The sequence below is a fragment of the Streptomyces sp. MMBL 11-1 genome, assembly GCF_028622875.1.
In the GTDB taxonomy this organism is placed as follows: Bacteria; Actinomycetota; Actinomycetes; order Streptomycetales; family Streptomycetaceae; genus Streptomyces.
Window position 1 is genome coordinate 228,088 of sequence record NZ_CP117710.1, and the last position, 54,773, is coordinate 282,860.

Below are 54,773 nucleotides of genomic sequence, written 5' to 3' on the forward strand. Positions count from 1 at the left end.
GCTTCCAGGACGCCTTCGCCGACGGACTGGCCCGGGCCCGCACCGCCATCGACGACGGGGCCGCCGCCGGTCTCCTCAACCGTTGGATCAAGCTCGCCTCGGCACTCGCCGAGCCCGCCTGACGCGCGCCTCACCGCTGCATCCCATCGGCCAGCAGCGGGGCACGGCGCGACCAACCCTGCACCGCCGTCCACCGCTGCGGCGTCGGCTGCACGCTGGTGTCCGCCACCAACGCCGCGAACGCCTCACCACGCTCCAAGAAGCCCAACGGCGACACGGCAGAGCCCTGCGCGCAGCCGCGATAGGCCGCCCGTACGGCCGCGAGCGGCCCCTCCAGGACCGACGGCGACCCGCGGCCGTTGGCCCAGGCGGATGCCACCAGCGCAGCACGCTCGCGCCACGGCAGGAAGACCGCGAGCTCACGGACCACGTCCGCCGGATCATCACTCGTGTGCACCATCGTCAGCAGCCGATTGGGGCTGTTCGCCAGCGACCGCAGCGTGTCCGCCGGCCGGCCAGCCGGGTCGTTCCCGCCCTTCAAGACGGTCAGCCGCCTCGCAGCATCCCCTTCGGGATGCCGGTAAAGCACCACCAGACCCGGGCCGAGCTCCACCACCGCGTCGAGCAGAAGCAGACGCTCAGCCGTCGCCCGCTTCAACTGCCACCACCACAACGCCCGCACATCCCCGCGGCTCAGCCGCACCACACGCGCACCCAGCGGAACAAAGCCCGCAGAAGCGACCCGTTCGACGACCTCATGCGCCATGCCGGAGGCAGCAGCGTCCGGCCGCAGCCACAAAACCCCCGTCTCACAGGCGAACCGAACGGCCTCCCGCTCCCCCAGCACCCCAACCAGGCTCGCCCAACCCTCCCGCACGAGCGGATCCCCCGCGTAGAACTCCGACTTCTCCGGCACGCCGGTGAGCCAGCCAAGGGGAGGCGCCGGCAGGTCCGCCCACGCCTCCGCAGGGCTCGGTTCTGTCCTTGAACACGTCGTCACTCCAGCGCCCTTCGCTCATCGCGGCACGGCTGGTGCCAGCCACAACCAGCACACCGCCAACCGGCCGGACGCCTCAGGCCGTAGAGCGTGAACTGTGTGAACTTCAGTGCCCCAGACGTGAAGTCACGTGAAGTCGCCCGAATAGGAGCCCGTCGCCTCGCGCCCCGTCCTACGGTGTCGGGCATGACACTTCTCATCGTTGGAGGCAGCGGATTCCTGGGGACGGAACTGGTCCGACAGGCCAGCTCCGTCGGCCACCCCACCGTCGCCACCTACGCCAGCAGGCCGGGCGGCTGCAGCTCAGTCACGTGGAAGAAGCTCGACCTCCGCGATGTGCCGCGAATCGACGCCCTGATGGCGCAGATACGCCCCCGGGTCGTGGTGAACGCATCGAGCGGTGGAGCCGACTGGGCGGTCACGGCCCAAGGCCCCATCCACCTCGCGCTGGCCGCTGCGACGTACGGATGCCGGCTGGTTCACGTGTCCAGCGACGCCGTCTTCTCCGGCATCGGCAAGACCCACTACAACGAGACGTCCCTCCCCGACCCCATCACGCCGTACGGAGCGGCCAAGGCCGCAGGGGAGGCAGGGGTCCTCACCGTGCTTCCGGAGGCCGTCGTAGCGCGCACATCGCTGATCATCGGCCACGGTCGCTCCGAGCACGAGCGCCTGGTGCATGATCTGACGTCCGGAGCACGCGACGGGGTCCTGTTCACCGACGATTGCAGGTGCCCCGTCCACGTGTCCGACCTTGCATCAGCCGTGCTGGAACTGGCTTCCGGCCACGAGGCTGGTGTCCATCATCTCGGGGGGCCGGAGGCGCTCAGCCGCTACGGCCTGGGGCTCCTTATCGCACGGCGGGACGGAATCAATCCGTCGCTCCTTCCCGCTGGCCGGGCAAGCGCCAGAAACTACCGGGGCGCACTGGACGTGCGACTCGACAGCAGCGCCACGCAACACCGTCTCAGCACGACCCTTCGTGGCGCCAGCGTCTTTCTGAGCCAGGACTGACCTGCTCCCAGTGGCTCCTGCGTCCCAAACACCACAGCCGGCCACGCCACGGTACCCAGGGGAACAGCTGCCGCCGCGGCGGGAGGCGGCTCGGTCCTTCGTCGACCTGCTCACGCGTGCGAAGTCTGCGGCACGCCACTGCCGCTAGCCGAGTTGACACGAGCCCCGGTATCGTTGCGGGCGCGGCGTCTTCCGCCGTGTGGCGGCCGTTCCGACCGGCCGAGGATCCCAACGCATTCGCCCCCCGTACGCGCTCACGGCGTGCGGGGGTTCCGTCCTGCTGTTGACCGGGAGACTCGCCATGGAACTGTACGACCGACCCGACTACCGCGCCGCCGTAGAGGCACTGGAGCCCGGCTCCTGCCCGTTGCTGACACCGCTGGACGAGGTGAGGGTGCGTCGCAGCACCACCGCCCCCTGGGAGTGGGTACAGATGCCCGAAGGCTCCCCAGCCGGGTCAGCCCTCACGATGATCATGGTGCGAGGCGTGCTGCACGACGACATGCGTGTCATGGATCTCGTCGATCTCGCCTCCCAGCGCACCGTCTACCAGCACCTGGTCCCCTGCCCGTTGTGCCTGCACCGGGCAAACCCGGGCCCGCGGGTGTTCGGAGTGTGGGCCACCGAGCCGTGGATGGCCGCCGAATGGTCCCAGGGCCTGCGCGGTCCGGGCCCGCGAGGCCTTCTGGAGATGGCCTCTGCCGTGGCCGCCGAGGCGATGGCTCGGAATGTCGCGCGTCTCGTCGCGGAGCACGCGAGCAGAATCGGTGGGCTCGCACGTCTGCAGGTGTTCCAGATGCCGGTCGAGGACGGCCGGTGCCCCGGGTGGTATCCGCTGCTCGCCCAGGTCGGGACTGAGCTGTGGCTCTGGGACGACCAGCCGCCCGTGGGCGAGCGGCTGTGCCTGCCCGACCGGGTGCTCAGGGTGGGCAATGGCGGGACTGTCAGTGGCCACGACAGCCGAGGGGCAGCCGCTACCCGGCCCAGCCCCATGACCTGGGAGCCTCCGCCTTCCCCCTTTCACACGATCCGGGCAGAGGACGGGCGCGAGCTGACGTGGTTCGATGACGGGGACGGCGGGTTGCTCGTCTCCGTCCTCGACCCCTCGCGCGCAGATCCGGCGGCGCGCATGACGGCGCGGGGTGAGGAGTTTGTCGAAGGCGCACCGGCCGGGTTGGTCCTCTTCGGACACGGCATCAACACCCGGCCCCCGCTCACGGACCTACCCCGGCTCGCACCTCGGTTCGCCGACCTCGCCCCCTGCCCTTCCCGAACCAAGAGGTGACACCCCACCAGCAGCCCGACACGTGCGTATCACTGGTCAGGCCTGGACCGCGTGCGCGATGTCCCAGCAGCTGCGTCACGTGGCCCAGGTGCCGGTGGTCGTACGGGAGGATCAGCTCCTCGGCTGCGGCCGTGCCGAAGCGAAAGAACATCGACGGACCCGTCCTCCCGCCAGAGCCGGCGCCCTCCCCCGCAGGGATTCCGCCGAGGGCCCGGCGCGCTGACCTCTGTTCGTGCAGCTACTACTTCAGCGGGGTTCACGCCTGCCCGGCGCCAGGCCAGGCTGCTGGTAGGCAGAAAATCGCGCTCGTCCCTTCAGCGGTCCGTGGTGCCGAGGAAGCTATCGGTGTAGCGTCGGTCTCAGCTGTCATGGTTCCGAAGTACCGGTCGCCCGTGAGCAATGCACACGGGCGATTCTGCTGTTCAAAGTCTTGAGGACCAGGGCGATCACCTCCGGGTCCCGCAAGGTGCGGGATCCGAATTCGAGTCCCCTTGGAGGGCAAAATGGCCAGCGGAACCGTCAAGTGGTTCAACTCGGAAAAGGGCTTCGGCTTCATCGAGCAGGACGGCGGCGGACCCGACGTCTTCGCCCACTACTCCAACATCGCCAGCTCCGGCTTCCGTGAGCTTCAGGAGGGCCAGAAGGTGAACTTCGACGTCACCCAGGGCCAGAAGGGCCCCCAGGCGGAGAACATCACCCCCGCCTAACCTGAGCCTGCACAGCACCCGCCCCGCACCACCCGCTGGGCGGGTGCCGCCGGCCCTGCAAACGGACGCCTGCGCAGGACCGGGCACACGCTGTGCAAGCCATCGCGCCGCCAGCGGCGACCACGATCGTGTCGGCGGCCCGTGCGCGCCGGCGCAGAATCTCGGGCCCGGCGAGACCAACGGCCAGCCGCTGCGAGCGATCGCCTCGCTGGGAACCGGACGGCATGAACGCCGACTTCGAGCTGTCCCTGATGCCGCTGGCCATCATGCTGCCCTGCCTGCACCCGTTCGGCGACGAAATCACCCCGGCCGCAATGGCAACCTGCTGCCTCAACTCACCCACCTCGGCACCGAGCCCGAGGAGATTGCTGCGGTAGGGCTCGTTGACCGTGTCAACAACTGCCACGCAGGACCGCCGGTGAAGGCGCCCTTCCCGCCGGAACGGTGGGGTGCTCGGGTGACTACGAGCGCCACCCCTGCCAGACGCCTCGTTGCCCTTTCGGGTGCTCGGCTCTGCCACCATCCCGGCCCGAAGGCCGTCTACGACTGCGCGGGATCGGGACTCTGGGGGGCCGCGGCGGCAATGGAGGTGTAGAAGACCGAACGCCCCTGCTTACTGCGCTCGACCCGCCCTTGCGCAACTCCCTGCTCCAGAGAATTGCGCACGACGGCATCGGGTACCGTGCGTTCCGGGTGTGCCTCGGCAAGCGCTGATGTCACTTCCGCCGCGGACTTGGGCTCACTCTGACCAGCGAGATAGGCGGTAGTGCGATCGAGCCATGTCGGCTCTCCGGACTTCCTCGGCGAGGTTCCCTTCTGGGCGCCTGCCTTGCGTCCACTCGTCTGCGCCTTCCTCGCCGACTTTCCGCTTTGGGAGCGTGCTGCGGGAACGGCGACGACCGTGCTCTTCCCCTTCTTCGTCGTGGGTGGCTTCGGCGCACCGCCAAGCACCTCCTGCATCTTTGTCAGAAGCACCTCGCTCTTCTCCAGCTCATCGAGCTCGCTCTGCAGGCGCGCCAGTTCAGCGCGTACACGCTCTTGCTCGCCCCGGTTCTCTGCCAGGTCCTTGGTGACCCGCTGGGCATAGTCGTCCGTGACACTCGGGGCGGGAAGGGTTCCAGCCATGTGGTCCTCAGCTCTCGATGTGGTGGGGAGTATGTGGCGATGATGGTACTCATAGGGTTCCGGCCACTTGTCCAACTTGTGCCAAGACAACGAGTACGGCGGACGCCGAGGCCGTCCGCTGGCCATGGCGTAATCAGAAACGAAGGCCCCGGCAACCGCCGAAGATGGTGCTGCCGTTTCTGTCCGCGCTCAGTGATGCCGGGTACGCGCCCGTCCACGAGCAGAACGACGGTGTGATCCGGCTCTCACAGGGCGCGGGCGGAGTCGTCGGGGTCTACGGGCAGCAGCCACGCGCCCTCGGTCCCGGCCCGGTCGATCCCGGCGGAGGTCAGTTGTTTTCTGAACTACAGCTGAGTGGCTCCTCGGTGGAGGTAGCTTGCGCTGGTGGCCGACTTGTTGAGCCTTGATGACGACCACGCCCGCACTGATCAATCCCTCGTGCGCATGGAGCCCTCGATGATCACTAGCTCGTTCACGGCGTTCGCGCTGGAACCCTTCCCCACGATCAAGCCAGGCGAAGACCTGGCCGAAGCCATTACCACGGTCATGCAGGCCCAAGACGTCACCCTGCATGACGGGGATGTGATCGTCGTCGCGAGCAAGGCGGTCTCGACCTCGGAAAACCGCCGGGTGGACCTGACCACGGTCACACCGAGCGCGGAGGCCCTGGACCTGTCGGCCCGGACCGGAAAGCCCGCCGAGGTCGTTCAGCTGATCCTGGACGAATCGGACGAGCACTTCGTGGTCGGTGCCCACGGGCCGATCATCGCCCGACACCGCCTGGGCCTGCAGCTCACGGCAGCAGGCGTTGACCGGGACGGGCCGGACGCGGCATGGCTGTTGCCCACCGACCCGGATTCCTCCGCTCGCGCCTTACGCGACTCACTGGCAGCTGCGACCGGCATCACCGTCGCGGTCGTCATCGCTGACTCCGACGGGCGGGCTGATCGACGTGGCGCCACGGTGCTCTCGATCGGGGCTGCCGGAATCACTCCACTTCGCGTGACGGAGCATGTCGAACCTGACGGTGGCGTAAAGCACCAGGAGGAGACACTGACCGACTTGGTGGCCGCGGCGGCCGGCCTGATCCTGGGCCAGCGCGGCCGCGGCGCCCCGGTCGTCGTGCTCAGGGGTGTGGCGTACGAACCTGACAATGGCGGAGTGCGCTCTATGCTCCATCGCCGCGTCCCCTAATAATGCGTCGGCCCCGCATACCCAGGGTGCTCGCCGCCGCCGACGGCGAAGCGGCCGACCTTCTTGCTGCGGACGCAGGTTCTCTGCCCGACGGTATGACATGGATCGACCTCCTGAACATCGCGACGCTGGGCGCGTTCCTCGCTGCCACGGAGCCCGATCAGAGCAGGTGATTGGCCTGGCCGAGCACAACGGCCCGGCGTGTCTGTCCAGGGGGCGCCGGCCGCTGGCGGCCGGGTGCCAGCAGCACGGGCTTCCGAGACGATGGAGCGGCCTTGGATGTCAGTGCCCTGGACCCCACTCTCGGGGCAGGGCGGCGCACGGCGGTCCTGGTGAACGAGGAGGTCCACAGACAGTGCAGTCGGCAGCGGAGAAGGTTCGGGTCGGCGCGGCGGCTGAGACGGCAGCGGAGGCGGCTCTCGCTGCCGCAGGCTGGAAAGTGGTCAACCTCAATGAGCTGGCCAACAACTTCCGTTTCGCCGACCTTCTTGCGAAGCAGGGCTCCACGAAGCTTTTAGTCCAGGTCAAGGGCACAACGACGAGCGAGGGAATGTTCGGGGCTCTGCCCGGCCGCGCGCGGGGCTTGGACTTCCTTGCTGAGGAGCTCGACGCTATCGCACTCTATGCGCTCGTCCATCTGACGCCGGACGGGCCAGTCATCCGCTTCGGTCACGCCCAGCAAGTCGCCTTGCTCGCGGCCGAGCGGATCGCCGCCTACCACGGCACACTTCGTCATCACCTCTACATCACCGACTTCACCTATCAGGCCACGGATCTCGCGGAATTCGTTGAGTGACCGTTGAGCCAAGACCACGCGGCAGGCACGGGCCCGACGACCCCGGGCATCGTGGCGCAGACTCCGGGGACCTCCTGCAGGGTGTGCGGACCGCGAGCGGTCCGGAGGCTGTCCAGCAGGGCCTACCCCTCTGCTCCCGTCCGTGTGTCGTACGCCCTCGCGTGGTCGACGGGATCCTACGTCGGACCGCCGCTGTTTGCGGTACTGTGCCGACGGCTGCCCACGCAGCCGTGCTGGGGTGCCGTGCCCGGAATCGGTGCCAGGAAGGCAGAAGAAGACGTGGGCCTGCAGCGTCGTCATCACTGGCTGACCACAGCATCACGTGTGCTGTCTCTCTCGCATTGACCGGGCAGTGCCACAGGGAGACGTCATGCCCTCATCCCGCGCCCAGTTCGGTGAAGCGGTCCGACTGCGCCAGCAGGCCACCGGCGAGTCCTACAACCACGTTCAGCTGCTGATGAGTGCGGCCGCCGATACCGCATCAGTCATCCCTGCTCCCAGGCCCGCGCAACAGTGGTGGGAGTCCTACATTGTCGGCCTCCTCGCTCCGGTCTTCGGCCGCCACAACTCCGGGTCGCTGTTCGGAATCCGCAGTGTGACGCCGGCGGCTGACCACCTGATGGTGCGCATCGACCACGCTGATCTCGCCGCATGGGCGCACGCGCTGGTCGGCGCTGAACGCGCGCCCTCAGCTGGGCCTCGAATGCGCATCGAGGCGGCACCCAAGGGTGTGAAGGTCATCGAGGATGCGAGCGGGGCGATGATGGTCTTGGACCGCGCTTTCCCTCGACAGTGGCGGACCGCCATCGTGACGGCCCGGGCATCGCAGTACGCACAGGACGGGTCCGTCGAGCGGGCGGTGGAGCTGTCCCAGTCCCTGTACGGGTTCGAAGCCTCGGCTCTGCTGCGCCGTCCCCGCCTCGTCACCGCCGCCGCGCCGGACGGGCAGGTGCACCTGGAGGTACGTCAGGAATCCGACGGCCACCCCCGGCTGTTCACGGTCGGCGGCACGGAACCGCGCCCCGCCTTGTGGCACGCCCTCGACACCGTGCCGAAGGCCTTGTACCCCGCCCACGAAGGGCCGACGGACCCGGCACCGGGTCGGGCGGATCAGCAGGACGGTGCTCAGGCTCGCGATCAGCGTGTGCTCGATGCCGTGCTGGCCTACTCCGACAAGCCCTACTGGAAGTTGGATAGGCCAGCGCAGGGCATCGGCTGGGGTGACGTCGTCCTGATGCTGGGCCGCATGTGGCCTCGCCTGGACTGTTCCACCCGGAAGGCTTTTGAGGACCGTTCCATCGAAGCACCCGACCCCGAGTGGCTCGCGATGTACGAGCGGCTGTGGCAGTGGACGGTCGTGCAGGGGCGCCCTTTCTCCCGGAGCCTCAGCGTGGACGGCCACCCGGTGGGGAACTGGGTATGGAAGCACCTGCACCGGCCCTCTGCGTATGCCCGCGGGAAGGAACTCATGACGGCAGCGCTCGCCGACATCATCACTTTCGGCGGCCCCCACCGCGACCTGCTGCCGTACGTCCCTCCCCAACTCCCGTACAGGGCCTCCCTGGACCGTGCTCGCCGGGCCGGGAAGCTGGAGGACCTGCTGGAGCAGGACGAGGCGATGTGCCGCTCCACCCGCGCCCCGGCCATCGCCCGTGCGGGCGCCCCTGATCCAGCCCGCGGCCTGGTGATCCAGGTGTGCCTCGGTTACCAGGACGCCGCCTCCAGTTTCACTCTGACGTGCCGTGCCGATCACACATGGGTGCATCTCGCCGAGGCCATCGACCGCGTCTTCGCCCGTGACGACGACGTGCACCTTGCGGGCTTCTACTTCAACTCCGCGACCTGGAAGCTGCCGAGCCCCGGCAACTTCTACTACGCCCAGAGCTACGAATGCCTTCGGGTGGAGCCGCCCCGCCGCTGTGACCCGGCCGACAAGTTCGTGCCCGGTCAGCTACCGAGCGACGGGACAGCGCTGTCAGCGATGCTCGCCCCCGGCTTCGCCCTGGGCTACCTGTTCGACTACGGCGACAAGTGGATGCACAATCTCCGCGTCCTGCGCTGGACCCACCCGGACGAGGACGCTCAGCTCGACACGGGCCAAGGAGGACCGTTGCTGGCAATCCGGCCCTTGACCCCGCCCCCGAACCAGTACGACCTCTACGAAGAGGACGAGGCGCCGGACTGGGACCACTACCTGGCCCTGCCCTCCCTCCGGCAAGCACGGCCGGACGCCGGCACCGAGTGATCCTGGCGCACACCGGCGCAGTGGAGATCCGCACCGTACGGAAGGGAGCCGCGCTCGCACTGGGGCGGCACAGAGCCGCGTTCGAGAAGGACAGTGAGACCGCGCGAACCGGCAGACGCGCCATCCTGCTGCCCGCGCGTCGGGCAGCAGTTCGACGGGCAAGAACGAGAGCGGGCGAGCGCGTCACGGACCGCCAAGAGGCGTCCAGGGCGGAACCGACTGCGGGCACCTCTCTTCGAGGGAGGTGTCTGCTCGGGGTAGCATCGTGCGGACGCATTTCACCGTGACGCGTGCCGTGTCTGGACCCACCTCCGGGCTTTGGTGAATCCAGCCGCCGCTGGAGGGTGACGCAGTGGTGCTGTGGCGACTTCCTCGTCCTTGACCGCCCTTGCACACTCGGCGTATGTCGTGGTGGGACGGCATGACGCGGAGCGTGCAGGAGCCGTCATGTCCTCGAAGAACCATCCCACCCATCGCCGGCAGACCGCCCGGGCCCTCAGCAAAGCGACGGGCTGGGGGTACCAACGGGCTCTGGAGCTCGTCGTCGACGCCGCCAACAAGAACCTCCTCCCCTCGGTCCTCAACGCCGAAGGTCGCGCGGAAGCCGTCCGGATCCTCACCGAACTGGGCGACACCGCCAAGCCGTCCTCGCCCGCTCCCCTCGCGAAAAGCTATCTGCAGGCACTGCTTGCGGAGTTCCGCCTCCTGGGATGGGGATCAGGCGACAACCCAGAGCTGGACGTCTTCGGCCTGACCACATACGCGGGACCGGTCGCGGGCCTGAGCCTGTCGGTCGGACGGGCGGACCACGATAGCGGCGGCGACGAGCATGATCCGGACGACCCGACCACATCGGACCTGTCCAAGCCGCTGAACCTGCTGGCCATGTGCCCCTCGGGCAACGCCACCGTCGAGGACTACGAGGACGGCCTGGCCGACTGCTCCACCGAAACGGTCCGCGTCACCGCGCGCCGCATGGACTCCGCCCTCGGCAAGACGCGGCTCCGCAAGGTCCGGGGCAGCGAGAACATCTCCACCGAGCCGTGTCCCATCTGCGCAGACCGCTACCCCGAGCACCACCTCCTCAGGAACTCACCCAGCGCCGCCCCCGTCTGCCCCGCCTGCATCTTCGACGGCGACCAGCCCTACCGCACCGACCTGCCCTACCTCGCCGTCGCGCTCGACCGGCTCCTGCACGACGATCTCGCGGCGCCGGCCGGCTGGGACGCAGTCGCCGCTGTCCTCGCCCTCACCTGCGGCCCCAACCTGGGCACTCGGCTCGAACGAGCGCTGAAGGAGCGCGGCGCGTGGCCCATCGTCATGGAACGCTGGGGTGTGCCGCTGACCCGGTCCTGGATCTGGCTCCCGCAGCCGACGCACCGGCATGAGGCCTTCAAGCACCTGGGCGCCGGTGCGACCGTGGCCGCGCTCGTCGACGCCGTCGACCGCTACGACCCGGGGGCCCAGGCCGCGGCGAAAGCCCTGTGCCGGGCCTCGGAGGTGCGCTGGAGGCCCGCGCTTTGGCCCTGCGCGGTCGCCTACGCCGTGGCCTTCTCCACGCAGGGGCACGAGCGTGACCGGCATCGGCGTCCGCTTCACGTCGTGCACTCCCTGAGCGACGGCCTTTCCCAGACGATGAAGCCCTTCGCCGTGACCGGGGACGCCTCGAACGTGGAGTACGGGCTGGAAGCGCTCCTCAAGCATCAGCTGTTCCCGATGCTCCTCGGCCACAGCGCCGACGAGGGACCCGACGACCGCCGCCGCGAGTACGGGGCGCAGCCGGACGACGAGCGGCCCGCCCGGAGGCGGGACGAGGCCCGTCTCACCCATCGCATCGACCGCGCGAACCAGGTCGCCGTCATCCTGGGCACCCTCCCCTTCGCTCCGCCCGGAGCCCCGGCCTGGGACGGAACAGCGATCACCGGAGCCCCGGCCGAGTCGCTGGGCAGCACGGAGCCCTCCAGCGAGCTGTGCCACGCGATCCGGGCTGAGGCCCGTCAGCAAGCCGCCGAGGCCCTCTACGACCTCGACACCCCAGGCCCGGTGGACGCCGATCACGCCTGGGACCGAAACGGCTGGTGGATCCCCTCGTCGTACCCCGCCCACGCTGTGCGGCAGGCGCAGCAGTTCCTCGGCACCCGGACCAGGGTGGAGGTGCTGTGGTTCGGTCCCGACGGGCAACTGGGCGAACCCGTTCGGATCCGCGTCGACGTCACCGGAGTCCATCCGCGCAGCACCGGCCCCAGGGATCTTCCGGAGCTGGAGGTGTGGGACGGGCAGTCCGTGTTCGGTCTCGTCTTCTCCGATATCGGGCTGGTTGAACGGGCCGATCCCGAGGCCGAACTCACTCCCGTCTGGCCGGCGGCCGCCCCTCCCGAGCAGGACCACGAACACCAGATGAAGGAAGCAGAATCCGTCCCGGCGGAGACGGCGAAGGACGAGCGGCCGCTGCCCACGCTCGATGAACTGTCCCTGCTCACCGACCGGTTCCTGCACCTGGCGGGTCACCGGCTCGGCAAGGGTTGGAAGGACGTCGACCAGGCCGCGTACGCGACCCACCAGCGCCTCGAGAAGGCCCTGGAGGCCGAGTACGCGGGGTTCCTGGCCACGAACATCAGGGTGTGGATTAACCTCTTCGATACCACTCACCCCTGCCCGAGCGGGCCGGGCGAAGGGCTGCCCGCATATGCCCTGACCGGCAAGCCGTACGAGGTGGACATCAACGTCCACGCGCATGATCCGTCGTGCGGCTGCGGGCAGGAGTACGGCTACGGCGACTTCTCCGACCGTGTCTGCCAGCTGCTGATCGTGTTGTCCCTTTACGGCGGGCTGATCGAAGCCCACCCCATGCTCAAGAACGACACCGAGGACACAGGGGTGCTGCGCGACGTGACCTGGGAGGTCGACGGCCCCGACGGATATGACTTCCGGGAGGTTCAGCGTCGGGTCATCCGGGACGTCACCGACCCGCACTCGCCTCGAAACGTCGACACCAACCCGACATACATCCCGCCCCACATGGCGGCGGACGGGTGGTATCTGCCCGAAGGTGGAACGTCGATGATGTTCCATGGTTGCCGGGACGAGGCCGGCTGATCGCCTCCTCCGCGCTGACGTCTCACGAAGGTCTTCGGAGGCGTCAGCGCGCGGAGTGGCGATACTTCATCCGCACCGTTGCGTTCGGGGGTCACCCTGAACGCCACCCCGCGTCCTACCGGAGGCAAGGGCGCCTCACAGCAGGGGCGCCCCCCGGGGGTCACTCCTTGACAGGATCGTTCAGACCGGCGCGTTCCAGCGAGTCGAACAGCTCGGCCACGTTCTTCGGTGACAGTGACGTGCGCAGGTTGGCTGCAGCGTCAGCGACGGCTTGCTTGGTTTTCGGCTCCGCGTCCCGCCAGCGGGCCGACATCTGGTCCAGGCGCGCGGTGTCTCCCGGAGAGGGGGTCAGAATTCCATCGTCGCTGTCTCGCACCGACAGCTCCTTTCCACAGTTCGAGGGCGGCTTAGCGCCGGTCAGTTGCCGAGCACCAGTGTCGCGGCCGGCGGGGCCGCTATCGGCGGCCGTTCGGTTCGCAGCGATTGTCCCATCGCCGCGTGGATGATGTATGGGAACGGACTGATCCGGGAGCCGCCCAGCTACGCGGCTTTCCCCTTGCTGCCGGGCCCAGAGCTCTACGGTGCCCCGCCGGGTGGGGACGCGAGGAGGTTCGGACGAGTCGTGGAACGGTATCGGACCTCCCACCCGTGAGCGCGCAGGAGGTCCGCGTAGGTCTCGACGAGCACGAACTCCTCGGCCGCGGCGTCGGCGAAGGAGAGGCCGGAGAGAGCGCTTGGGAACAGGGTTCGGTGCTGGACTCGTACCCTTTCCTGGCCCGGAGCGCCGGCAGCCACCAGAAAGCCTGGTCGGGAGACTCTCCCGGTCTCGTCGAACGCGGCTGCTGAATGGTGCTCCGCCAACACGGCTATCGCGCTCCGAACTACCTGGTCATCGGCCGGATCGGTCGGCTCCACGGATACTCCTTTCAGGTTGCGGCAGGACCCTTTCACGCCGAGGGGTTGGAGGTTGGGGCTGCTCAGTCTCGTCGGACATCTGCGGGGCGTACGAGCATGGTCATGTTCTTGGTGGTTTTCACGACGTGGAAGCCGGCTTTCTGGTGTGCGGTGGCGACCTCGTGCCGGACGGTGGCGTGGAGATCGCGGTCGTGGCCGAAGTCACGCACGGCGGCTTGGACGAGCGTATCGAGAGCGTCGTCGTGGCCGGGCAGGACGTAGAGGCTTTCCAGCAGGGTGCGGCGGGTACGGCTGGCAGTCTGGTTGACCGCGCAGAAGCCGCGCAGCCGGCCGTCGGTGTCCTTGAGGACGAACCAGGTCTTGGTGGGCTCGTCCCACGGGTAGCCCTCGATGAAGCGGTACACCTCGTGACGGGCGAGGTAGGGGCCAAGGGTGGCGTAGAAGTCGGGATCGGCGTTGGTGAGGCGTACGGGTTCCGACGGCTGGGTGGTCATAGGGCTTTCTCCACGGGGCTTGATGCCTCGGCGCGCTCTGCCGGCTCAGCCAGGGTGCCGGGGGCGTGGACGTGTTACGGCTGGCTGTCGCGATCTGTGAACGGGTCGGCGGCCTCGGCCTCCCATGCTTCGGAGAACTCTTCTGTGGCGAAGGCTTCGGCGAGTCCGCTGACCTGGGAGAGGCGGGTGACCTCGTCGGGCTGCATGCCGAGGTGTTTCTCGAACCACGCGTACGGCTTCCTCTGCCTGCGGAGTTCGAGGACCATTTCGGACAGGCCTTCGATGGTGTGGATGCCGCGGGCTGCGTTGTGGCGGATGGTCGCGGCCTGGCGGTCTTCGCGTGCCTCGCGGTCGGTGTTGATGACGGTGATGGGGAGGTAGCCGTGCAGGCGGGCGGCGACCGTGGTGGCGTTCTTGCCGATGAGGTGGCGGTGGAATCCGTCGACCACTTCGATCGTCGTTGCTGCGTCGGCGTCGTTGGCCGGGGGGTCGTCGCGTTGGGGGCGCCAGGCGACGATGGGCTGGGTGAAGCCGTCGGCGGTGATGGAGTGTTCGAGGAGTTGCATCTGCCGGGGGGCGACGGCGTTGGGGTTGTACGCATTGCCCTCGACGGTGTCGGCCTTTTCCCAGAGGACGAGGTCGACGGGCTCGCTCTGGAAGGGGCTCTGCTCGTGGAGGAGGGTGCGCAGGGCGTTGAGGGTGGTGACGCGTTCATCGAGGGGCAGGTCGGCGAGCGCGTCGATCAGGGGCCGTGCGGCGTTCACGATCTGCGCACCCGTGCCGGTTTCGGGGAGCGGCGGGGTCCGGCGGGGCGCTGAGCTGCTGCCCTGAGGTGTGGCCGCCGACGGGGCGGGCGCGAGGGGGATGTCGAGAGCGGTCTGCTCGCTGGCGGGCGCCGGCTTGGGCGCGGGCATTGCGTCGTCGTTGCCGGGCGGGCGCCGGTCCGGGGCGGGCTGGTCAGACGGTGCCACGGTATCCCCACTCCTGCGTCTTGATCCTCATGCGCTTCTTGTATTCCTCGTAGGAGTTCTTGTTCTTCGGCGGAGCCATCGCGAACTCCTTGCACCAGTAGTCGTAGGACAGCATCATCTTGACGATCCGTTTCCAGGACGGGGTTTGTTTGTCGAAGGGCCCGTCGTCGGGGATGACGCCGTCGGTGTAACCGTTGTTCTTCTGGTGCCAGCGAATGAAGACGGCGATCTTGATGCGGAAGTGCTCGGCGGTCTGCGGGGGCATGGAGTCCAGGAGGTTCTGGGCGAACTGCTCCCAGGTGATGGAGTCCGGTTTGGTGACCTTGATGCGGCCGGAGACGTTGCCGACTTCACGGGCGGTGCGGGCGCCGAACTCGGCGCCCTGGACGCGGGCGGCGACCTTCCCCCAGGTCATGGGCTCGATCAACTGGTAGAGCCACAGGCCGCGTTTCTGGTCGTCGCCGTAGGGCTGGCACAGGCGCATCTGGTGCAGGGTGAGGCCGGCCTGGTGCATCCGGTCGTAGACCGTGTTGTACGGGATGCGGTCGCGGCCGTTGTACGTCCAGATGTCCTCGACACGCCAGTCGTAGATCGGGTACGCGTTGTACGTGCGGGCGGTGATCATCGTGGTCCACGGCAGGTCGTCGTGGCGGGTCTTGCGGGTGCTGGCGATGGTCCGGTAGCGGTTGAGGGACTCCTGGGTGCGGATGCCGACGAGGCAGGCGGTCATCCGGCCGCCGTTCTGCTGGGAGTACCAGTCGCCGAACTTGGGGACGAAGTCCTCGAATTCCATTCCGCGTTCGAAGAAGTCGAAGTAGTTCTCGTCGCCGATGGCTTCCTCGGGGCGGGGGCGGACCCATGCTTCTTCCTTGCCGGGATCCCAGCACATCCATTGCGGCTCGAACGTGGAGACGGCGTTGCGGAGGTTGAGCGGGAGGGCGACCCAGTGGACGTCGGTGACGTCGGCGTGGCGGGCGAGCATGAGGCGGAGGTAGTCCTCGGTGGCCTGGTACTGGGCTTCGAGGTCGACGATGAGAACGCCGAGCCGGCGGCCGAGACGGCGGGCCTCGTTGGCGGCGAGTTCGAAAGTGACGCCGGAGTCCTTGCCGCCGGAGAAGCTGACGTAGACGTTGGGGAAGTCGCGGAAGATGCGGGCAATCCGCTGACGGGCGGCGGTCAGGACGTCCATTCCAAGGCCACGCTTAGCCATGCTTCCACCTCCTTCCTAGTGATCTCGGTGATGTCGCCTTCGGCGGTGACGCGCACGTAGGCGCGATGTTCGCCGGTGACGCGGGTGCGGGGGCCCAGGGTGCGGCGCAGGGCGCGCCAGTTGGGGGCTGGCGGGCCTACGGGGCGGGAGACCTCGTAGACGCGGCGGGGGCGTAGGGTCCAGGCGTCCAGGACGCCGCGGTGGCCGCGGGCGTCGGCCTGGTCGTAGTCGGTCTGGGGGCGCAGGAAGGTGCGGGCCAGGCCGTGGCGGGGGTCGTGGCCGGTGAGTTCGGCGACCCAGCCGCTGTCGCCGTGGATGCGTTCGATGACCTCGCGGGCGAGGAACGTGGCCCCGGTGGGGCGGGTGGCGAGGGCGGTGTCCAGTTCGGCGGCCAGTGCGGGTACGGCTTCGGGCCAGGTCGCGGCGCGGGTGAGGGCGAGGGTCCGGCCGTGGCGGGTGGTGCGGGTTTCCAGGATGCGGGCGAGGACGGTCATGTGGCCGCCTGCGTCGAGGATCCGGCCGCCGGGGAGGTCGGGGGGCAGTGGGGGTTCGCCGGGGCGGGGAGTGTGGTGGATGCGGCGGACGGTGCCCGGGTCCCAGGGGCTGGTGTCGTGGGCGGGTGCGGTCACGATCCAGCGGGGCAGCCCGTCGGCGGGCTCGGGGCAGGTTCCGGGGGCGTGGTGGGCGCCGCGCTGCCAGTAGCCGGTGCCTGCCGGGACGGTGGTGCGACAGGTGCGGCACCAGGCGTCGGCCCTGAGGGGCGGCCCGGGAAGGGGCTGCTGGGGACACGTGTGGTGGGCGGGCCGGTAGCGGCCGAAGTCGTCGTCACCCTGCAGGGTCGCGGTGCCCTGTCCGGCGGCGACCCAGCCCTGGCAGCGGGCGCACCGGCCGGGGCGAGGGTTGGACATCAGTTCCCGGGGGCGGGCCGGGCACGTGCCGCAGACCAGGAGGCGGCCGTCGGCGGTGTGGTGGATCAGGCCGTCACCGGCGGGCAGGTTCCGGTGGCAGCGCAGGCAGGTGCCGTCGGTGCGGCTCGGCGTGATGAGGAGGCGGGCGGTGTGCTGGTGTGCGCCGGCGGCGAGCAGCAGGCGCAGGCCGCTGATCTCGCGGGTGCCGAGGGGGCTGCGCCGGTTCCAGCGGCCGGCCTCCCGCAGGCCGGTGCCGGTGGTCAGGAGGGCGGTGATGTCCCAGCGCCCGGCACCGCGGTGGTGGTCGACGGCCAGGACGAGGGCGCCGAGGGGGAGCTCGACGGCAGCCCGGGGGGTCAGCCACGTTCCGTCGAGGTCGCGGGCCCCGGCGGCGCTGTCCGGTATGGCGGTGATCAGCCGCCGCCACCCCTCCCCCGCGCCGTCGGCGGGAGCGGGGACCGTGATCCGGGTGCGCGCCGGTGCGACGGCGGTCGCTGTGCGGGCGGTACTCATGCCGGATCCTCGCCCGGGGTCCGGGGCACTGTCGCCCTGGCGGGGCGTGGGTAGTGGCCGCGTTTGCGGCGGCGGGGCCACCAGGTGTGGACCTCGGCGTAGAGCCAGCGCTGCCCGTCGGTGCCGGGAGCCGGTGCCGGTGCTTCGGGATCGTTGCGCAGGGCCCGGTTCAGGGTGTCCGCGCGTACTCCGAGGTGTCGGGCGATCTGCGCCTGGTGCAGGGGCTCCCGCGTCACCCGCGAGGTCGGGGCAGGGCGCCCGGACCGGCCCGCCGCGTAGGTGGCGAGGTGGGCGTCGACGACCTGGGGGGCGTAGCTGAGCTCGTTCTCCACCCAGGTGCGGCCCTTCTCCTCGACGAGGCGGTGGATGAGCTCGGGGAGCGTCTCGCGGGGGGTCATGGGCCCTGACTCGGATCGGCGGCGGTCGGGGCGATGGTACCGCCGTCCCGAGCACAGTGTGCCGACCGCACGCCCCAGGGGCGGGCTTCCGGAATGGGGCAGGCGGCGAGTTCGCGGCACCTCGGTCCTCCTCTTCGGCTTGAACCGTCCCGGGGAGCCAATCACCCCGAAAGTCAAATCACAACATGATCATGTTGCGATTTGCTGCGGGTAGTGCCACCGTGTTCGGACCTGACCGAAGCTCACGCGGCATCCCAACGGGATTTGCCAAGGAGGGTGTTGATGGTGTCGTTCGATCTGCTCGACCGCCGCTGGCTGCCGGTGATGACCCGGGACGGCCCGGACCGGATATCCCTGCGCACCGCGCTGGACGAGGCGCATGAGGTTCAGCTGTGCGGTCCGCCGGAGGAGCACACGGCGCTGCTGCGGCTGCTGCTCGCGCTGTACGCGGCGGCAGCACGGCCGGCCGATACGGACGCGTGGGACGCCGCGTGGCGCTCGCCCCGGCTGGAAACGGGCCGGGTCGGCGGCTATCTCGATGCGCACGCCGACCGTTTCGATCTCTTCTCCGCCACGCATCCGTTCTGGCAGTCCGCCGCCGTGAGCGAGGCGAACCGGGGGGTGGACGTGCTGGAGATCGAGTCCTGGGGCTCGGGGACCGTCCAGTTCGCCGCGCATCTGCTGATGCCGGCGGAGCCCATGGACCCGGCGGACGCCGCCGTGCGCCTGGTCATGCTCCAGTCCTGGCACCCCGGCGGAATCCAGAGCGGGCACGGGGACGACCCGGCCACCCGCGCCGGGAAGGTCTACGGCGGCAAGCCCGCCCCCCTGAGCGCGATATCCCACCTGCGGATCGCGGGGACGTGCCTGAAGGACGAGCTGCTGTTGAACTGCCCGCCCGGCCCTCGCGAACCGGGCGACCGGCCGGTGTGGGAGCGCGACTCCCCGGGCGTGCCGATGCTGCCCCGCGAACCGGCGGGCCCGCTGGACCTGTGGACCTGGCCCACGCGCCGGGTCCGCCTCTTCCCGGACGCGGACGGCAACGTCACCGACCTCGCCGTGCACGACGGCGACCGGCCCGCCGACCCCGGCGCGGCCGCGGCCCGGTGGGACCCGGGCGCGGCACTGAACGCCCGCGGTACGCGGCTGGCGACCGTGGACGCCGCACGGCATCAGCTGCCCTGGGCGCCCGCCCGGCTCCTGGGAGGCGACCCCGAGTCGGGTAGCTGTGCGGTCCTGGATCACCTCGTCGCCGCCGCCGAGCGGTCCGTCCTGCCGCCTTCGGCCCGGATCGAGGCGATGGTCCTGCGGGCCGAGCACACGACCGCGCACCGAGCCGCTCTGACGGGGATCCTTCCCCTGCGCGCCGCGCTGGGCCGGGCCGGTGTTCTCGCGGACCCGGGGCGGCGGGCCGGGTTCGTTCAGGGCGCCGGGCTGCCGTGGCAGGTACAGCGGCAGATCACCCGCAGCGCCGCCGATGCCATGGCCCTGGGGGCGTCGGCCGCCCCCACCCGCCCCGGGCTCTCCCTCGCCGCGCACCTGACGCACGCGTGGGAGGAGTACGCCGAGGACCCGGACGACGGTCTGCAGGAGTGGGTCATGGCCCTCGCCACCGGCGTCGAGCAGGTCGCGGGCGCGGGCCGGAGCGATCTCATGGCCGCCGCCCGCATCCGCACCGACGCCCTCGCCGCCCTGGCCCGCCCCGATCTGTCCGCTCCTGTCGCCGAACCGGAAGAGGTCCGCCCGTGACGCCCGACTCATCCCGTCCGGTGGCCGACCAGGTCCAGGCCGTGGCCGACACCGTCCTGTCGGGGCTCCAGCGCCGCCTGCCGTACGGGGTGGACCGCCACCTCCCGGCCGCGCTGCGCCGCAGCACCCCGCCGGGCGACCCTGCCCTGTGGCTGGACCTGGGCCTGGACCGTCTCCACCCGGACGACGGCGCCCTCGACGCCCCGGACTACACCCGGGCCGCGACCGCGGTCACCGCCACCGCGCAGCTGTGGGCCCGTACCGACATCACTCACCGCCCGACCACTGCCGACCGCGCAACCACCCTGGGGGCGCTCGCCGCCCGCCTCTCCCGTAACCGCCCCGCCGCCGAGCTCGACTTCGCTCGCGCCCTGCGCGCCCACACCCTCGAAGAGCTGCTCCCCCGTCTGCGCCCCCTGCTCCAGCAGGCCTCCGGTCTCAGCCTCGACTTCAGCCTTATGGCCCGCGACTTCTACACCCTCCAGTCCCCCGGCGGACCCCACGCGGTCGGCCAGGGGTGGGCGCACGCCTTCACCGAGGCCAAGGCCCGCGCCCGCCGCACCCACTCCACAGGAAAGGCCGATCCGGCATGAGCATCCACCTGGCCCTCCACGCCCTGCACACCCTGCCGCCCAGCAACGCCAACCGGGACGAGCTCGGCTCTCCCAAGACCGCCCTGTACGGCGGGGTCCCCCGGGCCCGGATCTCCTCGCAGTCCTTGAAGCGGGCGATGCGCACCCACTTCTCCACTGCGGGCCTGGTCCCGGCCCAGGACCTGTCGGTCCGTACCCGGCAGGGCATCGGCCAGCTGGCGACCACCATCACGCAGCGCCGCCCCGACCTGGACGGCGAGCAGGCGGCTGCCCTCGCCGAGAAGGTCCTGGTGTTCGCCACCGGAGCCAGCGTCGACGCTGCCTCAGTACGCCGCAAGACCACCGCCGGGGGTGCGCCGGTCACCCGGGAAACCCTCTTCCTCGGGCTCCGGCAGATCGGCCGGCTCGCCGACCTCGCCGTGCAGGGCGCGGACGACATCACCGCGTTCCTGAAGACGAGGGCGAACGCGACCGCGGTCAAGGAAGCCGCCGCCTCCCGCGACGCGGTCGACATCGCCCTGTTCGGCCGCATGATCGCCACCGGCGACGACCTCACCCTGGACGCCGCCGTCCAGGTCTCCCAGGCCATCGCCGTCCACCGCAGCTCGGCCGAAGTCGATTTCTTCACCGCCGTCGACGACCTCGCCACCAAAGGCGACAACGGGGCGGGCATGGTGGGGCAGCGAGAGTTCCTCTCCGCAACCTTCTACCGGTACGCGGCACTCACCGGGCCCGACCTGGCCGCCAACCTCACCGACTACGCCGGCACCATGGACGTCGGCCAGGTGACGGCCGCCTTCATCCGGGCCTTCGCCGAGACCGTCCCCACCGGGCACATCACCTCCTACGCCCACACCACCCGCCCCGACGTCCTGATCGCTACCGTCACCGGCAGCCCCCTCAGCCACATCGGCGCCTTCGAGACCCCGGTCGAGACATCGACCGGAGGACACCTCACCACCGCCGCCGCGCGCCTGGCCGAACACATCCAGGCCACCGACACCGCCTACGGCGACCCCGCCGCCCGCTCCTGGCTCCTCACCCTCAACCCCCACGCCACCGAACCCCTCCACGCCACGGCCACCCGCCTCACCAACCTCACCGAACTCGCCGAGGCGGCCGCAGGTGAACTCGCCCGCCGCACCCGGGAGAAGACCCTCAAGGAGCAGGCGTGAGCGTCCTCGTCCTCGTGCTGGCCGGACCCATGCAGTCCTGGGGAAGCAGCAGCCGCCACGCCTTCCGCGACACCGACCCCCACCCCACCAAGTCCGCCGTCATCGGCATGCTCGGCTCCGCGACCGGACTGGCCCGCACTGACGTCTCCGGACTGGCCGAACTCGCCGCCCTCACCTTCGCCGTACGCACCGACCAGCCCGGGACCCGCCTCCGCGACTTCCACACCACCCACGCCCCCTCCGGGAAGGCGATGCCCCTGTCGAACCGGTTCTACCTCGCCGACGCCGTCTTCACCGCCGCCCTCGCCGGCCCCGCCCCCCTGCTGGAACGCCTCCACCGGGCCTTGCTCAACCCGGCCCACCCCCTGTTCCTCGGACGCCGTTCCTGCCCCCCGGCCCGGCCCCCCGCCCACAGCCTCCACCCCGAGGCCACCGACCCCGTCACCGTCCTGGAGACACTGCCCTGGCAGGCCGCCGACTGGTACCAGCACCGGCACCCCCGCCACCGGATGCGACTGCACCACGACACCGACCCGGCCAACCCGGCCGCCCGCCTCCACGCTGACCAGCCCGCCGACTTCACTCCCGGCCACCGCCGCCACCACGCCCGCCCGGTCGCCACCCGCACACTCCCCCCGCCCCCGGCGGCAGGAGAGCGGCCCGGCCCCCTGGACTTCTTCGACGCCCTGGACGGTCTCGCGTGACGCACCTGACCCGATGCCACCTCAACCCCGCCCGGAGCCGACTCACCTCTACCCCCCCAGCGCCTCCACGCCGCCGTCGCAGCCGCGTTCCCCCCGCCACCGGCCGCCACAGGACCCGGCAACCGGGTCCTGTGGCGACTGGACGAAACCCGCCAGCCCCACCGCCAGAGCACCCTGCTCATCGTCAGCCCCTCGCCCCCCGACCTGACCCACGTCATCGAACAGGCCGGATGGCCCAGCCTGAACACACCGAGCCACACCGGATGGGAAACCCGCCCCTACACCCCGCTCCTCAACGCGCTGCGCCCCGGCACCCTGATGCGTTTCCGCCTCACCGCCAACCCGACCAAGGCCGCCTTCCGCCGCGGCAGGCGAGGCATCCGCACCGCCGCGGCCACACCCGCGGACCAGATCCAGTGGCTCCTCCAACGCGCACCCGGGGCCGGATTCACCCTCTCCCAGCGCCACGGCCAGCCCGACCTCACCGTGACTGACTGCCGGGTACTCGACTTCCCGCGCGGGCCCGCCGGACAGCCCGGGAACAACGTCCACCTGCACGCCGTCACCTACGAAGGCCACCTCCAGGTCACCGATCCCGACACTCTGCGCCACACCCTCACCCACGGCCTCGGCCGCGCGAAGGGCTATGGGTGCGGGCTCCTCACCCTCGCACCCGGCCGGATCGCCCCTCACTCGCCGCAGGAATGAGGCGCCCGGCCGCCGTGCCGGGACGAGGGCTCGGCACGGCGGACCCGGGCCCGGTGCGCGTACGCGGACAGCGATCACGTGCCACTTCGCGGAACTTCTGGTGATGTTCCTGCGCAACGTGCCACGACCAGCATCCTGTTGACACCTATAGGGTGTTCTGTCATGTTCTGTGGGCATATTGTGACGATCTCGATCAGGGAGGCGATCTCGTGCGACGATCCGAGTACAACGAAGGCCAGGCCGCGAAGCGTCTGAAGGTGCCGGTGACAGCCTTCCGGTGGGGCCGGCACGCCGGGCTCGTCCCCGAGCCGGACCGCCCGCGCAGCCAGTGGTCAAGGGCGGCGGTCGAGGCGCTGGACGCCGTCGCCATCGCCGCTGCGATGCCCGCAGAGCCGATCTCCGGCAGTGCGGCGGCCGACCGGATCGCCGCCGCCCTCGGCACCCCCAACATCCCGGGCGCGAAAACCCGGGTGAGCGCATTCGTGGTGCGCCGGTTCGTCGACCGAGGCCTCCTGACCGACCTGAGCGCCAACCCTGACGGAACGCTGCACCACCCCGCCCAGGTCGATCAGCTCTGCCGACGGCCCGACCTGGCCGAGCTGGTCGCCGCCGACGCCCCGGTCGGTCCCGACCAGGCCGCCGAACGCCTCCGGGTCCGCCGCGCCGACTTCGACCACATGGTCCGGCTCGGCTGGATCCGCTCCCCGCAGACCATCGAGGTCCGGTTCGGCACCAGCCGGGCCGGAGCCGTCAACGTCCCGCTCTACACCACCGCCTCCGTCGACGCGGTCATCCCCGCCCACCCCGAGATCGACTGGCACCTCCTGCGCACCGTGGGTAAAGGCCGACGCTCCCCACTCGCGTCGCTGCGCCCGGACTTGGCGAGCTGAACCACGACCACCACCGCCCGACCACGGGGCATGCCCCTTCCCTCCTCCGACGAGGAGCCCGCGGCCCGGGCTGGTGTCCTCAACGGCGATAGCCCAGCGGGACGGACCCCGCGCCGCGGAAGGCCAGCGGGACATCTCACTTCTTCGGCAGGGCGCGCCTCGTTGCTGCCTCGACCGCAGCGACGGCCTCGTGCGGGACAGTGATGATGGTGCCGATGAGCTTGATGGCCTTCAGGTAGGCGGCGTGCCGTTCGTGGGTATTGCCGGCGTCATCAAGAGCGGTGGTGAGCAGATGACGCGCTTGCTGGACGGCCCGCCGCTCGGCGGGTGCAAGGTAGTTGATACCGGCCTTCCGGGCGTGCTGGTCGGCCGCTTTCCAGGCGATCTCCAGTGCGATGACCCGGGCTGCGTAGTCGGTGGTGTTCGGAGCGGTACGGGCATCTCGGGCGGCATCGAGGGCGAGGATTAGCCGTTCGGTCTCGGGGGTGCCCACGTCGTTGAGAGCGGGTCGGTCGAGGACGGCAAGGATGTCGGTGGTGAAGGCGGCGTAGGCGTCGCGGACACCATCGTGACGCGCTTCGAGTTCAGCGCGCCGTTGACCCTCAAGCATGCGGCGGCGATGCCGGGCGCGAAGGCCGGCCGCGATGCAGGCCAGAAGCGCAAGGGCGATGATGCCGCCGAGTCCGGCGAGGAGAGGCGTCCACGGGACGTCTGGTCCGCTCGGCTCGGCGGGCGGACCGGAAGACGGCTTATCTACTGGCTCCTCCACCCCGGTGCCAGTGAAGGCGGCGAGTGCCTCTTCCGCCAGGCTGGCCACGAAGCCGGGGAAGAACACCCCCACGGTAAGGACGGCGGCGCCGACGAGCGTCGTCGCGGCGGCAGCGTACTCCTGCTTGATCCACATGGAGAACGCTCTGACGGACAGGACCGTGACGGCGAGGCTGCCGATGATGGTCACGATCCACTGAAGCTGCTGGTGCACCGACGGGGCCCTCCCGCTCGGAGCGGGCGTCTTGCCCGCGGGTGATCCGACGGTGCGGCAGGGCGCCTGTGGACAGGATCAGAGCGGCGCGGTCAGATCGTGTGCCCGACGTGACCGTTCACGGCGGTGGGCGGATCTCACACCCGTTGGCGAAGCCGCCGAGAAGCTGGTCTGCGAGACCAGCCGCTCAGTCTGTGGGGTGCTTCGGTCTTCGCGGGCAGTGGAGGCCCTCGGCGTCAACAGCTAGGGCAGCCGGACGCGAACACGTGGATGCACCAGTCCCTCCGGAAGCCGTCGCTGGCCGCCGTCGAGGCTGATGTGCGGGCCTCCGCGGATGAAGGTTCTCGTGAACTGACGCCCTGTCGCTGGGCTGAGGGGTCTGATGCCTCGGATGTCGAGTTCATCGGGGGGAGTCGGCCAGAGCCGTGCCGCGAGACCGGCGTCTTCGAACGGGTGAGAGATATCCGTGTGGGGGTGGCTGAGCAGCTGGAGCTGGGCGACTCGACCGTTCGGCAGCCCGAATCCGAGGTGGGTCGCCTGTCCGGGTCCGCCGCCGGCAGGGTGATGGACATGAGGGAGCAGGAGTTGGTCGTCCGGGCCGGGTTCGCCGTCTCGGTCCGAGGCGTCAGGGTCGCAGACGGTCATCCAGAGCGAGAGGTCTGACGGCATCTCTCCGGTGTCCCGCAGGCTGGGCAGCCAACTGTCGGGGAAGTCCCACGGCTGCCGCGATCGCTGCGGGGGCTCTGCGTATGCCGCCTGGGGGTGCGCGGATAGCAGCAGCGTCTTGACCGCCCAGCGGGCGAACGTGAAGACCTCCCACCCGGACAGCGGCCGCAGTTCGCCGAGGAGAGTGCGCACCGGGATCTTCGCGGGCTGTTCGAAGGTCGTGTTGAGCCAGTCGTTGCACTTCAGCCCGGCGGACGATTCCTGTCCGCAGACGGGCAGCATGAGCCGCGGCAACTGGGCGCGCTCGACGGCTCCGCTCGCGTACGGAGCCGGTACGCCGTTGACGAGCACGGTGAAGGGGCCCTGCCCGGCGAATCGCTTGAAGAACCAGCTCGGCAGGACATGCTCCCGGGGTGTCCGTACGGGAGCTCCGCACAGCAGGCAGTGAAGTGCGCTCATGGCAGGAGACAGTACGGCGCAGCACCCGGTGATCACATGCGGATATAGGGCCCCGCTGCCGGGCGAGAGCTCGGCTCCGCGGGGATCTCAGTCCACGTGCTGGGTGTGGCATCCGGTGTGACCCGGCGGGCCCGCGCTGCCGGTGAGGAGTTCGTCCACGGTGATCAGTTGTCGCGGGCTGATGTTGCGCCGTGCGAGGAGCAGTGCGGCGTCGTGGTACTCCGGGCCGCCGGTGGAGGCGCAGGCGTCGGTCACGATCCAGGGCAGAAGGCCGCGGTGGTAGGCGGCGGTGGCCGTGTCGTAGACGCACGCGTCGGTGTCGATGCCGGCGAGGACCAGGTCCGTCCAGCCGGCGTTCTCGATGGTGGTGACGAACTCCGGGGTCAGGGCGCTGGAGCCGGGCTTGTCGATGATTGCGACGGCGGACGATGCGTACGGGGCGAGTTCGTCCACGATCCGCTGCTCCTGGGGGGTCCTCAGCCGGGTCCACCCGGTCACGTGCTCGTACGGCGAGCCGGCGGGGTTGTAGAAGCGGGTGAAGACGACCGGGCGGCCGGTGGCTGACCAGGCGTGGACCAGGCGTTCGAGCTGCGGCACCGCGTGTTGGCTGTGCTCGTTGATGAAGCCGGCCTGCGCGTCGACGATGACGAGGGCCGCGGTGTGGGGTGTCGACATCCTGGAGGTCTCCTCGCTCGGGGTCGGTGGTCAGGTGTCGGAGTCGCGCAAAGCTTCCTGCGCCGCCCGGAGCCGGTCGGGCAGCTGGCTGGTCGCCAGGATCGCTTCCCTCATCAACTGGTGCTGCGCTGTCTCCTGCGGGCGGGCCGCTGTCAGCCGGGAGTAGGCGCCGCGCAGGAACCGCCAGCCGAAGTCCTTCGGCATGGCGGGGTCGCGGCCGGCTTCTATCTCGTCCAGGACGTGGGTGCTGAGGGCCCAGAGGGTCTGCACGTCCCGTTCGAGGGCGGCGACGGCGCTCATGGGCAGGGCCCGTTCCTGGGCGAGTGGGTGGTAGGCAACGCCGGACCAGCCGGCCAGGCCGAGCGATACGGCGGGGCTGCCGAAGTCGATGACGTCCGGGTGGGCGAATCCCTCGCGCAGGAGCTGTCGTTCGACCTCGTCGCCCAGGCGCGCGGCCTTCTGCGGGTTCTGCCGGTCGACGAGGACCGAGGGAGTGGTGAGCAGTTGGAGCGCCGCATCCAGGTCGGTGCCCTTCCAGGGGGAGCTCTCCAGCAGGTAGGCCGACAGGACGTAGGACGGGGTGGTCGTCCACGGCGGCGTCCGTGCGGGATACAGCTCGCGGACGCGGTCGGCGGTCCATGTCAGGTCGGCGGTGGCGGTGCGGTAGCGCCAGGCCGCGAGTTCCCCGAGGGTTTCGACCCGGAGCCGTTGGACCAGGTGGGCGGTGACAACTCCGCAGTCGTAGATGTGGAGTTGCACGTCGGCGGTGGGGTGCGCTGCCGGGGTGGACCGGTGCCCCAAGCCGCCGGGCCCGGGTGCCTGCGGGGTGCCCGGGATTGCCTGGACGGCCTCCCCGACGTACAAGGGGATGAATCTGTGGCTGACCACCGTGGCTGGGCCGAGGGCGGGCGGGCCCGTGGGGTGCGCCTCAAGGGGCTGCTTGTCCGAGGCCGGCACCTCCTCGCTCTCGGCGAGGGAGGCGTGGAAGGTCGCCAGCATTTCCGGCGTGCAGCGCAGCTGCATGGCGTCGAGCATCTCCGCCGTTTCGGGGAGGAGCTTGATGGCGGTGCCGTGCTTGCGCCACCTGGTGACGGTTTTCGGGTTGACCCCCAGCTGCTCCGCGTACACGCGGATAGGCAGTCTCATCGCCTTTCCCAGGAGGGCCGCTTCTCGTCCGGTCCACTGCACCACGGCTGCCATTTGACACTCCCTCCGTAAGCGCGGGATGCACATTACGCGCCCACGCCCACACCAGGCCCACATCGGGCCCACAGGCGGACCTCTCCGGGTGCGCCGCATGTCGGGAAGCTGGAGGCAGATTGCGATTCTGCTCAAATCTGTCGTCCGTGGAGAACCACCGTGAGAAGAAACGATTCCCCAGCCTGGTGGCCGGAAGGCCTCCGTGCTGGTTCAGACGTCGTAGGCGTACTCCGCGACGTACGCGGTGCTGTCCATGACGGTCTGCTCCACGCCGAGAACCTGTCCGTCCTCGGCGAAGGCGATGCGGTAGGCGTCCAGAAGGGTTCGACCGATGGGGATCTCGAGTCCGCTCGCGTCGGATCCGGCGGGTGTTCGCCCTCGGACCTCCTCCCGGATGTGCGCCGCGGTGAGACCGAGCTCTCGGAGGAGCGAGAACAGGTTTCCCGGCACGGATCCCCCGTCGGCCACATGGCCGATGGAGCTGCTGAAGGGCAGATACACGCGCACGAGTTTCACCGGCCGGCCATCGACGAGATAGCGGGAGTCGAAGGCTCGTACCTTCTCCTCGGGGTCAAGGCCCAGGACTTCGGCGACACGCGACGGTGGCGGCACTTCGGCAGTGGTCACCTGGTCGATGGTCACCGGACGCGTCTCGTCCGCCGGCCAGATTCTGGGGCCGTCCCCCCACTCCCCCAGGGCCCGGCGCGGCGAGCCATGGCGCCCGACGAACTGCAGGTCCTGCACGTAGACGCCCGACCCGCGAAGCCCGGTGGCGAGGCCTTCGTTCTTGAGCAGCTGAAGCGCCTTCTGCACGGTCACGACGCTGGTCCCGTACTCCTTCGCGAGGGCTTCCTCGCCGGGAAGCCGCTCACCAGCACGGTAGCGGCCGGCAGCGATCGCAGCCCTGAGCAGGTCGGCGATGCGCGCGTGCTTGGGCTGCGCGTCGGTCATGCATCTCCCTCGGCCTCATCTGTAGCGCCCTGATCGTACGGGGTGGCCAGGCCGAGCCGCTCCGCGCGGTAGGACCATCCACCCTAGTTCCATATGGGAAATTCTAAGTTCCATACAGAACCCCTTGATCTCCATATGGAACTTTGGTTCACTGAGGCATCGTCACCGACGGCCCCGCAGGCCGGTGTTGACGGGAGAGCCACCCAGGACCGCGCCTCGGATTCGCCCTGTCGGGCCTGCTGGCGCACGGAGTCGCCCTCACCAACCGGCAATGCGCCGGGGCGAGGGGTTCGAAGTGAGCAGCCGGACGACAAACAGGAGGAGACCCATGGTCACCAAGCAGTCGGCACTCCCGGTATCTGAGCCCGGTCTGTATTTGAGGTCCCGGGAGCGCGGGTTCGTGGCGCACATGGTCGCCGGACCGCTCCGGCTCCGGCAGGTTCGCAGCCTTACGGCCACGGCACTGCTGGACCACGGAGCGTCCTCCGACGCTGCCGGAACCGCCCAGTTGGTCCTCTCGGAGCTGGTCGCGAACGCGGTCCGGGCCTGCGGCGATGACGTCCCCCTGGTCGTCGAGGTCCATCTCGGGGACACCGGAGCCGTGGTCGGCGTACACGACCCGGTGCCGGAGCTGCTGCCCCACTCGGCCGATACGCCCATGGGCAGCGCGGACGCCGAGTCCGGACGGGGCTTACCTCTGCTGAACCTGCTCTGCACGGACGTCACGGTCACCGCCTCGCCGATCGGCAAGCAGATCCGGTGCCGTCTCCGGCCCTCGTAGAACCCGTGGTCCGGGGGCGGGGCCGAGGCAGGTCAGCAGCAGCCAGCCGCCGGGATCACCCGGCCTCTCCCCCTCCTACCGCTCCCTCCCGCACACCCACCGCCACTGAACGGAAAGGACTTCCCAGCATGGACTTTCGGCATAGCGCACTTTGCCGTGAAGAGGACCCGGACCTCTTCTTCCCCATCGGCTCCACCGGCCCGGCCCTTCTGCAGATCGAAGAGGCCAAGGCCGTCTGCCGCCGCTGCCCGGTCATGGAGCACTGCCTGCAGTGGGCGCTCGAGAACGGTCAGGACTCCGGTGTCTGGGGTGGGCTCAGCGAGGACGAGCGCCGGTCCCTGAAGCGCCGTACCGCGCGCAGCCGTCAGCGCAACAAGGCCGCGTGAGCAACCGGGTGCTGATCAGCCCTCGCGGCCCGCTCACCAGCCGGCCGGGCGCCACCCTGCACGGCAGCACCGCTCGCCCCACATGGGTGAGCCCCGAGCGCGGACCGGCGCATCGGGGCCACCTCACAGCCACCAACTCGAATTCATCCTCATCAGGGAGCTGATCGCATGCACACCAGGATGCCCGACACCGCGCCGTACCGCGGCGGAAGGGGCGACGCTTCGCCTACCGCTCCCGGGGCCGTTCTCCCCTCGCCCCGGAATCGCACCACCTCGGAGATGCCGCTCAACGGCCGTGTGAACGGCACGTCCCTCAACGGCGCGGCGAGCGGCATGAGTCCGCTGGTCCTGGGGCTGGCCGGCACGCTCGTCTCCGCGACCGGCGTGGTGGGTGCGATCCGCGTTCCCGACCCGGCCGAGGCGAGCGCTCTGCTGGTGACCATCGTCGGTCCGGACGGCGGCTCGGCCGTCTGTACCCTCGACGCCGACCACTACCTCGATCTCTGCGCGTACCTGTACGACGGCACCGAGGTACAGGTCAGCGGCAAGGTCCGGCGCCCGGCGCCCGATCGTGCACCGCTCATCGACGCCTTGGCTCTCCACCCGGTCGCGCAGGCCGAGCAGGCCGGCAGCCCCGGTCACCGCCGTGCCCGCGGGTTCTCGCTCCGCGGTGCCCGCGCGATGGAGGATCACCCGCAGTCTCCGCTCGGGCGGGCCTCTGCGGTTGCGGGAGGTGAGCGCTGATGAGCGCCACCTACGCCGAAGCGCCGGTCACCGCCCCTTCGGACGAGCGCGACACTCCGCCCTTCGCGGAACTGAGCCGGGGTGCCACCGTCGGAATCCTCCTCGTCGCCTTCATCGGCACGATCCTCACCACGGTCGACCTGTTCCTCAACGGGTGGCTCGCCGCCCTGGCTCACCTCGGCTGGTTCATCGGCGTGTTCCTGGTGACCACCCTGGCCCTCGGGTTCGTCCTCACCCTCCTTCTCAGCGGCCGACCCGCCCACATCGAGGCCTCCCCCGGCACCCCCTAGCCGCACCGTCCGGACCAACCACGGCGACCACCCCTCCTGACCAGCCCTCACCTGCGCCAGCAGACCGAAAGGACCCTCGCCTGTCATGGCCACACGCCCCAGCGCAGACCCGAAGCGCGGCAGGAAGACCGCCGTGCAGAAGGCGGCCGCGCCCCCGACCTCGTCGGAGAAGGTGGTGGAGATGGCCCGCACCAAGGCCGACGGCATCGTCGCCGACGCCGAAAGGGTCGCCGCCGAAGCGATCGCCGAGGCCACCGAGCAGGCGGAGAGCATCGTCAACGGTCTTCTGAACGATGCGCAGAAGCAGGCGGACGCCCTTCGCGAGAACGCGCAGAGCGTCGCCGACACCATGCGCTCCGACGCCGAGCGTGGCGCGGCCCAGCTCCTGGACCAGGCCCAAACCGACGCCGACGAGCTGCGCGCCAACGTGGCCAGTGCAGCCGAGGAGACCCGTTCCGCCGCTCAGGACGAGTCCGACGCACGCATCACCCGCGCCACCCTGGACGCCGAGCGGATCATCGCTGAGGCCACCGAAGCGGGCGACCGGGTTGTTGCGGAGGCGAAGTCCTCAGCGGAGGCCCTGGTCGAGAACGCCCGCGGGGAGGCCGCATCCCTGCTGGCCGACACTCGGGCCCAGGCCGAGCAGAAGCGCTCGGAGGCCGAGAAGATCCTCGCTTGCGGGCGGGAGGACGCCGCGCGCCTGCGGGCCGAAGCCGACGCGGAGGCCGAACGTCTCCGGCAGGCCGGGGCCGCCGACCGCGACCGTGCCCAGGGCGAGGCCGCCTCCTTCCACGCCGAAGCGAAGCGCCTCCTCCAGCACGCCCAGGACACCGCCGACACGCTGCGCAGCCAGGCGGAGGAGACCGCCGCCCGGGTCCGAACCGCCGCTGCGGCCGAAGCGACCCAGCTGCGCAAGGACGCCACCGAGGACGCCCAGCGCACCCGGAACACCGCCGAGGAGGAGGCCGATCGGCTGCGGACTGCGGCGCGTGCCACGGTCGCCGAGGCAGAGGAACGCGCCGCGGAGGTCACCACCGCGGCGAAGGACGAGGCGGGCGAGATCCTCCTCCGCGCCCGGGCACAGGCCGAGGGCCTCACCCAGAAGGCCGACGCCGCCCTGGCGGCAGCCGAGACCACCCTCACCGAGGCGCGCGGCGACGCGGCCGTCCTGCGGGCCGACGCCGAGACGGACCGCGCCCAGGCTGCCGAGAAGCTGGCCAAGGCCATGTCCAGGACCGCGCGGAAGTTGGAGAAGCGGAACCTCAAGCGGGAAGCCGCCGAGAAGCACCGTGCGGCTAAGCGGAACGAGAAGGAGGCGCTCCGTGCGGGCCGGCCGACCTGGGCGGACAAGGGCCGCGACGCGCTCCGCTTCTTCGCCGTACGGTTCCTCATCATCGTGCCGATCCTGGCCCCGATGATCGTCGCCTGGACAGGCCAGTCGGGCTTCGCCATGAAGGTCCTCAGCTGGAACTTCGCGGCGTCCCTCGTCTACGCCGCGGCGTACGAGATGACGACCGCGTACTGCGCCTGGCTGTATGACCAGGCCCGCCGCGACGGTGACAAGGGCTGGGAGTACCGGATCGCCACCTGGCTCTTCGGTATCGGTGCCGCGGTCCAGCAGTGGTGGCACTACTCCAGCGACTGGTCCGCCACCCCCAAGGCGGTCACCTTCTCCGCTATGTCGATGGTCGGCGTGGTCTGTGGGAGCTGTTCGCCCGCCTCGTCCACCGCCGTAAGCTCCGCCAGGACCGCAACCTCCCGCCGGCGCTCCCCAGCCTCGGCATGGCCCGCTGGCTGCGCTACCCGGTCCGCTCGTGGACCGCCCGCTCCCTGATGATCGACAACCCGGACCGTTGGGGCAACGCGACCACCGCGTGGACCGAGGCGGGCCGGATGCTGGCGGACCGCAAGGCTCGTCGGTCCGGAAAGGCGTACGCGGACCTCTACATTCTCTCGGTCCGGCGGGTCGGACCGGACCATGGACCGGGGACCATCCCGGCGGTCCACGCCCTCATGGACCGGTGGTCCGCCGCCCCGGCGACGGACCGGACCGCGAGTGGACCGGACCGGACCAAGACCACGGACCGCGGACCGGACCGGACCAGGACCACGGACCGCGGACCGGACCGGACCAGGACCACGGACCGCGGACCGGACCGGACCGCGAGTGGACCGGACCGGACCGCGAGTGGACCGGACCGGACCAAGACCACGGACCGCGGACCGGACCGGACCGCGAGTGGACCGGACCGGACCAAGACCACGGACCGCGGACCGGACCGGACCAATAGGGCCACCACCTGGGAGGACCACGGTCCGGACCGTGCGTCGGGGGCCGGCGGGCCGGGCCGGGATGGTCACACGGACCGCGAGCTGGCGGACCGGACCACGGTCCGCCGGCTCGCGGACGGACCGCCGTACCTGGCTCCGGACGGCTTCGAGCTCAGCGAGACGGAGCAGCGGGCCATCGACCTCCTGCGGTCCGAGGGCCGGTCCATCACCAAGCGGAATCTCGGCGATGCGGTCCGGGCCGAGAACGGGTCCATCTCTTCGGACCGTGCCGCTGAAGTCGCCCGCCACTTCCCCCGCAAGCTCCGGTCCGCCTAACCGGACCGGACCGTCCAGAAGAAGGAGTTCCCGATGGGCGATATCAGCCCCCCGCTTTACGAGTGGTCCGCGCGGACCGCCCAGGAGGCCGAAAGTTCTCTCGAGGCCGCGAGGCACCTCATCGACGCTCACCTCAAAACCCTCGTTCCCGGCGACGCCTTCATCAAGGGCGACACCCGTCGGACGTCCCTGCTCGTCCTGCGGATCTCGCTGGACCTCGGCCCGATGGTCGAGGTCATCAACGAGTCGCGGGAGCTCAAGGAGCAGTCCGACCTGGGCGACACCGACTTCACCGATTCCTGACCAGCAGAAGGGCTCCAGGCATGACCGATCGTCGGCCGCACCGCACGGACAAGAGGCTCGAACGGGTGCCCCGCCCTGACCTCAACGGCAAACAGATGGCGTGCGTCGAGGCACGATTCGCGCTGGAAGAGACACCGGCGATCGCCCACTTCGCGGCCGTCCATCACCACGTCGAGGAGATCCTCCGCACCGTCGCGGTGAACGACAGAAGGGAGTGGATTCTGGGCAACGTCGCCCGCGTCAGGGCCGAACTCGACCTGCTTGAGCAGGCCGTCGAAGTCGGGACGCTCCCACTGGATCTCACCGAGCGTCACAGGTCGACCTGCTACCGGCCGCCGTTTGTCGGTATCGAGTCCGGTCTCCGCCAGCCCCTGGACGCCTCGAAAGGCTGGCGGGGCCACTCAGCCGCCTACCGCCCAGCCCGGCCTCGGAAGGACATCGGCTCTACACCCTGGGTGGTCCTGGCGGCCCTCCTGTTCGTCCTCTTCTACGAAGTCATGAACTAACGCAGTGTGACGTGAAGTTGGGTGCGTCAACGTCAACGTCAATCGTCGCGACGTGACATGAGGACTCGATCAACGCGGATCAGCCCGAGAATCCGCCTCTGACCAGCCACATTGACGTTGACGGGGCTGCCTGACGTTGACGTTGACGCCGTCGGCTTGACGCCCCTCTCACTACTGATTGTCACAGAGCCTGTTGCCCCGCGCTGGAGGAATCCCCGTGAGCACCACCCCCGACTACGACTTGGCGCCGTCGGCCGCCACGGCGCCCGCGCCGCCGCCCGCCGCCGGTCAGCCCACGGCGTCGGGCGCAGCGGTAGTCACGGACCCGGGCGCGCAGCGGACGCAGCGCCGTCGCTCAGCGTCACAGAAGGGAGATGGCCTCGCTGGGCTCCTGATACCTGGCGGAGCGATCACCGGGCTGATCGGGTTGTGCTGGCTGGTCCACGCCTTCGGCCTTCCCGTCGTCGTCTTCGCGATCCTTGCCGCCGCGGTCACCGTCGCTACCGCCGTGGTCATCAAGGTCAGCCGACGGGCGGCCAAGGCTGTCGGCCGCCGCCACCAGGCCGGCGGTTCCGGGGGAGCTGGACCGGGCGGGCGCGGCAGCCGACGTAGCGGCCGGGGCGGAGGGGGTCGCGGGGGTGGTCGCTCCGGCCACAGAGGGCTCAGGACGGGCAACCGTTCCGGCGGAGGGCCGGCGGGGTCCAACGTCCCTGGTGCCCTGTCGCGTAAGCCTGCTGGTCTCGGGTCGACGAAGTCTCTGTCGAACCGGAGCGGGGCGACGAACTCCTCCAAGGGCCACCTCGGCGGGAGGGGCGGCCTGGGCGGAGGCAGGTCGGCCTCCGGTCCCAAGCCCCTCAAGGGCAGCTTGGCCAAGGGCGGCTTCGGTGGTCCCGGCGGGCGCAGGAGCACGGGGACACCGGGGGGCATGACGAACGGGACGGGCGGCAGCGGACTGCTCGGCAAGCTCGGAAGCGGAATCTCCTCGGGATCCCGGGGAGTCGGGCCGACAAAGCCGAACCGGAAGACCGGAGCGACCGGTGCCGGAGGCGGTTTCGGGAAGGCCCTGAAGAAGACGCGGGGCGGTACGAGAGGCCCCCTCACGCCGAAGTCGTCGGGCACGAAGCCGCCCGTCGGCGCTGGGAAGGGTGGCAAGGGCAAGGGCCGGGGGAAGTCTCTCGGGCCCAAGGGACCAGGCAAGAAGGGCAAGGGCAGCGGTCCCAAGCACCGGCGACGCCACACCTGGAGGAAGAACCCGATCCGGAAGACCGGGGGCCTTCTGAAGGCCGGCGCCACCGAGAGCGGTAAGGCCGCACGCCGCGCCTACAGGACCGTTACCAGCAAGAAGTTCCGGCGCCGTCTCCACCGTGCCGCGACGCCGTTCCGCGCGATGTACCGCGGTACCAGCAAGCACGGCGGGAAGCTCCTGGCCAACGTGATGCGGATCGCGGGGCGGGGAATTCTCTCCGCCCACACCGCCCTGGGAACCGTCCGCCTCTCGACGACGGGACCGAACTGGCTGAAGCCGCTGTCCAGGGTTCTGCACTGGGCCACGAGCCCGCTCGCCAAGCTCGTCGGCCACTCCCGCCGGTGGACGTGGCTCTCCACCTGGATCTACAAGACCGCCACCGCCCGCCCGATCACCAAGCCCGCCAAGCCCACCCCGGCCGTCCCGGCCGCGGGCACCGGCACGGCCGCGCCCGTCTCCGGCGGCCACATCCCCGTGCCGTCGCCGGCCACCGCACCAGCAGGAGGAACCCCCGTGGCCACCAGCCCGGCTCACCACGCGTACCCGCTCATCTACGCCGCCCAGGCGATCCGGGCGGCCTCCGCGGCCTTCGCCGCCGCCCCGGCGGACAGCATGAAGGGCTACGAGACCGTCATCGAGAACCTCGGGCACCTGGAGTTCGCGATGTGCCACCTGATGCACAACATCGCGCAGGTCACCGAGGACGACTTCAAGGTCAACCCGGAGATCAGCAACCAGTTCCGCACCGTCGGGGTGCAGTTCCTGCTGCTGGGCGCCTTCGTCGACAGTGCCCACCAGGTGTTCCGTGAGGTCCACGCCGAGCAGCTGGACAACATCGAGAACCCGACGTGGCAGGGCCGCAAGTGGGACATCTCCGCGAACTGGGCGCACATCTTGCCCCCGTACGCGGGGAGCGACCCGACCGTCCACGCGATGCCGCTGCTGCTGGCCTCCTCGGCGATCCGTGACGCCGGGGTCCACATCGGCCTCCACCCGACGAGCTCGATGTTCGGCTACGAGACGACGATCGAGCACCTCGCCCCGCTGGCCGAGGCCCTCTACGAGCTGATGGAGACCGTCGCCTCCACCACCGAGTCCGAGTTCGTCGTCCACCCGGCCATCCCGGCCATGCACCGCGACGCCGGGCAGCGCTTCCGTGACCTCGGCGGCGCCATCCAGGGCGTCCACTACCTGTACCGGACCCTGCACCAGGAGCAGCTGCTCAACCTGGAGAACCCCAGCTACCAGGCCGCGAAGTGGGACGCGGGCCGCAACGCGTCCTGATCCAGACGTGCCGGCCTCTGGCTCGGCCGGACTTCGCCACCACGACACAAGGAGTGCTTCACCATGGTCCGCTCGCAGGACCGCGTCACCGCGCCCTGGGCGCAGGGGGTGTTCGCTACCCCGCTGTACACCTCGGGAGTGATCTACCTCGGCGGCGTCGCGCTGGGCACGGTCGAGGACCTGGGCCACACGGTGCCGCTGGAGATGCTGGGCATCGGCTCGATCGGCGGCATCGTCGCGGCCGCCACCGCCCGGTTCCTGCGCTCCGGCGGGCCCTACCGCAGCCGCCGCGCCCGCTGGTACCACACGGCCTTCACCGGCATCTGGACCACGGCGTCGGCGGCCTGGCTGAACTGGGTGGCCCACGGCACCCCGTGGACGCTGTCCTCGGCCGCGGCGATCGCCGCCGCCACCGTGGCCATCGCCCCCTTCTACGGCGTCGACCGGTTCCTGCGCGGGGAGGAGATCGCCGAGCAGTGGGCGAAGGAGGAGGCGGCGCAGGTCCGGCCCCTCACCGACTGGCAGGATCTGTTCGCCTCCGTGGGCGCCCGCGGGGTGATGGTCGAGGGCAAGGACAAGACCCACAACGGGTACAAGCTCACCCTCACCCTCACCGAGACCGACTACGACGGCCTGCTGCCGCTGCTCAAGCGCTTGGAGATGAAGGCCCGGCTGCGCGCCGGGGCGCTGACCCTGAAGCCGGGGGCCCACGCCGCGGAGGCGTTCCTGTCGGTCTCCACCCGCAACGTGCTCGGCGAGCACGTCGACCTGGACCCCAGCGATCACCCGATCACCATCAACGAGCCGATCACGATGGGGATGCTCGAGTCCGGTGAGCCCATCGAACTCCTGATGCGCCAGAACAGCGTGCTCATCGCCGGGCAGAAGGGATCGGGGAAGTCCGTCACCCTGCACGTCCTGATCTCGCTGCTCACCCGCTGCGTCGACGCGGTCGTGTGGATGATCGACATGGCCAGCGGCCACACCGCCAAGCGGTGGCTGCGCCCCTGGGCGGAGTGCTGGAAGGACAAGGACGGCAACACCATCTCCCGGCCGCTCATCGACTGGGTCGCCACCACCGAGGACGAAGCGGTGCGCATGTACAGCGCGGCGCACGACATCGCCGACCAGCGGGCCAAGACCGCCCGCGGCGGCAAGCTCGTCCCCAAGGCCTCGCAGCCGGCCATCATCGTCATCACCGAAGAGGGCTCGGACCTGATGGCCTGGAGCCCTCTGGCGGTTAAGCCCAAGACCCGGGGGATCAAGAAGGGCCGCAAGGCGGCGATCGACTACGTCGACGTCGTCCAGCGCGGCACCGGCCCCAACACCGGCGGCGGTGAGATCGACTCCCAGTACGACACCACCATCGGTCTGCGGTTCCGCAAGAAGGGCGAGGGCCAGTACGTCTTCCCCGACTTCTACCACCAGGTCAACCTGGCGGCCCTGCCCGGCAACGGCGCCTGCTACATCAAGACGCCCGCCATGGACCAGGCCGAGCCGCCGGAGAAGGGCCGCTTCGCCTACGTCAACGACGACGAGGACTCCACCCACATCGAGGAGATGGCGGTCGCCCGCGCCAACATCCGCCCCGACCTCGACGCCGAGGCCATCACCATCGCCAACAAGTGGGGCTACGGCGACCGCTGGTCGGACACCGAACGCAGCGGATGGATGCTCGAAGCCTTCCACCTCGACACGCCCGCCGCGCTGGGCAGCTCCGCCAATGCGAACGGCGCCGCCGGCACCCTGCAGGCCGCGCCACCTCTGCCGCCGTCCACGAGCGGCACGGGCACCGGCGGGCCCAGCCAGCCGGGCGGGCGGCGACTGCCCGGCGATCTGGGTGACCTGCCCCCCGCGGAGGAATACCTCAAGCGGTACGGCACGGGCCAGCAGCCCCCGGCCGGCCACATCGCCCCTGGCCCCGCCGGTGGGCCGGGTGACTCCGGGCCGGACGAGGCTACGGTCAGGGCGGCGTTCGAGAAGGTCTGGGCGGGGATCGAAGGACTGGTCCAGGAGGCCGCGGAGCAACACGACGCGCAGCAGACCGAGGGAGGCGACGGGAGGAAGGCCCGGGAGCACCCCCGCAAGGACGAGATCCTCGCGATGGTCCGCGACGCCGGCCCCGAAGGCGTCACCGTCGACTCTGTCCGCAAGGCCATCGGGGAGAAGTACCCGGACGAGAAGCCTCCGACGCGGCAGTCCGTGAGCGCGTGGTTCGCCGCACACGAGCGCATCATCCAGCCGCGCGGCCCGAAGACGCCGTACGTCTGGGCCGACCCCGACCACCCCGCCCCGCCCGGACCGCAGAGCGACGGGCAGGACGCGGCGCTGGAAGTGCTCAGCGGGGACGACCTGGAGCTGTTCCTGCACGCCGTCGAGCTCGTCGTCAGCACGTCGTTCGGCTCCGCATCCATGCTCCAGCGCAAGCTGCGCATCGGCTTCGCCAAGGCCGTCTGGCTCATGGACCAGATGACCGCTCGCGACATCGTCGGCGCTCCGGACGGGTCAAAGGCCCGCGAGGTCCTCCACCGCTCCGCCGAGCTCGACGAACTCCTCGACCGGCTGAAGAACCAGCGCCCGGACGCATGACCCGGCCCCGGGCCCTCACTTCCGTGATCACCCCGCTGCCGACCCGGTGCGCGGAACCCATTCCTGAGAGAAGGAGCCTGCGATGGACGTCCTCCTGGTCCTGACCGGTATCCCCGTCGGTGCGCTGCTGGTCGTGATCGGGCAGCGGATCGTGCGGCGTCTGCGGCCGCAGCCCACCTGTACCTGGTGTGCGAACGCCTCGGGGTGGCCCGTCGGAGGCCACTCCCCGCTGCACTGCCGGGGCTACATCACCGACGTCCGGCGCCGTCATCCGTCCTTCGGCGGCAACGCGTGGCGCGAGCCCGACTCCCGCAGCTGACGCTTCCAACCGCACCTTCCCCCCTTCAGCCGGTCCCGGCGAAGGGACCCGGTCCACTTCATGAAGGAGCACTGCCGTGCCGCCCAGCACCTCCCACGACAACGAGATCGCCTGCAAGCTCCTCGACGAGGCGTTCGCCGACGGCGCACCCACCTGGGGCGCTCCCGCCCCGACGCCGAGCGCCTCGGGTGTCGGCATCACGCCCTTCGTCGTCCCTGACGGCTACACCCTCCGGGAGACCTACCGGACCCACTCCGACGGCTCCACGGACCTGATCCGCGAGGCCGTCCCGCTCGTCGCTCCGCCCACCGCCCCCGTCGCCGGCCCGGCTGGCGTGGCGGCTGACCGGGCCGCTCCCGCTGCCTTGCCGTCCTGGCTCACCGGGAACCGGGCTCGTATCAAGGCCGCCGCCTACCTCGGGGGCGGAACCGCGCTCGCGGCGGTGGGCGGGGTCTACGGTCCGCAGATCGCCTCAGGCGTCACGGCGGCCGCCGCGGCGGTGTGGACGGCCACCCTGACCGTGCTGAAGATCGTGGGTATCGCGGTTCTCGCCGGCGTGGCCATACGGATCGCCTGTGGAGGCGGCAAAGGCAGCCGCGGGGGCACTTTCGAGGGGGAAGTGAAGGGAACATGGCGCGCGGACTGAGCGCCATCCCCAAGAACCAAGGGCAGGTCGCTGATAGGGCACGTGCCTCGGGTGACTGGACGGCTCCGACGGCGGGCTCGTCCCGGTGCGAACCGACCAAGGGGGGCCAGGCCCGCGCGTCTGCGGGCCGGCCCCTCTTCGGCGCTGCCCGGATCAGGTGCGGTCGGAGCCGTTCGGTACAGGTGGGAGGCCGAGCGCACGGTCGAAGCGCTCTTGGTGATCTTCGGCAATGAGGTCGTGGAAGGACAGCGTGTGGCCGTAGCGGTAAGAGGTCCAGTCGGGCCGGATCTCCAGCTCGGCGTCGGCGGTCCGGACTTGCAACTCCTGGAGGGCGAGGCGCCATCGCTCCTCCGCGGGGAGGGTTTCCCACGTCTGGATGAGTTCGTCATCGTCGGCGTCCGGGGCGCCGAGCTGGGTGGTGGGAACGCTCCAGAAGGTCGGGAAGTGGTCGGAGAAGGAGGTGACAACGGGCTGGTCGTCTCGTTGGCGCAGAAGGTCGGCGATGGACTCCCAGCCCAGGCCGGCCCGGAAGGACCCGTCCTCTAGGCCACCCTCGACGACATCGGCGAGCCAGGTGCGGTGCGGGCCGTCGACCCAGCAGTTGATCTCGCACTGGCCGTGCAGCCGTGCCGCGAGCCTGACGGGCTCGGTTCCCACGGCCATGGCGGTGTTGAGCTGCATGGTCATCAGGGCGAGTTGGTGTCCCCGGTAGCGGACCAAGGGGTCGTTGAAGATGCTCCGCGCGGCAGCGGAGTAGGCCTGCAGCCAGGGGCCCGTCTGCCGGCCGCGGGGCGCGGAGGCGAAGCGGAGTTCGTGGTCGTCGGGCAGTAGATCGTGCAGGCGGGTCGCGAGTTCTGCCGGCCGTTGTCCCCGCAAGAGGGCTGCGGTGCTGTCCTGGACCAGGCTGAGCAGTCTGAACCGCTCGACTCCTCGGAGGGTGGCGCTGCCGTGCTGGTCCTGGAACTGGATGTAGCTCAACGGTCTTCCTTCGTCGGGGTCATGGCGTGGATACGCCGTACGGCGGCGGACTGAGCCACAGGGTGTGTGGCTCCCCGTACACGTTCAGTTCTTTGCGGGGTTCACTGGCTGCTCGAACGCTGCGGGGGCCGGTGGCTGCGGGTTTGAGCCTCCGTCCGATGGCCTGTGGACGCGGACCAGCGACGAACAAGGGTGAGGCGCCGCCCGTGGGACAGCCCCTCCCCTTCTCTTCCCTCAGACGCGGTCTCCCTTCTCCACGTCGTCCCAGAAGGCCTTGCTGACCTGCTTCCACCCGGTGCGGTCACCGTCCTGGAGCTTGATCTCCCACCGGGGCTTCACGTAGTCGCAGACACGCCGGGGGGAGGGGCCGCCGTTGTCCTTCTGCTTGTTCTTGGGGGTCTCGGTGCCGTGCTTCGGGGAGGCCTTCTGGAGGTTCTTCGGCGCGGCGGGCTTGCTGTTGCCGGATGAGCTGCCGGAGTTGGTGGACCCGTTGCGGCTGCCGGAGCCGGTAGTGCTGCTCCGGCCTCCGCTGGAACCGCCCGTCAGCGTGAGCGACTGGGTGAAGGCGCTCGTCGTGGTACGGCAGTTGGTCGGGGTGTAGCCGCCGTGTCCGCGTTTGTCCTTGACGATGCCGTGCTCGACGGGGGTGGGTCCGGTGCAGGCGGTCAGGAGCAGCGCTGCGGCGACCGTGGTCGCGCCGGTCAGGGCGATACGGCCTGAGGGTGACGTCAAGGAAGGCGCCCTTCGGAAGTGAGGTTGCTGAGGGTGGTCGGCGGTAGGGCTGCTGGGCTGGTGCTGGCAACGGTGGGACGGAGTGCTTGTGGACAGCGGGTGGCATTCGCTGTCCGGGTGCTCGCCGTCATGTCGCACGGGTGAGACTCAGGCCATGGGGGCGAGGACGCGGCGCATCCGCCGAGGTCCGTCACCGTCGTCGACGATGTAGCGGAAGCTGAGTTCCCGCAGGTGCTGGGCGTGGTGAACGGCCCTGGTGACGACGGCGTCGAGTCGGTCGATGGCGGGGATGGACGCACCGCAGGTGCACGAGACCTGGATGCGGCGTCCTCCGTGTGCGGCGCAGGCTCGGCTGGCGGCGCGTCCGGTGCCGGTGATCTGGTGCGCACCGGTCATGGGGCACATGGTGCCGTCCCGGTGGAGGCCGGTGATCGTGACGGTGTGCGGGGGCTGTGGGTCGGTCATGGGAGTCCTTGGAGGTGAGGCACTGCGGGGGCGCTCGGCGGTCCCGGTGCGAAGAGGAAGGGCGGCGCGAAGACGCGCGGCGTCGGCGAGGAGGCCAACTGCTGTAGCAGGCGGTCCACTTCAACTCGCTTGACATGTATGATTTTACATCACGAGCCCGCGATGGGCAACTTTCCGGCGCGGCCAACCGTCCATATTCGACAACTGAGAATTGACTATCCATGGAATGCGGCTGTATACTTTAACTTGTCAAGCAGTGGATGGCGGAAAGGCTTCGATGAACACCGAACAGAACGCGAACGGCACCGTTCAGACTGACGCCATCCAGGCCCGCATGACACAGATCCGTACCGAGTGCGCCGCCGCCCGCGCTGGCGGCGATACCCGCTCCGTGTCCGCCCTGGACGGTGAGCTGGCCGAGCTCGGGCAGCGACTTCGCAACCTCCGCGAGACCCCGGACTACGACGACGGCCGGTGCTGCCCCGACTGCCCGTGACGCCCCCGGGGCACCGGGCTCACCGGCTTCTCCCGTCTCCCCGCTGTCGGCCCGCCTTCCGCCCCTTGCGGACCACGGCACCGGACCGCGCCTTCGACCATCTCTCAGGAGTGACCATGGACCTTCTCGCCGCCGACCGGGGCCGCACAGCCGTCGAAGGCTACAGAGTCCAGGGCAACGGCAACGACGACGTCCCGACCTGTACCGCCGACCTCATCGCCGACGTGCTGATCTGGGCCGGTCGTGAGGGAGTTGACTGGGAGGATGCGCTGGATCGGGCCCACCGCTACGCCCTGAGCGGCGAGCCGTGTTCTCGGTGTTGCGAGGAGGCCCCGTCCGCCAGCGTCCGATGCCTCGCCTGCGGCGCCGATGCCGCGGAGTCCCGGTGAGCGCTGACCGCGCCCTTGGCGCACTGCAGCTCCGGGCCTTGACGTATCTCGCGAGCCGGAACTCCGGTACGTGGCATCGCGGGTGCGACTGGCAGATCGGCTCGCCGTCGCAGACCGAGCACATCCTCGACTCCCTCGTACGCCGCGGGCTCGTCGCCCGGACGACCGGGAGCGGTGTCTACCGGGTCACTGAGGCCGGACGAACGAGCTCGGCTGGTTCACCTGCGACGACTGCACCCGGCTCACCCGGCTGACGTTCACCGGTGATTTCCGGCGCACGGACCGGCGAGTGCGCTGTGCGGAGTGTTTCGCTCTCACCTCCCATGGGCTGTGCGAACGCTGTTCCGGGGCATGCCAGGATTTTCGGCCGGGCCCCCGTGTCCATGTTCTGCACCTCGCGGTCAGCACGACCTGCCGCGACCTGGTCGGGCTGGAGGGCGCGGCGCCCGCGCTGCTGCGGGCGGGACGTCCCGCCTGAGCCTCCGGGCCAAGGGGGCTGTGAACTCATTCGCAGCCGGGCCGACTACGGATCGCGCGACCTCCGCGCGGCCATGACCTACCGCTTACGCAGAAGGAGCAGCTTGTCCCGGTACTCGCAGTTGCCACCCAACCGCCATCAGGCGCCGGCCACCGTGTGGCGGTGGGCGGCTGAACTGGACCGTACGGCCTGGGACATCCAGTCCGGACGTGCCCGCGGGGTCCGCGGTCCTGACGGCCGGCCGGTCCTGCCATCGGCCTGCCGCGATCTCGCGGCCGCCCTCCGCGTCAACGCCCTCATCGGCGCCCTTCTTCTGGACGGCGTGCCCGCGATGGAGGAGGGGTGGGCCCTTGCCCCGCACCCCGTCCGCGTGGCACAGGGCGACGTGCCTTCCCGCGCCGGTGATTGCCCCGACCTCGTCGTGGTCCCCGCACTGGCCGACTTCAACGCGGCCGTCACCAGGCTGTACGAGGAACTCGATCGCGCCGCGCGCTCCTGCGGGCGGGACGCCCGGGCCCATGAGCTGTGCGCGCCCTGCACGGACTGGGCCGAGCAGCATGTCGCGATGCGGCTTCCCGTCCGCTGACGCGCCCGATCTGCTGCCGGCACGGCCCGATCACGAAAGGAACTGCCCTGACCACACAGCCGAGCCCTTCCGCCACGCTCCCCGACCGCCCCTTCTGGAACATCCGTCTTGTCCGCGCCCGCGACGTCCAGGAACGGGACGTCATCCGGCTCGACGGCCGCTGGCGCGAGGTGATGGATGTCTACAACAACGGCTACGACCCCGCCCTTCAGTTCGGGCGGGACAGCGCCATCGCGCACGAGATCCAGGCGGTCCTCGACCGTGCCGATGACGTCTGGACAGCTCTGCGTTTCGTCGCCGAGGAGAAGTGCTCGGGCGCTGAGATCGAAACCCAGATCGTGGGGGTTCTCTGGTGCTCCCTGCTCGAAGTGCAGGTGGAGGAGCACAGTTCCCGGTGACGCCTTGCCGGACAGTTCCGGCACATGGGGAGCTCGGTGTGACACCGCCCATCGGTTCCGGTTGCCAGCAATACACACTCGATGTAAAGTTTTAGTTGACATCATGGGTGGGGGTCGTGGCTCCCGCAGGATCACGTGCTGCTCTTCCCCCGGCGCTGCTTTCCTCAGGAGGGCGCTCGCCGACCGCACTCACTACGCACAGGAAGGGACAGCCATGACGCGATCCACGAGGGCCACCAGGCCCCGGGCCCTGGATGGGCCGCGGCGACGCACCCCGCTCCGGGGTCTTCTGCTGAGCCGGTTCGTGCCCGCCGCCACCCGCGTCGTCCCCCCGGTGGGCGGCCGCTCGGGCTCTGCCCGGCGTCCGGATGCCCACACCTTCTCGGCAGCGGGCCGCAGCCGCACGGTGCTCCGGCGCCCCGCCCGCCGATACCGCCGTCTCCGCGCCGCCGGGCTCTCCCGGCCCCTCGCTGCGGTGAGGGTGCGCCCCGCCGGACCGCCGGCCCCTGGCACCTCGCAGTCGAAGTGCTCAGGGTCCTCCAGGTCGCTGTCGGCGCTCACTGCCTCAGCGGACGGCTGGCCCTACCACTACGGCGACCGGACTCGACAGCTCCCCCGAGAGCGCGGATCTGCCCAGCACGCTGCTGACGGCGAACTCGGTTGCAGGAACCGCGACTGCGATACCGACCGCCGGAGCGCGGCCCGGCGCCGGGACCGGTCTGCCTACGAGGACCAGCGGCGCGCGTACCGGTACCCCCACATGCCGCCGGCGCCCAGGGCCGGCCACACCCACGGCTCAGGGTCCGCGCCGACCAGCGCACACAGGCCCAACACGAGCAGCGCAGTGCCCAGCGCGGGGATGCCGGCGACTCCGATGCGGCGGTCGTCCAGAGCCATCTGGCCATCATGGCAGGCCGCGCCACGACACGGCGAGCACCACCTGGCCGCCAACAGCGCGCCCCAGTACGGCGATGTGATGCGCCCCGTTCAGGCCCGGGAAGGCTTCCCCGGCCGGCCGGGGCCGGTGCGTTTCGTCCGTACGCGGGGCGGGAGCCGATGACGGCCCGGGCCAGCCTCAGCTGGGAGCAGCGTGCCGGTCTCAGCGCCGCCCGGCTGGACCCGGCCGGTGTTGTGCCGGCGGCCGTCCGCGGGAACGCGCTGGCGGAGTTGGTGCGCCACGGCCTCGCCGAGCCTCTCGCCGGCGTCGACGCAGAGAAGGTCCACCTCCACTGCCGCGTGCCGCAGTTCCGGATCACTCCCGCGGGACGGGACCTTGCGGCCGCGGTCCCTGGGCCGCGGCTACTGGTGGTGCCGTGCGCGATGCGCAAGAGCGGCCAGGCGGCCGGTCCGGCGGAGGACATCTACACCGGCAGCTACCACCTGGCCGCACGTCGGGCTGCGGCCGCGCTCGCCAGGGACGACGGCAGGATCGTGATCCTGTCGGCGAAATTCGGGCTGCTGCATCCCGGCGACCGGATCCTCGACTACGACCTGCGGGCCGGACAGGCGGGCACCGTCACCGCCCCGACCCTGCTCCGGCAGGCACGCCACATGGCGGTGACCGGCTGCCGGGTGACCGTGCTCGCCGGCAGCCGGTACGCGGACCTGGCACGGGAGGTGTGGAGCGGCATCGAGCACCCGCTGGCCGGAGCGCGCGGCATCGGCGACCACCTCTCCTACTTCGCCGCCCTGTACCGCCCCGTCCTGCAGCACGAGAGCCGGCCGGGGCCGATGCCCGGCACGTGTCCACAGCCCCGCCGCGTCAACCTCACCCCGTACACCCGACCGGGCGGCCCCGACCACAGGAGCACAGCGTGGCCGCCACCTCCGAGCACAAGTCGGCCGCCGGCCACCCCGGCGGCAGCAGCCCGCCGCCCTGGGCGTACGCGCACCAGCCTCAGCCCCGCCGGGCCCCGGCCCGATCCGAACGAATAGCGAGCCCCATGTTCCGCAAACTGCTCTCCCGCACCGCCCCCGCCCAGCCCCCGGCCTCCACGCGGGCGCCGGCCGGGCGGTCCTCGGTCACCGACCTCACCAAGAAGGCCGCCGTCAGCCTGACCAAACACGGGCTGAGCGACCAGAAGGCCGCCGTGTACCTGGTGCTGGACCGCTCCGGCTCGATGCGTCCGCACTACAGGGACGGCAATGTCCAGTACCTGGCCGAACAGGTCCTGGGGCTGGCCCGGAACCTCGACGACGACGGCCAGGTGCCCGTGGTGTTCTTCTCCACCGGCATCGACGGAGCCACGGTCATCAGCCCCGGCGACCACGGAGGCCGGATCCAGGCCGCGTACCAGCGCATCGAGCGCCGGATGGGCCGCACCCACTACGAGAGGGCCATCCAGCACGTCGTCAAGCTGCACCTCGGCTCACCGGCCCATGCCGAGGGGGTGCCGGCGCTGGTCGTCTTCCAGACCGACGGCGGGCCCACGGACAGGGAGGCGGCGGTGGCGGCACTGCGCGAGGCTGCGGAGCTCCCCCTGTTCTTCGCGTTCGTCGGCTACGGCCACAAGATCGCCTTCCTCGACAAGCTCGACGACCTGACCGGCCGCCGGGTCGACAACGCCAGCCACTTCCACGCCGCCGACCCGCAGAACGTGCCCGATTCCGCGCTGTACGACGGCATCACCAGCCAGTTCGGGCCCTGGCTCACCGCGGCCCGCGCCGAGCGCATCCTGCCCTGACCCGCCCGCCCTCCGGTGCCATCCCCGTCCCCGCGGCCGGCACCGGGACCCGAGGAGACCTCCATGACGCAACCGAACGCCCCCGCCCCCACCTACGACCAGGAGGCACGACGCGCCGGCCAGCTCGCCGCCGCCGTACAGCTGCTGCTCAACCACATCCGCCTCGAACCCGCCCTGGGCAGCGCCCTGTCGCTGATCGACACCACCGAACTGCGGGGCCCGCTCGACCGAGCCGGCCTCCTGGCGCTGCTGGCCGAGGCCCAAGCCGAACGCGACCGCTGCGCCGCCCTGGCCGAACGGGACGCCCGCCGGGCGGAGACCGGGCGAAAGCCCTCCACCGCCTGTCGGTGCGGGCACTCCGACACCGCGCATGCCCGCAGGCTGACCGACGACGGCCGGCTGCCGTGCACCCGATCCGACTGCTCCTGCCATGACCTCACCTTCGAGTGACCGCACGCCCAGGAAGGCGACCGTGCCCGAGTTCACCGAGCCCATCGGCCCCGCGGACCAGCCCTGGGCCGTGTGGCTGACCGCATCGGACCAGGTCCTGGAGCGCCCGACCCGTGATGCGGCCCTGGCGACCGCGGCGGCGCGCAACAACGCCTTCGCCCAGCAGACCCCGCCGGCCGCCGGCCCGGCGCACTACGCCGTGGTGCTGCACCACGGTGTGGCGTGGCGGGGCGAGGAGGCCGGGCCGGGGGCGCGGGTGAGCCCCGACACCCGCAAGGTCCACGTGCAGTTCGCCGATCTGCTGCGTGAGCAGATCGGGGCCGGCCTGCTCGCACCCGGGGCGGTCCTTCCCCCGCAGCGTGACCTCGCGGCGACGTACAGGGTCGGTCTCAAGACGGTTCAGCGGGGCCAGGAACTGCTGCAGGCCGAAGGTCTCCTCGCGCGCAGCGGCCGGCGCGTGCTCGTCACCTCGCCGCCGACGGCCGCCGCTGTGCCGGCGCAGTCGCTGCCCGGTCTGGACCTCGTCCCGATCCAGCCGACCGCGGAGGCAGACACGTCCGCGGGGAGCCATTTCGGCACGGCGGCCTACCGGCGGCTGGCGCAACGGCTGGCCCAGCTCATCGACGCCGGCGCGTACCCGGCGGGCGCCGAGTTTCCGACTGCCGGGTCGCTGGCCCAACAGCACGGATACACCGTCACCAGTGCCCGACAGGCCGTCCGCAGCCTCAAGGACCTCGGGGTGCTCGCCGACGGGCCCGGCGGGGTCACGGTCGTCGCCCACTCCGCGGGCGCCGGCCGGCCGCCGGCCAACCAGAACCCAGCGGGGGACACCACTGCCGTAATCTCAGCCCCGACACCAACATGAAGGACAGGAAGGCACCGTGACCAGCAGCACCATGAGTCTCAGCGATATGGCCCGCGAGGTCGGCATGAGCCGCCAGGCCGTGGCCCGGTGGCACCGCCGGCCGGGAGAGGCCGCGAAGGCGACCACGCATCCTTCCCCGCTCCGAGCGGTCGCCGAGGCCATGGGGATCGAGGTGCCCGAAGCCGACGCGGCACGCCCCCGCTACCCGCGATCGGTCTTCGTCGCCTACTGCCAGGCGGTCGGACTGATGGACGAGGAAGGAAACCTCGTCCCGGAAATCCAGGAGCGGATCGCCCAGAAGAAGCCGGGACGCTGGACCCCGGTCGCACCGACCCTGCAGCCGGGCAAGGGCAGCCGGCGCCGGCGGTACTACGCGGCTCACGTCGCGGAGAAGACCGGCCTCGAGGAGCAGTCCATCAGCTACTACGCGGCACCGGTGACGGGACGCTCTTTCCCCGCCCCGGACGGCCACGACGAGATGGACCGGCCCTTCTGGTTCCTCGAGACGTTCCAGCGCTACCGCACCATGGCCCAGCGCCAGGCGCGCATGCAGCCGGCCGACCAACCCGACCCCTCGTCGCCGGACAAGGACTGACCGGCACCACGAGGGACCGCGCCACCGGAAGTGCCCGCGGGTGAGCAGAGACTGCTCACCCGCGGGCACTTTCTGTATTCCACCCGCGCCTCAACCAGCCTCCTCCAGCCCGCAGCACGCCGGAGCCCGTCTCACCGGGCGGGCCTTGATCCCCGGCCGGCGTCGGTGCGCGCGGCCGCCAGCCGTCGCAGGCGCTGTTCAGTGCTGCCGGCCCACCGTCAGAGGACGTCTCCGGCGTGCCAACCGCTCCGGCCGCCGCAGTCCGATTCGGCACCCCCCAGTCCGGCCCGGCCGGGGCCCGAAACCACCTCTGACCTGGCCAAACGCACGCGCATATGGTAAACTTTTAATTGTCAAAAGGGGTTGTGGTTCTCCACCTTTCGGCGCCGAAGGCTCGCACTCGCGGCGGGCACCGGTGCCCGCCGCAGAGCCTGGGCCCCCCTTCATGTCGCTTCGCGCGACGACTCCCCGCCCCCGCACGTGAGGATCTGCGCTTGGACACACCCACCGACTTCATCGGCGAACTCCACAAGCTCATCTCGTCGTACCAGGAGCAGGCCGCGCGCCACCAGGCCGTTCTGGACCGCTACTACGACAGCAACGGTTCCTGGATCCCCACCCAGTACACCGACCGGGGTGAACAGGTCCCCACCGAGTTCGAGGGCTACAAGGAAGACCTCGACGACGAGGCGTACGACGGACTCGAACTGCTCGACAAGGTGATGGGCCGTCTTCTGGAGCTGGCTGGTCCGCCCCTCCCCGGGCAGGCGTTCACCCTCACCTACGCCGGGGCGAACCGCCACAACGGGGAAGCTCCGTACGCGTTCGTCGTCAACGGCGAGGACATCGAAGATGCCCGCCGCCGTCTCGAACTCCTCCCGTTCTTCCGCGCCTGGCGCGACGAGCAGAAGGAAGACTTCGAAGACCCCGAGTGCGAGCCCGACTTCGAGTTTCTGAGCGAGTCCCACCTCAGTCACGCCGGGCTCATCTGCCCCTACATGGACGTCCGCCACGAGCAGTCGGCACCTTCGGAGACCGACGACGCCGAGGTCACGCCCGCCGTCCCCCTGCCCCGCCAGGAGGGATGACCATGATCACGCTCTGCTTCGCGCGCCTCGCCGACTGGACCGCCCGCGCCATGCTGGCCGCCACCGACGCCGTCCTGGCCCGCTCCAGCGTCCCCAACCCGCTCCGGCTGTCCCGGATCACCCTGAACGCCCTGGCGCAGGGCGGCTCCGGGGCCGACTTCTACGCCGCTGTCAGCAACGCCGCCGACCGCGAAGGCTTCATCTGGGGTCGCTGCGAGCACTGCTGGGCCGAGCTCGGCAGGAACCCGGACGAGGAGACCGCCCTGTGCGAGGGCTGCGATGCCTGGACGTGCGCATGCGCCTTCGAGAACGAGAGCGCCGACAGCGATTGCGGCGGCTGCCACCTCACCCGCGCCGGACAGGGCCAACTGGTGCTGCCGTGCGCCTGCGGCTGCGACCCCTCCCCCGGGACCTACGGCGACTTCGACACCGAATCGTCGTCCTCCCGCCAGCACTTCATCGACACCGGCCGCTTCCTGCGCCCCGGCGAGATCCTCACCACCGCCTGACCCGCCCTCGTTGTGACGAACCGCGCCCGGGGCCCGAACCGGCCCCGGCGCGCTGCCCCCTGCCCCGAACCGAGGAGACGCCCCTTGCCGACCGTTGAACTGTCCGAGCTGCTGGACAACGCCACCGACGACCAGGCCCAGGCGATCCGCGCCGCCCTCTACGCGGCCGGCGTGCTGTGGAAGTGCCGCAACCCCTCCTGCTCCGCCGAAGACCTCTCCCGGCAGGCGCAGCGGTGCGGCCTCTGCGGGTACGACCGCAAGGGCCGGCCCCGGGGCGACCGCACGCCGTTGTCGTACGGGCCCGTACCCGAGGAGCTGCTCACCGCGCTGCGCGAGGCCCTCGTCGAGTGGTTCACCGACCGCGACCGGCCCCGGCCCGACGCCGTCACGTTCCACTACACCGACGAGAACGACGGCGCCCACGACTGGTCCGACTTCGGCGACCTCCACTTCGGCGGCCGCACCGAACCGAACTGCAACTTCTCCTACAGCACCGTGGCCGAGGCCCTCACCGAACTGACGGACTTCGAAGCCCCGTCCGCCCGCGACGAGATCACCCTCACCCTTCCCCGGTGACACCACACACCCAGACCCCGGCCACCGCCGACGCGGACCCGCCGTCCCCGAGCACCAGGAGCAGCACATGACCGACCTCAACACCACCGTGGGCGAGACGCAGCTCGCCGCTCTGCGCACCGCCCTGACCGCACACTTCCCCGCGACGGAGCGCCCGGACGCGGTGGACTTCCGCATCACCGAGGAGCACGACGAGTTCGAGGGGCTGGCCTGGGCCGCAGACGGGGCCCTGCTCGTGTTCGGACCCCGCACCGTGCCGGCCGCCGACCTGAGCGACGTCATCGGCGACGAACTCGACGACATCACCGCCTTCCGCGCGCCCAGGTTCGGCGACACCCTGGTCGTCGCCCTGACCCCGGGCTTCGAACCGGAGCGGGAGAAGGCAGAGGCCTGCCCGCCCGTGTTCGACCCGCAGGACCCCGAGCCCGCCCTCGCCGCGTACGACGACGAGACCCTGCTGCGGATCGAAACCGCGCTGAACCGGGTGCGGGTGCTGCGGACGCAGGCGCTCCTCACCGAAGCGGTGGTCGCCGCTCTCCCCCGTCTCGCCGAGGAGGAGCCCCTGGACAGCGACGCGCCGGTCGCCCGGGTCGTCTTCCGCACCTCCTGGGACGAGGAGGGTCACCACTTCTGCTCACTCGCCAGCGCGCATCACGCCAACGGGGAGGTGACACGGGACCTGGACTTCGCAGAGTTCCTGGACGAACAGCTCTACGCACTGACCGAGCTTCTGCTCCCCAACGACGGACACCAGCTCCTCGTCCTCGTGCCGGGCGTGGACCTTGAGGTCGAGCCCTGCACCGTGTGCGACGACACGAAATGCACGGACAAGGGCGGCCACCCGTCCGCCACGTGCGCCGCGTGCCCGGAGCCCTACAGCGTCGGCCACTGGGCGCATCCGGCCTCCGGGTGTGACGGGTTCGCTCTGGTGCCTGCCCCCCGGGCCGTGCCCGCATAGCGAGGCCGGGCGCTTCCGGGACGGTGCCGGTGGGACATCGCGCCGGTTCCGGTACGCGGCCCGGGGGCGCCTGCCGCCGGCGGCAGGCGTCCCCGGCGGGGTGTGTCAGCGGGTTTCGGTGCCCGGCTCGGTGTCGTCTGCGGGCAGGACGCCGGCGGGGTGGTCTTCGTCGTTGTCGGTCCTTCGGTGCTGAGCGACCGGCTCGGGGGCCTCCACCGGCCAGGGGATGTGGCGGAAGTTCGCGGTCATGCCTGCTCCTTGTCGAGGGAAGGGGCCGCGGGGGTGGGCGCGGCAGGTGTCCGCAGGGTGCGGGCCAGGGGGCGGCAGGCGGCTGCCGCGGTCAGGGCGCTCAGCGCGAGCATCGCGGCGACCAGGGGCCGGCCTCCGAGGTCGAGGGCGAGGGCGATCCCGAGCGGCGGGAGGGACGCGGCCGCGGTCGCCGCGCTGAGAACGGCCTGGTAGCGTCCGGTCGCGCCGGGCGGAGCGGCCTTGGAGACGTAGGCGCCGATCGCGACGCTGTAGAAGATCTCACCGGGCACGATGAGGATGGCGGCGATCGAGTAGCCCATCGTTGTGTGTTGGAGGGCCGCGAACGCCATCCCGGCGCCGAGGATCAGGCTCCCGACGGCCAGGATCGGGGCCAGGGGGTAGCGCATCTCCTCGTCGCGGCCGATCAGGAACCGCATCAGCGGAGGGCTGAGAACGAGGACCGCCACCGTGTTGGCGATCATCGCGGTCCCGTAGCTGGTCGGAGGAAGTTTGTCCTGCGTCATGACCAGCGGCAGGACGCTGACCAGCCCGTAGGCACAGACCATCGCGCCGACCGCGGCCACCGTGATCCACCGCAGGCTCGGGTCCGCCAGAACCTGCCGGTAGGTGAGGGCTTCGGGCCTGACCGCCGTTCGCACCTGCGGGGCGAGCACGCGCCGGGCGATGAGCGCGAAGACGATGCAAGCGATGCCGTTGGCGACGAAGAGCAGCCGGTAGCCGTAGTTGTGGGCCAGATATCCGCCCAGGCCACCGCACAGGGCGATGCCCACGTTCATCGACCAGTAGACCCACCCCTGGGCGCGGGTGCGGCCGGCTTCGCTGGTGATGCTGTCGTTGATGGTGGCGGACACGGCCGGCCGCTGGCTCTCCATGGTGAAGCCGAGGAACAGCGAGAGCACCAGCAGCGCGGGCAGCGACCGGGTGAGGGCCAGGGCGAAGCAGGCCGTGGCGGACAGGCTCATCAGCAGGGTGAGTGCGGTGCGCTGGCCCAGCCGGTCGGTGAGAGCTCCGGAGAGCGCCTGGCCGGCACACCACCCGATGCCGAACAGCGTCAGGCCCGCCCCGGCCGCGGTGGTGCCGTGCCCGGCGCCGTCGGCAATGTAGTAGCCCAGGAAGTCCCAGCAGAAGCCGGCGGCCTTGAGCAGCAGCGTGCCGCCGATCAGCGCGGTGATGACGGTGCGGGTGGAAGGAGCGGTGCGTGGGCGCGCCGGTCTCGGGGCGCCGACGGGCGGGTGGGTGGTGGCCATGGCCGGTTCTCCAGAGCGGTCTCGCGGTGGGCGGGGCAGTGGGGCGAACGTGCGAAGGCGGCCGATCCGGTGGGATTCGGCCGCCTTCGAGAGGGAGCTCGTCGCCGGGGGGAGCCCGGCGGATGCTCACTGGTGCTGCTCGCTCCGGTTAGCCCGGACGGTTCGTCTTGCGGTAAGGCCGCATGATGTTCACCTCCTTGTGGTGGCTGTGCCCCGCGTGAGCGGGACATGCATGAACCTACGAGCGGGCGGGGCGGTGGCGGGCCGGTCCTGTCCGTCGCGGCACGGTTTTAGGTTCGAAGTGATTCCGCCGAGGAATCGCACCGCCCCCAGGAGGGGGCACGCGGGCATCGGGGCCGCCAGTGTCACGGTGTGGTGCGGGGCGGTCCTTCAGATGGCGTAGAGGCCGGGCCGTACTGCTTGGGATGCGCGGTGGTACGTCTCGGCGCGCGGTCGGACCCGGTTGACGCCGGTCGCCGTGGGCCTGGGGGGTGGGGCGGTGAAGCGTTGGGCGGCTCGGCGCAGCAGGACGGCGTACTCCTGGACGCGCAGCGGCTCGGCGAAGGCCTGGGTGTGGCCCAGGACGGTGAGGACGGCGACGGCCGCGCCGGCCCGGCGTACGCAGGTCGCCAGGGCTTGTGTGGTGGGGGTGCGTGAGGCGGCGACGTGGCTGGTGGTCACGCTCTCG

The 54,773-nt window shown here is 70.6% G+C and carries 61 protein-coding genes and 2 pseudogenes (2 of these 63 only partly in view); 42 read left to right on the plus strand and 21 right to left on the minus strand.

Going from position 1 to position 54,773, the window contains the following annotated elements; all coding sequences use genetic code 11:
* Positions 1-122 carry the 3' end of an anthranilate phosphoribosyltransferase gene (trpD, locus tag PSQ21_RS36410; RefSeq protein WP_274036514.1) on the plus strand. 940 nt of this gene lie to the left of the window's left edge, so 122 of the gene's 1,062 nt are visible here — the last part of the coding sequence; its start codon lies beyond the left edge, outside the window; the stop codon is at positions 120-122.
* An 8-nt stretch (positions 123-130) separates the two neighbouring features.
* Here the strand turns inward: trpD and PSQ21_RS36415 are convergent, their stop codons facing one another.
* The gene (locus PSQ21_RS36415) at positions 131-916 is read right to left on the minus strand and encodes a nucleoside-diphosphate kinase (protein WP_274036515.1); all 786 of its coding nucleotides are present in this window, start codon (positions 914-916) and stop codon (positions 131-133) included.
* A gap of 267 nt (positions 917-1,183) precedes the next feature.
* On the opposite strand from PSQ21_RS36415, the gene PSQ21_RS36420 reads away from it, so the two are divergent.
* The 4 genes from PSQ21_RS36420 (at position 1,184) to PSQ21_RS36435 (ending at position 4,380) form a co-directional block, all read left to right on the plus strand.
* Positions 1,184-2,011, plus strand: a complete 828-nt coding sequence (locus PSQ21_RS36420; RefSeq protein WP_274036516.1) for an SDR family oxidoreductase — start codon at positions 1,184-1,186, stop codon at positions 2,009-2,011.
* Between the two features lie 301 nt (positions 2,012-2,312).
* Positions 2,313-3,296 carry a hypothetical protein gene (locus PSQ21_RS36425; protein WP_274036517.1) on the plus strand — a complete coding sequence of 328 codons (984 nt, stop codon included), beginning with the start codon at positions 2,313-2,315 and terminating at the stop codon, positions 3,294-3,296.
* Between the two features lie 503 nt (positions 3,297-3,799).
* Entirely contained in the window at positions 3,800-4,003 is a 204-nt protein-coding gene (locus tag PSQ21_RS36430) for a cold-shock protein (RefSeq protein ID WP_010982331.1), read from the plus strand.
* Positions 4,004-4,227: 224 nt separating this feature from the next.
* Positions 4,228-4,380 (plus strand): hypothetical protein, encoded by a 153-nt coding sequence (locus PSQ21_RS36435; protein WP_274036518.1) that lies wholly within the window; start codon positions 4,228-4,230, stop codon positions 4,378-4,380.
* 163 nt (positions 4,381-4,543) lie between these two features.
* Here the strand turns inward: PSQ21_RS36435 and PSQ21_RS36440 are convergent, their stop codons facing one another.
* Both PSQ21_RS36440 and PSQ21_RS37935 read right to left on the minus strand, forming a co-directional pair.
* Positions 4,544-5,128, minus strand: a complete 585-nt coding sequence (locus PSQ21_RS36440; protein WP_274036519.1) for a hypothetical protein — start codon at positions 5,126-5,128, stop codon at positions 4,544-4,546.
* A gap of 248 nt (positions 5,129-5,376) precedes the next feature.
* Positions 5,377-5,463: pseudogene (locus tag PSQ21_RS37935) on the minus strand (coenzyme F420-0:L-glutamate ligase); the annotation flags it as partial.
* Between the two features lie 109 nt (positions 5,464-5,572).
* On the opposite strand from PSQ21_RS37935, the gene PSQ21_RS36445 reads away from it, so the two are divergent.
* The 5 genes from PSQ21_RS36445 to PSQ21_RS36465 all read left to right on the plus strand — a co-directional run bounded on the left by PSQ21_RS36445 (position 5,573) and on the right by PSQ21_RS36465 (position 12,459).
* Complete coding sequence (locus tag PSQ21_RS36445; protein ID WP_274036688.1) at positions 5,573-6,322, plus strand: coenzyme F420-0:L-glutamate ligase; 750 nt, start codon at positions 5,573-5,575, stop codon at positions 6,320-6,322.
* Positions 6,323-6,348: 26 nt separating this feature from the next.
* Positions 6,349-6,495 carry a hypothetical protein gene (locus PSQ21_RS36450; protein WP_274036520.1) on the plus strand — a complete coding sequence of 49 codons (147 nt, stop codon included), beginning with the start codon at positions 6,349-6,351 and terminating at the stop codon, positions 6,493-6,495.
* A 182-nt stretch (positions 6,496-6,677) separates the two neighbouring features.
* Positions 6,678-7,118 (plus strand): hypothetical protein, encoded by a 441-nt coding sequence (locus tag PSQ21_RS36455; RefSeq protein WP_274036521.1) that lies wholly within the window; start codon positions 6,678-6,680, stop codon positions 7,116-7,118.
* Between the two features lie 370 nt (positions 7,119-7,488).
* Positions 7,489-9,363 carry a hypothetical protein gene (locus PSQ21_RS36460; RefSeq protein ID WP_274036522.1) on the plus strand — a complete coding sequence of 625 codons (1,875 nt, stop codon included), beginning with the start codon at positions 7,489-7,491 and terminating at the stop codon, positions 9,361-9,363.
* 447 nt (positions 9,364-9,810) lie between these two features.
* Positions 9,811-12,459 (plus strand): hypothetical protein, encoded by a 2,649-nt coding sequence (locus PSQ21_RS36465; RefSeq protein WP_274036523.1) that lies wholly within the window; start codon positions 9,811-9,813, stop codon positions 12,457-12,459.
* A 160-nt stretch (positions 12,460-12,619) separates the two neighbouring features.
* Here the strand turns inward: PSQ21_RS36465 and PSQ21_RS36470 are convergent, their stop codons facing one another.
* Positions 12,620-12,835 (minus strand): hypothetical protein, encoded by a 216-nt coding sequence (locus tag PSQ21_RS36470; protein WP_274036524.1) that lies wholly within the window; start codon positions 12,833-12,835, stop codon positions 12,620-12,622.
* 272 nt (positions 12,836-13,107) lie between these two features.
* On the opposite strand from PSQ21_RS36470, the gene PSQ21_RS36475 reads away from it, so the two are divergent.
* Complete coding sequence (locus tag PSQ21_RS36475; protein WP_274036525.1) at positions 13,108-13,305, plus strand: hypothetical protein; 198 nt, start codon at positions 13,108-13,110, stop codon at positions 13,303-13,305.
* Between the two features lie 131 nt (positions 13,306-13,436).
* Here PSQ21_RS36475 and PSQ21_RS36480 read toward each other — a convergent pair whose 3' ends face one another.
* The 5 genes from PSQ21_RS36480 to PSQ21_RS36500 form a co-directional block, all read right to left on the minus strand.
* On the minus strand, positions 13,437-13,868 hold the full coding sequence (locus PSQ21_RS36480; protein ID WP_274036526.1) for a hypothetical protein: 432 nt from the start codon (positions 13,866-13,868) through the stop codon (positions 13,437-13,439).
* A gap of 74 nt (positions 13,869-13,942) precedes the next feature.
* Positions 13,943-14,839: a ParB N-terminal domain-containing protein gene (locus tag PSQ21_RS36485; protein ID WP_274036527.1), complete on the minus strand. Its 897-nt coding sequence runs from the start codon at positions 14,837-14,839 to the stop codon at positions 13,943-13,945.
* The gene (locus PSQ21_RS36490; RefSeq protein WP_274036528.1) at positions 14,826-16,049 is read right to left on the minus strand and encodes a DUF3440 domain-containing protein; all 1,224 of its coding nucleotides are present in this window, start codon (positions 16,047-16,049) and stop codon (positions 14,826-14,828) included. The genes PSQ21_RS36485 and PSQ21_RS36490 overlap by 14 nt, the downstream gene beginning before the upstream one ends.
* Positions 16,016-17,470, minus strand: coding sequence for a hypothetical protein (locus PSQ21_RS36495; protein ID WP_274036529.1), 1,455 nt, complete (start codon positions 17,468-17,470; stop codon positions 16,016-16,018). The genes PSQ21_RS36490 and PSQ21_RS36495 overlap by 34 nt, the downstream gene beginning before the upstream one ends.
* Positions 17,467-17,868, minus strand: a complete 402-nt coding sequence (locus tag PSQ21_RS36500; protein WP_274036530.1) for a hypothetical protein — start codon at positions 17,866-17,868, stop codon at positions 17,467-17,469. The genes PSQ21_RS36495 and PSQ21_RS36500 overlap by 4 nt, the downstream gene beginning before the upstream one ends.
* A 282-nt stretch (positions 17,869-18,150) precedes the next feature.
* Between PSQ21_RS36500 and casA the strand changes: the two genes are divergently transcribed.
* From casA to PSQ21_RS36530, 6 genes and pseudogenes are all read left to right on the plus strand, one after another.
* Complete coding sequence (gene casA / locus PSQ21_RS36505; RefSeq protein ID WP_274036531.1) at positions 18,151-19,617, plus strand: type I-E CRISPR-associated protein Cse1/CasA; 1,467 nt, start codon at positions 18,151-18,153, stop codon at positions 19,615-19,617.
* The gene (gene casB / locus PSQ21_RS36510; RefSeq protein ID WP_274036532.1) at positions 19,614-20,210 is read left to right on the plus strand and encodes a type I-E CRISPR-associated protein Cse2/CasB; all 597 of its coding nucleotides are present in this window, start codon (positions 19,614-19,616) and stop codon (positions 20,208-20,210) included. Before casA ends, casB begins: the two co-directional genes overlap by 4 nt.
* Positions 20,207-21,385, plus strand: coding sequence for a type I-E CRISPR-associated protein Cas7/Cse4/CasC (cas7e, locus tag PSQ21_RS36515; RefSeq protein ID WP_274036533.1), 1,179 nt, complete (start codon positions 20,207-20,209; stop codon positions 21,383-21,385). The genes casB and cas7e overlap by 4 nt, the downstream gene beginning before the upstream one ends.
* The gene (cas5e, locus tag PSQ21_RS36520; RefSeq protein WP_274036534.1) at positions 21,382-22,089 is read left to right on the plus strand and encodes a type I-E CRISPR-associated protein Cas5/CasD; all 708 of its coding nucleotides are present in this window, start codon (positions 21,382-21,384) and stop codon (positions 22,087-22,089) included. The genes cas7e and cas5e overlap by 4 nt, the downstream gene beginning before the upstream one ends.
* Positions 22,090-22,203: 114 nt before the next feature.
* Positions 22,204-22,797 (plus strand): annotated as a pseudogene (gene cas6e, locus PSQ21_RS36525) (type I-E CRISPR-associated protein Cas6/Cse3/CasE); the annotation flags it as partial.
* Positions 22,798-23,006: 209 nt separating this feature from the next.
* On the plus strand, positions 23,007-23,687 hold the full coding sequence (locus PSQ21_RS36530) for a hypothetical protein (RefSeq protein WP_274036535.1): 681 nt from the start codon (positions 23,007-23,009) through the stop codon (positions 23,685-23,687).
* 136 nt (positions 23,688-23,823) lie between these two features.
* Here PSQ21_RS36530 and PSQ21_RS36535 read toward each other — a convergent pair whose 3' ends face one another.
* The 5 genes from PSQ21_RS36535 to PSQ21_RS36555 all read right to left on the minus strand — a co-directional run bounded on the left by PSQ21_RS36535 (position 23,824) and on the right by PSQ21_RS36555 (position 28,620).
* Complete coding sequence (locus tag PSQ21_RS36535; protein ID WP_274036536.1) at positions 23,824-24,669, minus strand: hypothetical protein; 846 nt, start codon at positions 24,667-24,669, stop codon at positions 23,824-23,826.
* Positions 24,670-24,912: 243 nt separating this feature from the next.
* Complete coding sequence (locus PSQ21_RS36540; protein WP_274036537.1) at positions 24,913-25,794, minus strand: hypothetical protein; 882 nt, start codon at positions 25,792-25,794, stop codon at positions 24,913-24,915.
* A gap of 87 nt (positions 25,795-25,881) precedes the next feature.
* Positions 25,882-26,469, minus strand: coding sequence for a cysteine hydrolase (locus PSQ21_RS36545; RefSeq protein WP_274036538.1), 588 nt, complete (start codon positions 26,467-26,469; stop codon positions 25,882-25,884).
* Between the two features lie 30 nt (positions 26,470-26,499).
* Positions 26,500-27,669, minus strand: a complete 1,170-nt coding sequence (locus tag PSQ21_RS36550; RefSeq protein WP_274036539.1) for an XRE family transcriptional regulator — start codon at positions 27,667-27,669, stop codon at positions 26,500-26,502.
* A gap of 210 nt (positions 27,670-27,879) precedes the next feature.
* A complete protein-coding gene (locus tag PSQ21_RS36555) occupies positions 27,880-28,620 on the minus strand; it encodes a GntR family transcriptional regulator (RefSeq protein ID WP_274036540.1) in 741 nt (246 codons plus the stop codon).
* Between the two features lie 328 nt (positions 28,621-28,948).
* Between PSQ21_RS36555 and PSQ21_RS36560 the strand changes: the two genes are divergently transcribed.
* The 12 genes from PSQ21_RS36560 to PSQ21_RS36615 all read left to right on the plus strand — a co-directional run bounded on the left by PSQ21_RS36560 (position 28,949) and on the right by PSQ21_RS36615 (position 40,321).
* Positions 28,949-29,401 (plus strand): ATP-binding protein, encoded by a 453-nt coding sequence (locus PSQ21_RS36560; protein ID WP_274036541.1) that lies wholly within the window; start codon positions 28,949-28,951, stop codon positions 29,399-29,401.
* 128 nt (positions 29,402-29,529) lie between these two features.
* Positions 29,530-29,787: a WhiB family transcriptional regulator gene (locus PSQ21_RS36565; protein ID WP_274036542.1), complete on the plus strand. Its 258-nt coding sequence runs from the start codon at positions 29,530-29,532 to the stop codon at positions 29,785-29,787.
* Between the two features lie 168 nt (positions 29,788-29,955).
* Positions 29,956-30,531, plus strand: coding sequence for a hypothetical protein (locus PSQ21_RS36570; protein ID WP_274036543.1), 576 nt, complete (start codon positions 29,956-29,958; stop codon positions 30,529-30,531).
* Positions 30,531-30,821, plus strand: coding sequence for a hypothetical protein (locus PSQ21_RS36575; RefSeq protein WP_274036544.1), 291 nt, complete (start codon positions 30,531-30,533; stop codon positions 30,819-30,821). Before PSQ21_RS36570 ends, PSQ21_RS36575 begins: the two co-directional genes overlap by 1 nt.
* Before the next feature lie 85 nt (positions 30,822-30,906).
* Complete coding sequence (locus PSQ21_RS36580) at positions 30,907-32,655, plus strand: hypothetical protein (RefSeq protein ID WP_274036545.1); 1,749 nt, start codon at positions 30,907-30,909, stop codon at positions 32,653-32,655.
* Positions 32,604-33,428: a hypothetical protein gene (locus PSQ21_RS36585; protein WP_274036546.1), complete on the plus strand. Its 825-nt coding sequence runs from the start codon at positions 32,604-32,606 to the stop codon at positions 33,426-33,428. The genes PSQ21_RS36580 and PSQ21_RS36585 overlap by 52 nt, the downstream gene beginning before the upstream one ends.
* Before the next feature lie 33 nt (positions 33,429-33,461).
* Positions 33,462-33,731, plus strand: a complete 270-nt coding sequence (locus tag PSQ21_RS36590; protein WP_274036547.1) for a hypothetical protein — start codon at positions 33,462-33,464, stop codon at positions 33,729-33,731.
* Positions 33,732-33,751: 20 nt separating this feature from the next.
* Complete coding sequence (locus PSQ21_RS36595) at positions 33,752-34,237, plus strand: hypothetical protein (RefSeq protein ID WP_274036548.1); 486 nt, start codon at positions 33,752-33,754, stop codon at positions 34,235-34,237.
* Between the two features lie 925 nt (positions 34,238-35,162).
* A complete protein-coding gene (locus PSQ21_RS36600; protein WP_274036549.1) occupies positions 35,163-36,767 on the plus strand; it encodes a hypothetical protein in 1,605 nt (534 codons plus the stop codon).
* A gap of 63 nt (positions 36,768-36,830) precedes the next feature.
* Positions 36,831-39,356, plus strand: coding sequence for a DNA translocase FtsK (locus PSQ21_RS36605; RefSeq protein ID WP_274036550.1), 2,526 nt, complete (start codon positions 36,831-36,833; stop codon positions 39,354-39,356).
* An 82-nt stretch (positions 39,357-39,438) separates the two neighbouring features.
* Complete coding sequence (locus PSQ21_RS36610) at positions 39,439-39,675, plus strand: hypothetical protein (protein WP_274036551.1); 237 nt, start codon at positions 39,439-39,441, stop codon at positions 39,673-39,675.
* Between the two features lie 76 nt (positions 39,676-39,751).
* Positions 39,752-40,321: a hypothetical protein gene (locus PSQ21_RS36615; RefSeq protein ID WP_274036552.1), complete on the plus strand. Its 570-nt coding sequence runs from the start codon at positions 39,752-39,754 to the stop codon at positions 40,319-40,321.
* A 153-nt stretch (positions 40,322-40,474) separates the two neighbouring features.
* On the opposite strand, the gene PSQ21_RS36620 is transcribed toward PSQ21_RS36615, so the two are convergent.
* The 3 genes from PSQ21_RS36620 to PSQ21_RS36630 form a co-directional block, all read right to left on the minus strand.
* Entirely contained in the window at positions 40,475-41,299 is an 825-nt protein-coding gene (locus tag PSQ21_RS36620) for a hypothetical protein (protein WP_274036553.1), read from the minus strand.
* 234 nt (positions 41,300-41,533) lie between these two features.
* Positions 41,534-42,031 (minus strand): hypothetical protein, encoded by a 498-nt coding sequence (locus PSQ21_RS36625; RefSeq protein ID WP_274036554.1) that lies wholly within the window; start codon positions 42,029-42,031, stop codon positions 41,534-41,536.
* Between the two features lie 147 nt (positions 42,032-42,178).
* Positions 42,179-42,496 (minus strand): hypothetical protein, encoded by a 318-nt coding sequence (locus PSQ21_RS36630; RefSeq protein WP_274036555.1) that lies wholly within the window; start codon positions 42,494-42,496, stop codon positions 42,179-42,181.
* Between the two features lie 277 nt (positions 42,497-42,773).
* Here PSQ21_RS36630 and PSQ21_RS36635 point away from each other — a divergent pair, with 277 nt between their 5' ends.
* The 4 genes from PSQ21_RS36635 to PSQ21_RS36650 all read left to right on the plus strand — a co-directional run bounded on the left by PSQ21_RS36635 (position 42,774) and on the right by PSQ21_RS36650 (position 44,843).
* On the plus strand, positions 42,774-42,992 hold the full coding sequence (locus PSQ21_RS36635) for a hypothetical protein (RefSeq protein WP_274036556.1): 219 nt from the start codon (positions 42,774-42,776) through the stop codon (positions 42,990-42,992).
* Between the two features lie 116 nt (positions 42,993-43,108).
* Positions 43,109-43,381, plus strand: a complete 273-nt coding sequence (locus PSQ21_RS36640) for a hypothetical protein (protein ID WP_274036557.1) — start codon at positions 43,109-43,111, stop codon at positions 43,379-43,381.
* A gap of 581 nt (positions 43,382-43,962) precedes the next feature.
* Positions 43,963-44,445, plus strand: coding sequence for a hypothetical protein (locus tag PSQ21_RS36645; protein ID WP_274036558.1), 483 nt, complete (start codon positions 43,963-43,965; stop codon positions 44,443-44,445).
* A gap of 173 nt (positions 44,446-44,618) precedes the next feature.
* Positions 44,619-44,843: a hypothetical protein gene (locus PSQ21_RS36650; protein ID WP_274036559.1), complete on the plus strand. Its 225-nt coding sequence runs from the start codon at positions 44,619-44,621 to the stop codon at positions 44,841-44,843.
* A gap of 723 nt (positions 44,844-45,566) precedes the next feature.
* Here PSQ21_RS36650 and PSQ21_RS36655 read toward each other — a convergent pair.
* A complete protein-coding gene (locus PSQ21_RS36655; RefSeq protein ID WP_274036560.1) occupies positions 45,567-45,740 on the minus strand; it encodes a hypothetical protein in 174 nt (57 codons plus the stop codon).
* 159 nt (positions 45,741-45,899) lie between these two features.
* Between PSQ21_RS36655 and PSQ21_RS36660 the strand changes: the two genes are divergently transcribed.
* From PSQ21_RS36660 to PSQ21_RS36700, 9 genes are all read left to right on the plus strand, one after another.
* Positions 45,900-46,778, plus strand: a complete 879-nt coding sequence (locus PSQ21_RS36660) for a DUF6884 domain-containing protein (RefSeq protein WP_274036561.1) — start codon at positions 45,900-45,902, stop codon at positions 46,776-46,778.
* Between the two features lie 8 nt (positions 46,779-46,786).
* Positions 46,787-47,527 (plus strand): VWA domain-containing protein, encoded by a 741-nt coding sequence (locus tag PSQ21_RS36665; RefSeq protein WP_274036562.1) that lies wholly within the window; start codon positions 46,787-46,789, stop codon positions 47,525-47,527.
* 63 nt (positions 47,528-47,590) lie between these two features.
* Complete coding sequence (locus PSQ21_RS36670) at positions 47,591-47,977, plus strand: hypothetical protein (protein WP_274036563.1); 387 nt, start codon at positions 47,591-47,593, stop codon at positions 47,975-47,977.
* Positions 47,978-47,999: 22 nt separating this feature from the next.
* Complete coding sequence (locus tag PSQ21_RS36675; RefSeq protein WP_274036564.1) at positions 48,000-48,842, plus strand: GntR family transcriptional regulator; 843 nt, start codon at positions 48,000-48,002, stop codon at positions 48,840-48,842.
* 16 nt (positions 48,843-48,858) lie between these two features.
* Positions 48,859-49,437, plus strand: a complete 579-nt coding sequence (locus tag PSQ21_RS36680; RefSeq protein WP_274036565.1) for a helix-turn-helix domain-containing protein — start codon at positions 48,859-48,861, stop codon at positions 49,435-49,437.
* Positions 49,438-49,931: 494 nt separating this feature from the next.
* The gene (locus PSQ21_RS36685) at positions 49,932-50,525 is read left to right on the plus strand and encodes a hypothetical protein (protein ID WP_274036566.1); all 594 of its coding nucleotides are present in this window, start codon (positions 49,932-49,934) and stop codon (positions 50,523-50,525) included.
* Entirely contained in the window at positions 50,522-51,034 is a 513-nt protein-coding gene (locus tag PSQ21_RS36690) for a hypothetical protein (RefSeq protein ID WP_274036567.1), read from the plus strand. The genes PSQ21_RS36685 and PSQ21_RS36690 overlap by 4 nt, the downstream gene beginning before the upstream one ends.
* Positions 51,035-51,118: 84 nt before the next feature.
* A complete protein-coding gene (locus PSQ21_RS36695; RefSeq protein ID WP_274036568.1) occupies positions 51,119-51,610 on the plus strand; it encodes a hypothetical protein in 492 nt (163 codons plus the stop codon).
* Positions 51,611-51,677: 67 nt separating this feature from the next.
* Positions 51,678-52,568, plus strand: a complete 891-nt coding sequence (locus PSQ21_RS36700; RefSeq protein WP_274036569.1) for a hypothetical protein — start codon at positions 51,678-51,680, stop codon at positions 52,566-52,568.
* A gap of 105 nt (positions 52,569-52,673) precedes the next feature.
* Here the strand turns inward: PSQ21_RS36700 and PSQ21_RS36705 are convergent, their stop codons facing one another.
* The 3 genes from PSQ21_RS36705 to PSQ21_RS36715 all read right to left on the minus strand — a co-directional run.
* A complete protein-coding gene (locus tag PSQ21_RS36705; protein WP_274036570.1) occupies positions 52,674-52,817 on the minus strand; it encodes a hypothetical protein in 144 nt (47 codons plus the stop codon).
* Positions 52,814-54,085 carry an MFS transporter gene (locus tag PSQ21_RS36710; protein WP_274036571.1) on the minus strand — a complete coding sequence of 424 codons (1,272 nt, stop codon included), beginning with the start codon at positions 54,083-54,085 and terminating at the stop codon, positions 52,814-52,816. Before PSQ21_RS36710 ends, PSQ21_RS36705 begins: the two co-directional genes overlap by 4 nt.
* A 390-nt stretch (positions 54,086-54,475) precedes the next feature.
* Positions 54,476-54,773: the 3' end of a hypothetical protein gene (locus tag PSQ21_RS36715; RefSeq protein WP_274036572.1), read on the minus strand. 602 nt of this gene lie beyond the right edge of the window; only the last 298 of its 900 coding nucleotides appear in the window; its start codon lies beyond the right edge, outside the window — the gene reads right to left on this strand; it ends in the stop codon at positions 54,476-54,478.

Excerpts from the sequence above, each read along its gene's own strand:
- PSQ21_RS36495 (WP_274036529.1), bottom strand. The coding sequence starts at position 17,470 with ATGAGTACCGCCCGCACAGCGACCGCCGTCGCACCGGCGCGCACCCGG.
- PSQ21_RS36635 (WP_274036556.1), top strand. The coding sequence starts at position 42,774 with ATGAACACCGAACAGAACGCGAACGGCACCGTTCAGACTGACGCCATC.
- PSQ21_RS36710 (WP_274036571.1), bottom strand. The coding sequence starts at position 54,085 with ATGGCCACCACCCACCCGCCCGTCGGCGCCCCGAGACCGGCGCGCCCA.
- PSQ21_RS36460 (WP_274036522.1), top strand. The coding sequence starts at position 7,489 with ATGCCCTCATCCCGCGCCCAGTTCGGTGAAGCGGTCCGACTGCGCCAG.
- PSQ21_RS36610 (WP_274036551.1), top strand. The coding sequence starts at position 39,439 with ATGGACGTCCTCCTGGTCCTGACCGGTATCCCCGTCGGTGCGCTGCTG.
- PSQ21_RS36585 (WP_274036546.1), top strand. The coding sequence starts at position 32,604 with ATGGCCCGCTGGCTGCGCTACCCGGTCCGCTCGTGGACCGCCCGCTCC.
- PSQ21_RS36540 (WP_274036537.1), bottom strand. The coding sequence starts at position 25,794 with ATGAGCGCACTTCACTGCCTGCTGTGCGGAGCTCCCGTACGGACACCC.
- PSQ21_RS36560 (WP_274036541.1), top strand. The coding sequence starts at position 28,949 with ATGGTCACCAAGCAGTCGGCACTCCCGGTATCTGAGCCCGGTCTGTAT.
- PSQ21_RS36630 (WP_274036555.1), bottom strand. The coding sequence starts at position 42,496 with ATGACCGACCCACAGCCCCCGCACACCGTCACGATCACCGGCCTCCAC.
- PSQ21_RS36480 (WP_274036526.1), bottom strand. The coding sequence starts at position 13,868 with ATGACCACCCAGCCGTCGGAACCCGTACGCCTCACCAACGCCGATCCC.
- PSQ21_RS36580 (WP_274036545.1), top strand. The coding sequence starts at position 30,907 with ATGGCCACACGCCCCAGCGCAGACCCGAAGCGCGGCAGGAAGACCGCC.
- PSQ21_RS36500 (WP_274036530.1), bottom strand. The coding sequence starts at position 17,868 with ATGACCCCCCGCGAGACGCTCCCCGAGCTCATCCACCGCCTCGTCGAG.
- PSQ21_RS36575 (WP_274036544.1), top strand. The coding sequence starts at position 30,531 with ATGAGCGCCACCTACGCCGAAGCGCCGGTCACCGCCCCTTCGGACGAG.
- PSQ21_RS36490 (WP_274036528.1), bottom strand. The coding sequence starts at position 16,049 with ATGGCTAAGCGTGGCCTTGGAATGGACGTCCTGACCGCCGCCCGTCAG.
- PSQ21_RS36590 (WP_274036547.1), top strand. The coding sequence starts at position 33,462 with ATGGGCGATATCAGCCCCCCGCTTTACGAGTGGTCCGCGCGGACCGCC.
- PSQ21_RS36665 (WP_274036562.1), top strand. The coding sequence starts at position 46,787 with ATGTTCCGCAAACTGCTCTCCCGCACCGCCCCCGCCCAGCCCCCGGCC.
- PSQ21_RS36545 (WP_274036538.1), bottom strand. The coding sequence starts at position 26,469 with ATGTCGACACCCCACACCGCGGCCCTCGTCATCGTCGACGCGCAGGCC.
- PSQ21_RS36445 (WP_274036688.1), top strand. The coding sequence starts at position 5,573 with ATGGAGCCCTCGATGATCACTAGCTCGTTCACGGCGTTCGCGCTGGAA.
- PSQ21_RS36655 (WP_274036560.1), bottom strand. The coding sequence starts at position 45,740 with ATGGCTCTGGACGACCGCCGCATCGGAGTCGCCGGCATCCCCGCGCTG.
- PSQ21_RS36605 (WP_274036550.1), top strand. The coding sequence starts at position 36,831 with ATGGTCCGCTCGCAGGACCGCGTCACCGCGCCCTGGGCGCAGGGGGTG.
- PSQ21_RS36430 (WP_010982331.1), top strand. The coding sequence starts at position 3,800 with ATGGCCAGCGGAACCGTCAAGTGGTTCAACTCGGAAAAGGGCTTCGGC.
- PSQ21_RS36595 (WP_274036548.1), top strand. The coding sequence starts at position 33,752 with ATGACCGATCGTCGGCCGCACCGCACGGACAAGAGGCTCGAACGGGTG.
- PSQ21_RS36690 (WP_274036567.1), top strand. The coding sequence starts at position 50,522 with ATGACCATGATCACGCTCTGCTTCGCGCGCCTCGCCGACTGGACCGCC.
- PSQ21_RS36425 (WP_274036517.1), top strand. The coding sequence starts at position 2,313 with ATGGAACTGTACGACCGACCCGACTACCGCGCCGCCGTAGAGGCACTG.
- PSQ21_RS36650 (WP_274036559.1), top strand. The coding sequence starts at position 44,619 with ATGGATGTCTACAACAACGGCTACGACCCCGCCCTTCAGTTCGGGCGG.
- PSQ21_RS36435 (WP_274036518.1), top strand. The coding sequence starts at position 4,228 with ATGAACGCCGACTTCGAGCTGTCCCTGATGCCGCTGGCCATCATGCTG.
- PSQ21_RS36705 (WP_274036570.1), bottom strand. The coding sequence starts at position 52,817 with ATGACCGCGAACTTCCGCCACATCCCCTGGCCGGTGGAGGCCCCCGAG.
- PSQ21_RS36555 (WP_274036540.1), bottom strand. The coding sequence starts at position 28,620 with ATGACCGACGCGCAGCCCAAGCACGCGCGCATCGCCGACCTGCTCAGG.
- PSQ21_RS36700 (WP_274036569.1), top strand. The coding sequence starts at position 51,678 with ATGACCGACCTCAACACCACCGTGGGCGAGACGCAGCTCGCCGCTCTG.
- PSQ21_RS36600 (WP_274036549.1), top strand. The coding sequence starts at position 35,163 with ATGACGAACGGGACGGGCGGCAGCGGACTGCTCGGCAAGCTCGGAAGC.
- PSQ21_RS36440 (WP_274036519.1), bottom strand. The coding sequence starts at position 5,128 with ATGGCTGGAACCCTTCCCGCCCCGAGTGTCACGGACGACTATGCCCAG.
- PSQ21_RS36640 (WP_274036557.1), top strand. The coding sequence starts at position 43,109 with ATGGACCTTCTCGCCGCCGACCGGGGCCGCACAGCCGTCGAAGGCTAC.
- PSQ21_RS36660 (WP_274036561.1), top strand. The coding sequence starts at position 45,900 with ATGACGGCCCGGGCCAGCCTCAGCTGGGAGCAGCGTGCCGGTCTCAGC.
- PSQ21_RS36550 (WP_274036539.1), bottom strand. The coding sequence starts at position 27,669 with ATGGCAGCCGTGGTGCAGTGGACCGGACGAGAAGCGGCCCTCCTGGGA.
- PSQ21_RS36670 (WP_274036563.1), top strand. The coding sequence starts at position 47,591 with ATGACGCAACCGAACGCCCCCGCCCCCACCTACGACCAGGAGGCACGA.
- PSQ21_RS36565 (WP_274036542.1), top strand. The coding sequence starts at position 29,530 with ATGGACTTTCGGCATAGCGCACTTTGCCGTGAAGAGGACCCGGACCTC.
- cas7e (WP_274036533.1), top strand. The coding sequence starts at position 20,207 with ATGAGCATCCACCTGGCCCTCCACGCCCTGCACACCCTGCCGCCCAGC.
- PSQ21_RS36570 (WP_274036543.1), top strand. The coding sequence starts at position 29,956 with ATGCACACCAGGATGCCCGACACCGCGCCGTACCGCGGCGGAAGGGGC.
- PSQ21_RS36420 (WP_274036516.1), top strand. The coding sequence starts at position 1,184 with ATGACACTTCTCATCGTTGGAGGCAGCGGATTCCTGGGGACGGAACTG.
- casA (WP_274036531.1), top strand. The coding sequence starts at position 18,151 with ATGGTGTCGTTCGATCTGCTCGACCGCCGCTGGCTGCCGGTGATGACC.
- PSQ21_RS36465 (WP_274036523.1), top strand. The coding sequence starts at position 9,811 with ATGTCCTCGAAGAACCATCCCACCCATCGCCGGCAGACCGCCCGGGCC.